Source organism: Cryobacterium tepidiphilum (assembly GCF_003716325.1).
In the GTDB taxonomy this organism is placed as follows: domain Bacteria; phylum Actinomycetota; class Actinomycetes; order Actinomycetales; family Microbacteriaceae; genus Cryobacterium; species Cryobacterium tepidiphilum.
The window spans coordinates 1-57,671 of record NZ_RDSR01000009.1; the positions used below are offsets into that span (position 1 = coordinate 1).

Genomic DNA, 57,671 nt, shown 5'->3' on the forward strand with positions numbered 1-57,671 from the left:
CGCCGCTAACTCCGGAAGAATGCCGTCCGTCGCCGTGCTTCCGGCGGAATGACGCGGGTCGCCGGTCGGGCCGGCCGGGTTTTTCCGGAGTTAGCCGCGGGGGGCTGGCGAGTGGTGCAGTTTGGGGCTGAGGCGCGGGCAGCGGATGCCGGCGCTTCGGTCGCGCCGCGGCATCCGTTGCTCGACGGTTCACGTGGCCGGTTGTGCCGCTAACTCCGGAAGAATCGGGACCGGCGTTCCTGCTGCCGCGGAATGACGCGGGTCGCCGGTCCGGCCGGCCGGGTTTTTCCGGAGTTAGCCGCGGGGGGCTGGCGAGTGGTGCAGTTTGGGGGCGAGGCGCGGGCAGCGGATGTCGGCGCTTCGGTCGCGCCGCGGCATCCGTTGCCGTCGCCCCCAGCCCGCCACCGCGCCAGTGCGGGCTTTCTGCCGCCTATGGCACGGCGAGGTGGCAGTTAGGCCGCACCGGCGCGACCGGGGGAAGACGGGCGGGCACGCACGCTCGCGTGTGCGGGCTTTCTGCCGCCTGGCGGCCGGCGAGGCGGCAGTTGGGCCGCACTCGCGGTGATGAAAGGCGCGAGAAGGGCCGGGCCGACGTGGGCGGGCAAACGGATGCGCCCGCCGACCGGGAAGGTCGACGGGCGCAGCAGGAGGTGCGGCAGGTCAGGCGACCGTGCGGATCAGCTTTCGGTTGGCGAACTCGCCCATGCCGAAGCGACCGAGCTCGCGGCCGAAGCCGGAGCGCTTGACGCCGCCGAACGGCAGCTCCGCGCCCTCGGCGCCGACGCCGTTGATGAACACCATGCCGGCCTCGAGGCCGTTCGCGATGCGCTGCGCCTGTTCCGGGTCGGTCGTGAACACGTAGGAGCCGAGTCCGAACGGAGTGTCGTTCGCGAGCTCGACGGCTTCCTGCTCGGAGGCCACCTTGTAGACGCTCGCGACCGGGCCGAAGAACTCCTCGCGGTAGGCGTCATTCGACGGCGCGATGTCGGTGAGCACCGTGGCGGGGAAGTGCGCCCCGTCGCGCTCGCCCGAGAGCGCCACGGTGGCGCCGCCCGCGACGGCCCGGTCCACCTGGTCCTGGAGCCGGTCGGCGGCCGCCTGCGACGACAACGGCCCGAGCACCGTGTCGGGCGAGGTCGGGTCGGCCGGCGCAACGGCACCGAGCGCCGCCGTGAACTTGCCGAGGAACGCGTCGTAGAGCTCGTCGAGCACCAGGAACCGCTTGGCGGCGTTGCAGGACTGCCCCGAGTTGTCGAGGCGTCCTGCCACGGCGGCCTCGACGGTCGCGTCGAGGTCGTCGGTCGACATCAGGATGAATGGGTCGGACCCACCGAGTTCCAGCACCACCTTCTTGAGGTTGCGGCCCGCGATCTCGGCCACCGCCGCACCGGCGCGCTCCGACCCGGTGAGCGAGACGCCCAGCACCCGCGGGTCGGCAATGACGTCGGCCACCTGCTCGTTCGAGGCGTAGATGTTCACGTAGGCCCCGGTGGGGAAGCCGGCGTCGTGGAAGATCTTCTCGATCGCGGCCGCCGACTCCGGGCACTGCGGCGCGTGCTTGAGCAGCAGCGTGTTGCCGAGCACGAGGTTCGGCGCAGCGAACCGGGCCACCTGGTAGTACGGGAAGTTCCACGGCATGATGCCGAGGAGCACGCCCATCGGCCCGGTGCGCACGATCGCCGAGCCCTCGCCGTCGAGCAGGGAGATCGGCTCGTCCTTCATGAAGTCCGGCCCGTGGTCGGCGTAGTAGTCGTAGATCGCGGCGCTGAAGTCCACCTCGCCGAGCGCCTGCTCGAGGGGCTTGCCCATCTCGCGCACGATGATCTCCGCGAGCTCATCGCGCCGCTCGCGGTACAGGTCGGCGACGCGCCGCACCAGCGCGGCCCGGTCCGTCGCCGTCGACGTGCCCGACCACGCGCGATACTGCGTCGCCGCAGACGCGATCGCCTTCTCCAGCTCGTCGGCGGTGATGAGCGGGTACTCCGCCCCCCGCTCGCCGGTCGCCGGGTTGGTCACCGCATACTCGATCATTCCTTGCGTCCTTGCTCGTTGGTTTTCATTGTCCGAATGCCTACGCGAACGGGTCCGGGGTCAGAGTGTACTTGGTGTACAAGTACTCCTGAATGCCCTCGAAACCGCCCTCGCGGCCGAGCCCGGACTGCTTCACGCCGCCGAACGGCGCCGCCGCGTTGGAGATGACGCCCATGTTGAGGCCCATCATTCCCGTCTGCAGGCGTTCGATCATCCGCTGGCCGCGCGCCAGGTCTTTCGTATAGACGTACCCGACCAGTCCGTACTCGGTGTCGTTGGCGAGCTGCACGGCCTCGTCTTCGGTGTCGAAGCGGGTGATCGCCAGCACCGGGCCGAAGATCTCCTCACGAAGGATGTCGCTGCCGGGCCTCACATTGTCGACGACGGTGGGCTCGTAGAACGTTCCGTCGCCCGTGATGGGCGATCCGCCGGTGAGCACGGTCGCGCCGCGGTCCGCGGCATCCCGTACGAGCGCCTCGGCCTTGGCCACGGCGCGATCGTCGATCAGCGGGCCGATGGTGACACCTTCGTCGGTGCCGCGGCCGACCGTGAAGCCGTTCACGGCATCCGTCACCCGGCGGGCGAACTCGTCGGCGACCGAGCGGTGCACGATGAAGCGGTTCGCCGCGGTGCAGGCCTGGCCGATGTTGCGGAACTTCGCCGCCATCGCCCCGGCCACGGCCTTGTCGAGGTCGGCGTCGTCGAAGATCACGAACGGCGCGTTGCCGCCGAGCTCCATCGAGGTGCGCAGCACGCCCTGCGCGGACTGCTGGATCAGCTTCTGCCCGACCGGGGTCGAGCCGGTGAACGACAGCTTGCGCAGGCGCGGGTCGGCGATGATGGGGGCGGATACCTCGCCCGACGTCGACGTCGTGATCACGTTGACGACGCCGGCCGGCAGGCCCGCCTCTTCCAGAAGCGCCACGAAGTGCAAGGTGGTGAGCGGGGTGAGCTCGGCCGGCTTGATGACGACCGTGCAGCCCGCGGCCAGGGCGGGCGCGATCTTGCGCGTCGCCATGGCCAGCGGGAAGTTCCACGGCGTGATCAGGAAGCACGGGCCGACCGGGTGCTGTGACACGATCATGCGCCCGGTGCCCTCGGGGTTGGTGCCGTAGCGGCCGCTGATGCGCACGGCCTCCTCGCTGAACCAGCGCAGGAACTCGCCGCCGTAGGTCACCTCGCCCTGCGACTCGGCGAGGGGCTTGCCCATCTCCAGTGTCATGAGCAGCGCGAACTCGTCCTTGCGCTCGCGCAGCAGGTCGAACGCGCGGCGCAAAATGTCGCTGCGCGTGCGCGGCGGGGTCGCCGCCCACGCGTCGGCGGCTTCCACCGCGGCGTCCAGCGCGCGTGCGCCATCGGCAACGGATGCGTCCGCGATCGACTTGATCGCCCGGCCGGTTGCCGGGTCGATGACGTCGATCGTGCGGCCGGAGGTCCCCTCGACCCACTGGCCGCCGATGAACAGCTTGTCGGGAACCTTCTGCAGCAGCTCGGTCTCACGTGCGTCGGTCATGCAAACTCCTTCGTTGACTGTAGTGTCCAGTTCATCACGGGTAGAGGCCCCGCAGGCGGTGTGCTTCTGCGACGCGTTCCACGGCGAGCACGGTGGCGGCGGTGCGCAGCGACAGGGTGCGCTGGGTGGCGTAGTCGACCACCTGCTGCCAGGCGCTCAGCATCCGTTCCTCTAGCTTGGCCTCGACTTCGGCCGCGTTCCACCAGTACGCCTGGTTTGCCTGCACCCATTCGAAGTACGAGACGATGACGCCGCCGGCGTTGGCGAGGATGTCGGGGACGACGAGCTGGCCGCGGTCGGCGAAGATGCGGGCGGCGGCGGGGGAGGTGGGACCGTTCGCGCCCTCGACGATGACCGGGGCGGTGACGCGGGTCGCGTTGCCCTCGTGGAGCACGCCCTCGACGGCCGCGGGCACGAGCAGGTCGACGTCGAGTTCGAGCAGCAGGTCCCGGTCCAGCGGTTCGGCGCCGGGGAAGCCCATGACGGTGCCGGTCTCGTCGACGAACGCGCAGAGCCGCTCGATGTCGAGGCCGCCCGCGTTGTGGATGGCGCCGTACTGGTCGCTGATGCCGAGCACGCGCAGGCCCGCCTGGTGCAGGAACCGGGCGGTGTCCCGCCCGACCTTGCCGAAGCCCTGCACGGCCGCGCTGGCCCGGGAGGCACTGATGCCGCGGTGCTTCAGGGCCGCGAGGGCGATGTGCGTGACGCCGCGCGAGGTGGCGCTGGCCCGGCCCTGCGAACCGCCGAGGCTGATGGGCTTACCGGTGACGATGCCGGGAACCGTGTAGCCGGTGTTGACGGAGTAGGTGTCCATCATCCACGCCATGGTCTGTTCGTCGGTGCCGACGTCGGGCGCGGGGATGTCGCGTTCCGGACCGATGATCGGCAGGATCTCGCTCGTGTAGCGGCGGGTGACCCGCTCCAGTTCGGCCTTCGAGTGCAGGCGCGGGTCGATGGCGACCCCGCCCTTCGCGCCGCCGTACGGCACGTCGAGCAGGGCGCACTTCCAGGTCATCCACATCGCCAGTGCGCGCACCTCGTCGAGGTTGACGCCGGGGCTGTAGCGGAGCCCGCCCTTCGCCGGGCCGCGGGAGAAGTTGTGCTGCACCCGGTAGCCGGTGAAGAGCATGGTGCTGCCGTCGTCCGCGCGGAGCGGCACCGCCACGGTGAGCTCGCGGCGCGGCGTGGCCAGCATCGCGTGCAGGCCATCGCTGTAGCCGAGGAGTCCGGTGGCGACGGCGAGCTGTGCGCGGGCGTCGTCGAGCGGGGTCGCCTCCGGAACGAAGGCGCCGCCGCCGGACCGTGCGGAATGGGTGTCGGCGCTGCGGCGCTCGCCGGTGATCACGCCGCTCATGAGGCTGCCAGCTGGGACGCGACGACCTGCAGGCCCTCGACCAGGAGGTCGTCGGAGATGCTGAGCGGTGGTAGGAACCGGATCACGTTGCCGTAGGTGCCGCAGGTGAGCACGATCACCCCTTCCGCGTGGGCGCCGGCGGCGACCCGGGCGGTGAGTGCGGCATCCGGCTCGCCCGTCTTCGGGTCGACGAGCTCGATGGCCATCATGGCGCCGCGACCGCGGACGTCGCCGATGCGCGGGTCGACGGCCCGCATCGCGTTCAAGCGGCCGGTGAGGACCGTGCCGATCTCCCGGGCCCGGGCGACCAGGTCCTCCTCCTCGTAGGTGCGGATGGTGGCCAGGGCCGCCGCGCAGGCGAGCGGGTTGCCGCCGTAGGTTCCGCCGAGGCCGCCGACCTGCGGGGCATCCATGATCTCGGCTCGCCCGGTGACCCCGGAGAGCGGAAGGCCGCCGGCCATGCCCTTGGCCGTGACGACGAGGTCGGGCACGATGCCGAACAGCTCGCTGGCGAACATGGCACCGGTGCGGGCGAAGCCGGTCTGCACCTCGTCGGCGATGAACACGACCGTGTTCTCCCGTGCCCAGCGGGCGATCTCGGGAAGGAAGCCCTCGGCGGGGACAATGAAGCCGCCCTCACCCTGGATGGGCTCGATGATGATGGCCGCGAGGTTCGCGGCGCCGATCTGCTTCTCCATCTGGCTGATGGCGCGCCGGGCGGCGTCAAAGCCGCTCAGGCCGCCGTCGCGGTAGGGGTAGGAGAGCGGCGCGCGGTAGATCTCCGGGGCGAACGGGCCGAACCCGTTCTTGTAGGGCTGGTTCTTCGCCGTCAGTCCCATCGTGAGGTTGGTGCGGCCGTGGTAGGCGTGGTCGAAGGCGACCACGGCCTGCTTGCCGGTGTAGTGCCGGGCGATCTTCACGGCGTTCTCCACCGCCTCGGCACCGGAATTGAACAGGGCTGAGCGCTTGGCGTGGTCGCCCGGGGTGAGGCGGTTGAGCGCCTCGGCCACTTCCACGTAGGAATCGTACGGCGTGACGGTGAAGCAGGTGTGTGTGAACCGGGCCACCTGCTCCTGCACGGCGGCCACGACGCGCGGGGCGGCATTGCCGACGCCGGTCACGGCGATGCCGGAGCCGAGGTCGATCAGCGAGTTCCCGTCGGCGTCGACGACGACACCGCCGCCGGCCGCGACCGCGAAAACGGGCATCGTGCCGCCGACGCTTCCCGCGACGGCATCCGCCCGGCGTGCGAGCCACTCGCGGGAGGCGGGCCCGGGGAGGGGCGTGACGAGTCGACGTTCCTGGGGCAGCGCCGGTCCGCCGGTAACGGCCACGCTCGGCTGGTCCACGAGGGTCATGAGTATCTCCTTCGATGTTTCATGTCGCGCAAACGCTGCTCACGACCCCGCCAGATTACGGTCCCGCGCCTCCGACGCCCATCGACGCGATGTACACCATTGGGCGCATGCGTCGCCGACGTGTATAACAGATCCGTGGCTCCCGTTCTTCGCAACCTGCTCGACAACGACGTGCTGGAGCTGACCCTCCTCACCCCCGAGCCGGAGCTGCCCCCGGGAGTGCTCGACGTCGGCGTCGCGTGGGTGCACAGCTCCGACCTGCTCGATCCCACCCCCTTCCTCGACCAGGGGCACGTCCTCCTCATCACCGGGACCCAGTTCGACGCCGCCACAACGGATGCGGAGTACGCCGGCTACGTGGGCCGGCTGGCCGCCCGTCGCGTGGCCGGCCTCGGGTTCGGCACCGAAGTCATCCGCAACGGAACGCCCGTTGGCCTCCGCCTGGCATGCCTCGAGGCGGGACTCCCGCTGTTCGAAGTGCCCTACCGCACGCCGTTCATCGCCATCGCCCGGTTCGCCGCCGACCTGGTCGCCGAGGAGACCTACGCTCGCCGCACCTGGGCGCTCAAGGCCCAGCGGGCCATCTCGCTGGCTGCGCTCCGGCCGAACGGCCTGGCGGCGACGCTCGCGGAGCTCTCCCACCAGCTCGGCCACTGGGTCGCGCTCTACGACGCGACGGGCGCCCTCGACCGCGTGTTCCCGTCCACGACGCCCCGGCACCTGGTGGCCGGAGCGGTGCACAGCGAAGCCGTCGCCCTGCTGCGCAAGGGGCGCCGGGCGGGCTCGGCCATCGTCGTCGACGGTGAGACCCTGACGCTGCAGACGCTCGGTCGCGGCGAAAGCCTGCGCGGTGTGCTCGCCGTGGGCGGCGCATCCGGTCTCGACGACGCCGGTCATCAGGTGGTGACGAGCGTCATCGCCTTGGCCGGGCTGGCGCTCGAGCAGAACCACGAGCTCGACTACGCGCGTTCGCTGCTGCGTGCGGGTCTGTGGCACGCCCTGTTGTCGGGCGACGTGGAGCTGGCGCGCACGGTGGTGCGGCAGATGTGGGGCGACCTTCCCCGCGAGCCGGTGCGGGTCGGCATCATCGCCGGCGACCAGCGGACGATCGACACTCTCAGCGAGTCACTGGACCTGCGCGTCGCCGACCAGCCGGGAACCCTTTTCTACGCGCCGGACGGCGCGACCGTGATTGTCTGCGTCGGTCGTGACGCGGCCGATCTGCCCGAGGCGCTCGCCGATTCTTTCGACGTGACCATGGGCGTCTCCGACGAGGCACCGTACTCGCAGCTGCACCGGGCCCGGGAGCAGGCGGCGCACGCACTCGCGCGCGCGCACGACAGCGGCGAGCGCGTCGTCGCGTTCTCCTCCATCGCCCGGCAGGGAATGCTCGCCTTCCTGGCGCACGCGGATGCGCAGGAGATCGGTCGGGCCACCCTCGCGCCGCTCATCCGCCACGACGAAGTCGAGGGCACGGCGCTCGTGGAATCGCTGCGGGTATGGCTCGAGGAGAACGGCCACATCGAGCGCGCGGCCGCGCGGCTCGGCGTTCACCGGCACACCATGCGGGCGCGCATCGGCGACTGCGAGCGGGTGCTGGGGTACGACCTCGGCAGCTTCCACGCGCGGGCCGACCTGTGGGCCGCCCTGCTTGCGCTCGGCGCGCCCTCACGCGAGTCGTGACTCCTCACGCGAGTCGTGAGTTGTGGTCGTTATGACGCGGGGAATAACGACCACAACTACGGTTTCGCGTGGGAAGGGCCGCGGGAGGCGACGAGCTCGGTGAGCACGGCCACCAGAGCGTCCATCGAGGCGGAGTCGGGGGTCTCGTCGCTCAGGCCCGTGGCGGAATTGAAGTACAGCCCGTCGCCGACGAGCATGACCACTCGCGCCACCACCGGGTCGTCGACCGTGTCGGCGATGACGGCCAGCCACGACGCCTGCACACTCCGCAGCGCCTTCTGCACCTCCGGATGCGCGCCCTGCGCCAGGCAGGAGCACGCCACGATGGTGCGCTCGAGCTCGTTGGGGGAGCCGGCGGAGGCGACGGAGGTGCGGATGAAGTAGTCGACCACGCCGTTGGAGGCCGCACGCATCCGCTCGATGTCGACCTCGACCAGCACGTGCAGCCGCTCGATCAAGCCGGCGATGAGCGCGTCCTTCGAAGCGAAGTGGTAGAGCAGGCCGCCCTTGGAGACTCCGGCGCGGGCGGCGACGGCATCGAGGGTCGAGGCGCGCTCGCCGTCGCTGATGAGCAGGGCTTCGAACGCGCCGAGCACGCGGTCGCGAGCGGATGCGAGGTCGGGCCGGTGGTCCTTCTGTTCGGCTTTCCGTGGTGCCATACTGCTACTATACCGTCCAGCCGGTACAGTAAGGAGCGGGTCTTGACGATGCGAGCAGCAGCCAGCGCGGACACGGCCGAGCCGGTGCGCGCCGGACGGCGGCAGTGGGCGGCCCTGGCGGTGCTCATGCTTCCCGTGGTGCTCGTCTCGGTCGACAACACGGTGCTGAACTTCGCCCTCCCGGCCATCTCGAAGGCGCTGGAACCGAGCGGGGTCGCGCTGCTGTGGATCATCGACGTCTACCCCCTCGTGCTCGCCGCGCTCCTGGTCACCATGGGCGCGCTCGCCGACCGCATCGGCCGGCGCCGCCTGCTCCTGATCGGCTCCGTGGGCTTCGTCGGCCTCTCGGTGCTCGCCGCCTTCGCGCCGACCGCCGGCATGCTGATCCTCACCCGTGCCGCCCTGGGATTTTTCGGCGCGATGCTCATGCCCTCGACACTGTCGCTGCTGCGCTCCATCTTCGTGAACCGCGACCAGCGGCGGATGGCGATCGCCATCTGGGCGGCCGGGTTCGCGGCGGGATCGGCGCTCGGCCCCATCGTCGGCGGCCTGCTCCTGGCCCACTTCTGGTGGGGTTCCGTCTTCCTGATCGCGGTGCCGGTTCTCGTGCCGCTGCTGGTTCTCGTGCCGATCCTCATTCCGGAGTCGCGGGACCCCCGGCCGGGCCCGGTCGACCTCCCCAGCATCGTGCTCTCGCTCCTGGCCCTGGGCTCGCTCGTATACGGCATCAAGTCGCTCGCCGGCGCCGCCACCCCGCTCGTCGGAGCCGTCGCCGTCGTCATCGGCGTGATCGCGGGCGCCCTGTTCGTGCGGCGGCAGCTGCGCCGGTCCATCCCGATGCTCGACGTCCGGCTCTTCGGCCGGCCGGCGTTCACGGGCGCGGTGCTCGTGAACCTGCTCAGCGTGATCGCCCTGGTCGGCGGCCTGTTCTTCGTCTCCCAGCACCTCCAACTGGTGCTGGGGCAGGCACCGGTGGCGGCGGCGCTGGCCCTGCTGCCGGGACTCGTCGCCATGATCATTGCGGGCCTCGTCGTGGTGCCGATCGCGCGCCGCGTTCGACCGGGCATCGTCGTGCCCGTCGGACTGATGCTGTCGGCTGCCGGCTACGCCATGATCGCGGTTCTCGGGCAGCGTTTGTCGGTCGAAGCGTTCATCGTCGCGTTCGTGGCGCTCGGTGTCGGCATCGGCGCGGCCGAGACGGTGTCGAACGAACTGATCATCGCCACGGCGCCCCCCGACAAGGCCGGGGCGGCGTCCGCCGTCTCGGAGACGGCGTACGAGCTCGGGGCGGTGCTCGGCACCGCCATTCTCGGCACGATCATCACGGCGAGCTACCGGGCTGCGGTGGTGCTGCCGGCCGGGCTCACCACGCGGCAGGAGGCCGCAGCGGGGGAGACGATCGGCGGAGCCGCCGCCGTCGCGGAATCCCTCCCGGGGGCGAAGGCCGAGGCGCTGATGGCGTCGGCCAGGTACGCCTTCGACAGCGGGGTTGCCCTCACCGCGGGCATCGGCGCGGGCCTCGTGCTCCTGGCCGCCGTGGTGGCGGCGGTCATGCTGCGCCATGAGCGGTCGCACGGGTGACGGGCGGAACGCATCCGCTGGAGGGCTGGCGCTCACCGGAAGAGGTGATGCTCCGGTTCGGAACCAGTGGCGACGTGGTGTGGGCGGATGCCGGCGACGAGCCGGGCGACGGGCCCAGCATCATCGGGTGGGGCGACGCCCTCACCGCCGACGCCCTCGCGCCGGGAGCGGTCGCCGCGGCGCTGCACCTCGTCGAAACCGACCTGGCGGCGGGAACCTCACGCCCCTCCCCGCTCGGCTGGTACGGCTGGATCGGGTACGCGTGCGCAGCCCACACCCTCGGCGTAGACCCGCGCACCCTCACGCGGCCGGGCGGAACCGACCTCGCGATGCTGAAGGTGCAACGCGCGATCGTCTTCGACCACCGTGCACAACGGGCCCGTCTCGTGTGCGACAGCGATGACGCGACGGATGCCGCCTGGCGCCGCGAGGTCACCACCTGGTGGAGCTCCGCGGAGCGTGCACCGCTGCTCCCGCCGCCGCCAGTGGGGCGGGCGGCCGCGCGCTGGGCCGACAGCGACGCGCGCTACCTCCGTCTGATCGAGGAGTGCCAGCGCGCCATCACCGCCGGCGACGTGTACCAGGCCTGCCTCACGACGGGCGCCGTGGTCGACGGCGTCGACGACGACCTGGACGCTTACCGGCGGCTGCGCCGGCACTCGCCGGCGCCCCACGCCGCCTTCCTCCGCATCGGCGGCACGTCCCTCCTCAGCGCCTCGCCCGAGCGGTTCCTGTCGGCCACTCCGGCGGGACGGCTCGCGACCTCGCCCATCAAGGGAACGCGTCCCCGGGCCGACGACCCGGCGGCCGACCGCCTCGCCGCCGCCGAGCTCCTGGAGAGCGAGAAGGAACGCGCCGAGAACCTGATGATCGTCGACCTGATGCGCAACGACCTCATGCGCAGCTGCCCACCGGCATCCGTGGAGGTGACCGAGCTGTTCGCCGTGAAGAGCTACCGCCACGTGCACCAGCTCGTGAGCACGATCGAGGGCGACCTGCGGCCGGGTGTGTCCCCGCTGACGGCAGCGCTGGCGTGCTTCCCGCCAGGGTCGATGACGGGCGTGCCCAAACGCCGGGCGGTGCAGCTGCTCGCCGGGCTCGAGGGCGCGCCGCGCGGCGCCTACGCCGGAGTGGTCGGGCGCTTCGAGTATTCCGGCACGGCGGAGCTCGCCGTGGTCATCCGCACCATCGTCATCGACGGCGGCCGAGCGCGCATCGGCGCCGGCGGCGGCATCACCGCGCTGTCCGATCCGGCCGCGGAGCTCGCCGAGGTGAAGACGAAGGCCGCGCCCCTGCTCGCGGTGCTCGGCTCCCGCTGACCGCGCGCAGGGGCGCGGCGCCGCGAGCAGGCGACGGCCCGTCGTCGCCGAGGCGGACACTTCCGGTCGAGCCGGACAGGCGCACCTGGCCGGCTCGACCGCACCTGTCCGTTTCGGCGGTGCGCAGCGGGCGCGACGAGGGTTCAGGCGCTGGGCGCGTGGGCGGCGTCGGGCTCGCGAACGACGGATGCGCCGGCGCCGCGGGCGACGCCGGTCGACTCCCGCACGATGAGCTCGATCGGCACCTGCCGGGTGGCGTCGGGGAGCGGTGCGCGGTCGAACACGATGTCCAGCAGCGCGTCCACGCTCTTGCGGCCCATCGACATCCGTGGGAAATCGACGGTCGTGAGGTTCGGCCAGACCAGCGTCGAGGCGGGCACGTTGTCGAAGCCGGTGACGCTGATGTCGTCGGGCACACGGATGCCCCGGCGGCGCAGGCGGTCCATCAGACCGACGGCGACGAGGTCGTTGAAGGCGACGACGGCAGTGACCCCGCTGGCCACGGCGAGATCCGCGGCGTGCACGCCACCGGAGAAGTACGGCGGGAAATTGCCGAGCTCCACGAGCGTGAGGTCGGGGGAGGCGTCGCAGAACGACTTGAGTGCGGCGGCACGTTCCCGATTGGACCACGACGTCAGTGGGCCGGCCGCGTAGGCGATCTCGCGGTGCCCCAGGGCGACGAGGTGGCGCAGCACCGCCTCGACGGCGCCCACGTTGTCGAAGGTGATCGAGGGGATGTCGGGGAGGTTGCGGTTCACGAGCACCAGCGGTCCCTCGGCGGCGAGGTCGCGGATCTCGGCGTCGGTGCCGCGAGCGGAACAGAGCACCACACCGTCGACCTGCTTGATGAGGCCGTGCACGACCTCGGCCTCGACCGACGGGTCCTCGTCGGTGTCGGCGATGAACACCGCGTAGCCGGCCTGGCGTGCGCGGGCCTGCACGCCCTTGCTGATCCGGCCGAAGAACGGGTTCTCCAGGTCGGGAACGACCAGGCCGATGCTGCCGGTCTTGCCCGTGATCAGGCCGCGGGCGGCCCGGTTGGGCCGGTAGCCCATGGCGCGCGCGGTGTGCTGCACGAGCGTGCGGGTGGCCTCGGCCACCTGCTCGGGGTTGGCGAGCGCCCGAGACACCGTTGAGATGGAAACGCCGGCTTCCCGCGCAACGTCGCGAATGGTGACCGCCATGACGCAGACCTTCCTCGTTTCGACCTCACCGCGTGTGCGGTCGGACTGACTATAGCCCCGAATCGCCCTCACACTGAAACAAAAATTGCCCGAGTTGCAGAAATTCCATCTCGGAGTGATACACGGCCGGCGGCCCCGCTTTCCCGGGGCATAACGGCGGAAAACACCCGACGGGCGGCTAACGTTTCGGTCTCGGTCTTGACGCGTCCTCGACAGCGTCTTGACGGATCGATGAAAAGGCTTGCAGAATGAACAACAATAAACGGCGCGTCGGGCTCCCGAGGCGTGAGACTGCACAAGGTGGTGTCGATCATGTTCTCTTCTGACCTCGCCGCCTTGGGTGACACAGCTCAGACATCGCAGTCTGAAACCCAAGAAGAATGGACATAGCATGCGAACTCGCAAGAGCACCTATCTCGCATCCGCTGCCATCGTCGCCGTCGCCGCCATGGCGATGACGGGATGCTCGGCGCCGAACTCCGGGGGAGGGCAAGCGCCGGCAGCGACCAGCGCCAGCGACGTGCCCGACAAGCCCTCGAAGCCGGTCACCCTCAACATCCTCGACGTCGCCGGCAACCAGAAGCTCACCGGGCCCATGGTCGACGCGTTCGTCAAGGAGCACCCCGACATCATCTCGTCGGTGACGTGGGAGAGCGCCGGAGCCCCCGACCTTGTGGGCACCATCAAGCCGCAGGTCGACAGCGGCAACCTGTCGGTCGACATGGTCCTCACCGGCAACGACGGCCTCTCCGCCGGCATCAGCCAGAACCTCTGGGTGCCCATCGTCAAGGACTACAGCGACCGGCTCTCCAACATGGACAACTACATCGAACCGGCTGCCAAGATGCAGGAGCTGGCCGGTGACTTCGGCGTCGTCGTCACCTACTACCCCTCCGGTCCGCTGCTGCAGTACAACCCGGACGTCGTCAAGGACGTGCCGAGCACGCCCGACGAGCTGATGGCGTGGGCCAAGGCGCACCCCGGCAAGTTCGGCTATGCCCGCCCCGCCAACTCCGGCCCCGGCCGCACCTTCATGATGGGCCTGCCCTACATGCTGGGCGACAAGGACCCGAGCGACCCCGAGAACGGCTGGGACAAGACCTGGGCGTTCCTGAAGGAGATCGGCACGACGATCAACAACTACCCGACCGGAACCGGTCAGGTCATCTCGAACATGGCCGACGGCTCGTGGGCGCTCATCCCGACCACCACGGGCTGGGACATCGAGCCCCGCGCCACCGGCACGGAGCCCGCGTCGATCGAGGCCGCCCCGTTCGACGACTTCACCTGGGTGACGGATGCCCACTACGCGGTCATCCCGAAGGGCCAGTCGGCAGACAAGATCTCCGCCATCCTGCTCCTGCTCCAGGACATCCTGACGCCGGAACAGAACGCCAAGGCGTACGACCACGGCTACTTCTACCCCGGCCCGGCCGTTGAGGGCGCGACCCTCGACAAGGCGCCGCAGGAGAGCCAGGACACCATCAAGAAGTTCGGCCGCGACTGGTACGACGACCTCATCGAGAAGATGCCCAAGGCCACGCCGCTCGCACCGGACAAGCTCGTGAAGGCATTCGACATCTGGGACCGCGAAGTCGGTTCCGGCAAGTTCCAGGAGAAGAAGTAACACTATGTCCCTTACGGCTAGCGCTTTTGACACCCTTGAACTGAAGGACGTCGGACGCAGTTTCGGTGGTCGGGAAGCGTTGGCCGACCTCAACCTGACGATCCGGGCAGGGGAGTTCATCGCCCTGCTCGGACCGTCGGGTTGCGGTAAGTCGACCGCGCTCAATTGCCTCGCCGGCCTGCTGCCGCTGACGCACGGCGAGATCCTCATCGACGGCAAGCGGATCGACGTGCTCCCCTCCGAGAAGCGCGACTTCGGCATGGTGTTCCAGAACTACGCCCTGTTCCCGCACCTGTCCGTCGCCAAGAACGTTGCCTTCGGGCTCGAGGTTCGCGGCGTCGCGAAGGCGGAGATCAAGCGTCGCGTGAGCGAGGCGATCGCCCTGGTGAAGCTCGAGGAACACGCCAAGAAGCTTCCCGGTCAGCTTTCCGGCGGCCAGCAGCAGCGTGTCGCGATCGCCCGCGCGGTCGTGCTCGAACCGCGGATCGTGCTGATGGACGAGCCACTGTCGAACCTGGATGCCAAGCTGCGTCTGGACATGCGCACCGAGATCCGTCGCCTGCACCAGTCGCTCGGCCTCACCACCGTCTACGTCACGCACGACCAGGAGGAGGCGCTCTCGCTCGCCGACCGCCTCGTCGTGCTGCGCGAGGGCCGCGTGCAGCAGATCGGCACGCCCACCGAGCTGCACAACAACCCGGCCAACTGGCACGTCGCAGACTTCATGGGCTACCGGAACCTGCTCGACATGGAGCTGACCGAGGTCTCCGGCAGCGAGGCGCGGGTGAGCGGGCACGGGCTGTCGCTGGCCGCCACCCTCGCCCAGCCCGCCAAGCCCGGCGACACCGTGCGCATGGCCATGCGCCCGCACGACCTGAACGTCGTGAACGACCACACCGTGACCACCGGGCGCAACGTGTTCACCGCCACGGTGGGCGTGGTGGAGTACCAGGGCCGCGAGTTCGCGGTGGAGGTCACCACCTCAACCGGGCAGCGCCTGTTCGTGCACGCCGAGACCGCGCCCCGCGTGGGCGAGGAGGTCACCCTCGTGCTCGACCCGGCGCGCGCCCTCGTCTACCAGCAGAACCTCGACGCCGGTGTCAGCGAGGAAGAGCGCGAGCACCAGGAGCTCGCCGAGGTCGGATCATGACCGCGATCACCGAGACGCACCGCCCGAACCTGCCCAAGGGCACCTCGACGGCGAGCCGGGCGCACCGGCTTGCCGAGCGCGGGGTGGACACCAAGCTGCTCATGCTGCTGCCGGCGATCGTCTTCGCGCTGGTGCTGTTCGTCTACCCCTTCTCGTACGGCATCGGGCTCACCTTCCAGCCGCTGCCGGAGATCCAGGACAAGTTCGGCGGCGGCATCTTCGCCAACTACGTCGCCTTCTTCAAGGACCCGTTCATCTTCGACTCCGTGTGGATCACCATGCGGCTCGCGTTGCCGGTGGCCCTGTTCAACGTCATCGTCTCCATTCCGATCGCGTTCAAGCTGCGCCACAAGTTCCGCGGCAAGCGGTTCATGTCGACGCTGCTGGTGCTGCCGATCACGCTCGGCACCGTGCTCACGGCGCAGGGCCTGCTGATCTTCGCGGGCCGGCAGGGCTGGCTCAACCGGTTCCTCATGGAGACCGGGATCATCTCCTCGCCGCTGCCGCTCGTGAACAACTACCTCGGCGTGGTGTTCTCGCTCGTCATCTCCGGGTTCCCGTTCGCCTACCTGCTGATCTCCTCGTACCTGTCGGGCATCGATCCGTCGCTCGAGGCGGCGGCCAAGACGCTCGGCGCCAACTGGAAGCAGCGCTTCACGAAGGTGACCCTGCCGCTCCTGGCGCCGGGACTGGCGACCACGTTCATCCTGACCTTCGTGCTCGCGTTCAGCGTGTTCCCGTCGGCACGGCTCGTCGGTGATCCGCTCGGCGGCACCCGCGTCATGGCGCTGATGGCCTATCGCTCGTTCGCCGAGCAGATCAACTACAGCATGGCATCCACCATCGCCATCATGATGGGCGTCGTCGAGCTGATCGTCATCGCCATCGTCCTTCTCGGGCGTTCGTTCCTCTATAAGGGGTCAACCGGAGGGAAGGGCTGATGTCGAGCCACACTGCACAGCACGACGCCGCCGCGACGGAAGTCGTGAACATCGCCGAGAACCGCAACCGCGGCAAGCTGCCCCCGGGCGAGAAGCCGCTGGTCGCCTCACCGGGCACCTGGTTCGTGTGGGCGGGCGTCGCGGTCTTCTTCATCTTCCTGTTCGGGATCATCTCCAGTGTCGTCGTCGACTCCTTCGGCAAGGGCTGGTTCACGACCTGGCTGCCGCAGGAGTTCACGGTCAGCTGGTACCAGAGCGCCTGGACCCGGTTCGACCTCACCCACATCCTCGGGGTGACGCTCGTCGTCGCCTTCGTGGTCGTGGTCGTGTCGATCCTGGTCGGGGTGCCGGCGGCGTACATGCTCGCCCGGCGGAACTTCCCGTTGAAGCGGCTCGTCATGGTGCTGTTCCTGCTGCCGATCCTGATCCCGCCGATCACCTTCGGCATCCCGCTGGCGACCGTGATGTACAACTTCGGCCTCGGCCGCACGCTCATCGCCGTGATCCTCGTGAACCTGGTGCCCTCGATCCCGTTCGTCATCATCACGATGACGCCGTTCATCGAGCAGATCAACCCGTCGATCGAGAACGCGGCACGCATGTGCGGCGCGAGCATGCGGCAGGTCTTCGTGCGGGTGCTCACGCCGCTCCTGATTCCCGGCATCCTGGCCGCCGGCATCCTGATCCTGGTGCGCACGGTGGGCATGTTCGAGCTGACGTTCCTCGTCTCCGGACCGCAGTCCGACACGCTCGTGGTGGCGATCTACCGGGCGATGACGAGCGCCGGCGGGTCGGAGGCGCGCGCCCTCGTCTCGTCGATGGGCGTGATCTACACGGCCATGATGCTCATCATCCTGATCATCGCCCTGCGGTTCATCAACCCCACCCAGCTGGTCGCCCAGGTGAAGGAGTCGCGCGAGGACTAGCCCCGCGCCTTGCCGTCGCCACGCGGCCGGGCACCGAAAACAGGACGATCTGTCCGTATGTCGTCGAAAACAGGACGACTGCGCGCCAGACGGGTATCGCTTCCTGTTTTCGCTACCCGCATCACCGAACTACCCATTGGAGTCACGCATGTCCCACCAGCCCCGGCTGTCGCTCGAAACACTCGCGGAGCATCCGCCGACGGACACCCGGGTGGTGGGGCCGGCGGTCGACGCCGCCGCGCTGTCGATCGGGATCGTGCACTTCGGTATCGGGGCGTTCCACCGGGCCCACCAGGCCGTGTACACCGAGCTCGCCGCCGAGGCGACGGGCGACACCGGCTGGGGAATCCTCGGCGTGACCGGCCGCTCGGACTCCGTCGTGCAGCAGCTCGCACCGCAGGACTGCCTGTACGGCGTACTGCAGAAGGGCGCCGACGACACCGAGCTGCGGCTCATCGCGTCGGTGCGGGGTGCCGCCTGGCCCGGCCGCGACTCCGAGCTCGTGGTCGCGACGCTCGCCGCGCCCACGACGCACATCGCCACGCTCACCATCACCGAGAAGGGGTACCTGCGCGGTGCCGACGGCTCGATCGACCTCTCGGCGCCGGCCGTGCAGAACGACCTCGATCTCGTCGGGAGCGAGCTGGCCGGTGGTGCCGACGAGCGGATGTCGCAGACCCCGATCGGGCTGCTCGTGAGGGGGCTGGCGCGTCGATTCCGGCAGGGCGGCGAACCGTTCACCGTCGTGCCGTGCGACAACCTGGTGGGCAACGGCGAGGTGACGCGAGCACTGGTCACGTCGCTGGTTCGTGCGGTCGGCGGGGCGGATGCCGCGGCCCGCGACCGGCGAGACGGCCTGCTCGGCTGGCTGGAGGCATCCGTTTCGTTCCCCTCCACCATGGTGGACCGCATCGCGCCGGCCACCACCGACGCCGACCGCGACGAGGCGCTCGCGCTCCTCGGGCTGCGCGACGAGGCCCTCGTCGTCGCCGAGCCGTTCCGGCAGTGGGTCATCGAGGACGATTTCGCCGGACCGCGCCCGGCGTGGGAGCAGGCGGGCGCCATTATCACGGCCGACGTCGCCCCCTACGAAGCCGTGAAACTGCGCACCTTGAACGCCACGCACTCGCTCCTGGCCTACCTCGGCGCCCTCAAGGGGCACCGCACGATCGCCGAGGCCGTGTCCGACCCGGCCCTGCGGGACGTCGCCCGCGCGGTCATCGACGACGACATCCTGCCGACGCTCGTCGCGCCGGAGGGCATCGACCTGGGGGAGTACCGCGACAGCGTGCTCGAACGGTTCGCCAACCCCAACCTCGCGCACACCACCAGGCAGGTGGCGATGGACGGATCGCAGAAGCTGCCCGGCCGCATCCTCGGCACCGCGCTCGACCGGCTCGAGGCGGGGCACACGCCGAACGGCCAGGCGTTGGCCGTCGCCGCGTGGATCAGCTACATCGCCGCGACCCTCGAGCCCGGCGGCCCGACGCTCGACGACCCGCTCGCAGCCGTTCTGCAAGCCGCCGTCGGGTCAGCGGATGCCGTGACCGGCGACCCCGAGGCCCTCGTCGACCGGGTGCTTGCCCTCGATGCTGTATTCCCCGCCGCCCTCCGCAATTCGGCCGTGTTCCGCGCCGCGGTCGTCGCCCAGCTCCCGGTGGTGCGGTCCCTCACCGCCCGCTGAGCTGCCCCTCACCCACGCCAAGGAACCCGGCGTGCCCTCCCCGCGTTGCTAATTCAGGAAAATCGCGCCCCCGGCGGCAATGCGGCCCCGGACCTGTCCCGGACCTCTCTGGTCCGAGTCACGGAGTCCGGAAGATTTCCTGAATTAACAGCACGGGTATCGGCATGAGCGCTGGTGTGGGGACGTGCGGCGGCGCAGCCAGCGTGAGCCGCGGCATCCGCTGCCCTCGTGCCCGACCTGGCGCGTAACTCCGGAAGATTGCCCACCGCGCCCGCGGAAGGCCCCGCAAACATGCGCTCCCCGGGCACTCAGCCGGAAAATCTCCGGAGTTACGCGCAGGGGGCGGGGGCGGGGCGGGGCCGGGGGCGGGCGCGGGGCGCGGCCGGGCGGCGGTTTGGGAAGCCGGCCCGCTTCATAACGTGCGCCTGCTTCCCAAACGCACGCCGGGAGCGAGCGAGGGGGCCGGCAGCGGGCGCGCCGGCCGGACGGGACACGGCCGCGGGCCACAACGGATGCCGCGGGGCAGCAGCAAAGCTGGGTTATACCTGAGATTTTCGGTCAGGTCAAGAATTCGGTAGACGTGGCGCGTCAGAGGGCATATAGTTGATCCTTGCGCTCCCAGACAACCTCTGCCTTCATATTGCGGTCGGCTTTGCGTGCTCAAGCCACCTTGCGGCACATCTCACGAGGATCACAATCCTCCCGAGGGTCTGTGGAGTACTCCATTACTAACAGTAACTAGACCTTGACGAGGTCCACGGAGGTTATTTCCTTGGCTGCTGCGCGCAACGCATCCACCAACTCACCCAAGAACGGACGCTCCGCACAGCGTCTCTCGTTCGCAAAGATCACTGACACTCTCACCGTTCCGGATCTGCTCGCACTGCAGACCGAGAGCTTCGACTGGCTCGTCGGCAACGAAGGCTGGAAGCAGCGACTCGCAGAGGCGCAGGCGGCAGGCCGCCAGGACCTCCCGAACCACACCGGCCTCGACGAGATCTTCGAGGAGATCTCCCCGATCGAGGACCTCAGCGAGACGATGCAGCTGTCGTTCACGAACCCGGAGCTCGAGCCGGAGAAGTACACGATCGACGAGTGCAAGGAAAAGGGCAAGACCTATTCCGCGCCGCTGTACGTGAACGCCGAGTTCATGAACCACCTCACCGGTGAGATCAAGACCCAGACGGTCTTCATGGGCGACTTCCCGCTGATGACCCCCAAGGGCACCTTCGTGATCAACGGCACCGAGCGTGTCGTCGTCTCCCAGCTGGTGCGCAGCCCCGGCGTCTACTTCGAGCGCGCCCAGGAGAAGACCTCCGACAAGGACATCTACTCCGCCCGCGTCATCCCCAGCCGTGGCGCCTGGCTCGAGTTCGAGATCGACAAGCGCGACCAGGTCGGCGTGCGCATCGACCGCAAGCGCAAGCAGTCCGTCACCGTCTTCCTGAAGGCCCTCGGCCTCACCAGCGAAGAGATCCTCGAGGAGTTCAAGGGCTACTCGTCCATCGAGCTCACCCTGGAGAAGGACTCCGTCCTCACCAAGGAAGAGGCGCTCAAGGACATCTACCGCAAGCTCCGCCCGGGCGAGCAGGTGGCCGCCGAAGCTGCCCGCGCCCTGCTGGACAACTTCTACTTCAACCCGAAGCGCTACGACCTCGCCAAGGTGGGTCGTTACAAGATCAACCGCAAGCTCGGCATCGACGCGCCGCTGACCGACTCGGTGCTGACGATCCAGGACATCCTGGCCACCATCAAGTACCTCGTCGCCCTGCACGACAACAAGACCACGCTCCCCGGCGTGCGCGACGGCAAGCCCGTCGAGCTGCGTCTCGACGTCGACGACATCGACCACTTCGGCAACCGCCGCATCCGCGCCGTCGGCGAGCTCATCCAGAACCAGGTGCGCACCGGCCTCTCCCGCATGGAGCGCGTGGTTCGCGAGCGGATGACGACGCAGGACATCGAGGCGATCACCCCGCAGACCCTGATCAACGTGCGCCCCGTCGTCGCCGCGATCAAGGAGTTCTTCGGAACCAGCCAGCTCTCGCAGTTCATGGACCAGAACAACCCGCTCGCCGGGCTGACGCACAAGCGTCGCCTGTCGGCGCTCGGCCCGGGTGGTCTCTCCCGTGACCGCGCCGGCGTCGAGGTGCGCGACGTCCACCCGTCGCACTACGGCCGCATGTGCCCGATCGAGACCCCGGAAGGCCCGAACATCGGCCTGATCGGCTCGCTCGCGTCGTTCGCGCGCATCAACTCGTTCGGTTTCATCGAGACCCCGTACCGTCGCGTCATCGACGGCCACGTGTCCGAGACCATCGACTACCTCACCGCGAGCGAGGAAGACGAGTACATCGTCGCCCAGGCCAACGCGCCGCTCACCAAGGACTCGCGCTTCGCCGAGGAGCGCGTCCTGGCCCGTAAGAAGGGCGGCGAGGTCGACCTGTTCCCCGCCGAGGAGATCGGCTACATGGACGTCTCCCCGCGCCAGATGGTGTCGGTCGGTACGTCGCTGATCCCCTTCCTCGAGCACGACGACGCGAACCGCGCCCTCATGGGTGCGAACATGCAGCGCCAGGCTGTGCCGCTGCTGCGCAGCGACAGCCCGTTCGTCGGCACCGGTATGGAGGGCTACGCGGCCATCGACGCCGGTGACGTGGTCACCGCCGACAAGGCCGGTGTGGTCACCGAGGTGTCAGCGGATGTCGTCACCGTGCAGCTCGACGAGGGCGGCACCCAGGACTACTACCTGCGCAAGTTCGACCGCGCCAACCAGGGCACGAGCTACAACAACCGCGTGATCGTCAACACGGGTGACCGGATCGAGGCCGGCGAGGTCATCGCCGACGGCCCCGCCACCGACAACGGCGAGCTGGCGCTCGGCAAGAACCTCCTCGTGGCGTTCATGCCGTGGGAAGGCCACAACTTCGAAGACGCGATCATCCTCAGCCAGAACCTGGTGAAGGACGACGTGCTCTCCTCGATCCACATCGAGGAGTACGAGGTCGACGCCCGCGACACCAAGCTCGGCAAGGAAGAGATCACCCGGGACCTCCCGAACGTGAGCCCCGACCTGCTGGCCGACCTCGACGAGCGCGGCATCATCCGCATCGGCGCCGAGGTTCGCCCCGGCGACATCCTCGTGGGCAAGGTCACCCCGAAGGGTGAGACCGAGCTCTCCGCCGAGGAGCGCCTGCTGCGCGCCATCTTCAATGAGAAGAGCCGCGAAGTTCGCGACACAAGCCTCAAGGTTCCCCACGGTGAGCGCGGAACGATCATCGGCGTCAAGGTCTTCGACGCGCAGGACGGCGACGACGAGCTCGGCTCCGGCGTCAACCAGCGCGTCGTGGTCTTCATCGCCCAGAAGCGCAAGATCACCGAGGGCGACAAGCTCGCCGGCCGTCACGGCAACAAGGGCGTCATCTCCAAGATCCTTCCGGTCGAAGACATGCCGTTCCTCGCCGACGGAACCCCCGTCGACATCATCCTCAACCCGCTGGGCATCCCGGGCCGCATGAACTTCGGCCAGGTGCTCGAGACCCACCTCGGGTGGATCGCGAAGCAGGGCTGGCAGGTCGAGGGCAAGCCGACGTGGGCCAAGCGCCTTCCGGAGGAGGCCCACAGCGCCGCCCCCAACACCAAGGTCGCGACCCCGGTGTTCGACGGCGCGCTGGAGCAGGAGATCGAAGGCCTGCTCGACTCGACGATCCCGAACCGTGACGGCGAACGGATGATCGACCGCACCGGTAAGACCCGCCTGTTCGACGGTCGCTCCGGCGAGCCGTTCCCGAGCCCGGTCTCCGTGGGCTACATGTACATCCTGAAGCTCCACCACCTGGTGGACGACAAGATCCACGCCCGCTCCACCGGCCCGTACTCCATGATCACGCAGCAGCCGCTGGGTGGTAAGGCGCAGTTCGGTGGCCAGCGCTTCGGTGAGATGGAGGTGTGGGCACTCGAGGCATACGGTGCCGCCTACGCGCTCCAAGAGCTCCTCACGATCAAGTCCGACGACATCCTCGGCCGCGTCAAGGTGTACGAGGCGATCGTCAAGGGCGAGAACATCCAGGAGCCCGGCATCCCCGAGAGCTTCAAGGTTCTGATCAAGGAAATGCAGTCGCTCTGCCTGAACGTCGAGGTGCTCTCGGCCGACGGCACCGCTGTGAGCCTGCGCGACACGGACGACGAGGTGTTCCGCGCCGCGGAAGAGCTCGGCATCAACATTTCCGCTCGGTTCGAGTCGTCGTCCATCGACGACATCTAAGCCCGGCCCAGAAGAGACTCAAAAAACTTTCCAAGGAGAGAAATTGCTCGACGTAACAACTTTTGACGAGCTTCGTATTGGCCTGGCTACCGCCGACGACATCCGCCGTTGGTCACACGGTGAGGTCAAGAAGCCCGAAACGATCAACTACCGCACGCTGAAGCCGGAGAAGGACGGCCTCTTCGGCGAGCAGATCTTCGGCCCCTCGCGGGACTGGGAGTGCTCGTGCGGCAAGTACAAGCGCGTGCGCTTCAAGGGCATCGTGTGTGAGCGCTGTGGTGTCGAGGTCACCAAGTCGTCGGTGCGCCGTGAGCGCATGGGCCACATCGAGCTCGCCGCCCCGGTCACCCACATCTGGTACTTCAAGGGCGTTCCCTCGCGCCTCGGCTACCTGCTGGACATGGCGCCGAAGGACCTCGAGAAGGTCATCTACTTCGCCGCCTACATGGTCATCTCGGTCGACGAAGACGCCCGTCACCAGGACATGCCCGGCCTTGAGAACGAGCTGCGCCTCGAGATCAAGACCCTCGAGGGCCAGCGCGACTCGCGTATCGCCGACCGCATGCAGCGCCTCGAGACCGACCTCGCCGCCCTTGAGGCCGAGGGCGCCAAGAGCGACCAGAAGAAGCGCACCAAGGACTCAGCCGACAAGGAAATGAGCCAGACGCGCAAGGCGATCGACGAGCAGATCGCTCACCTCGAGCGCGTGTGGGAAGACTTCCGCACTCTCAAGGTCGGCGACCTCAAGCCCGAAGACGCCGTCTTCCACGAGCTGCAGGACCGCTTCGGCATGTACTTCGAGGCCTACATGGGCGCCGAGGCCATCAAGAAGCGCCTGGAGGCGTTCGACCTGGCCGCCGAGAGCGAAGACCTGCACCTGCAGATCTCCGAGGGCAAGGGCCAGAAGAAGATCCGTGCCATCAAGCGCCTGCGCGTCGTGAACGCGTTCATCACGACCGGCAACTCGCCGGCCGCGATGGTGCTCGACGTGGTCCCGGTCATCCCGCCGGAGCTTCGCCCGATGGTGCAGCTCGACGGTGGCCGCTTCGCGACCTCCGACCTGAACGACCTCTACCGTCGTGTGATCAACCGCAACAACCGCCTGCGTCGCCTGCTCGACCTCGGTGCTCCCGAGATCATCGTGAACAACGAGAAGCGGATGCTGCAGGAGGCTGTCGACGCGCTGTTCGACAACGGTCGTCGCGGCCGTCCCGTCACGGGCACCGGCAACCGCGCGCTCAAGTCGCTCTCCGACATGCTCAAGGGCAAGCAGGGCCGGTTCCGCCAGAACCTGCTCGGCAAGCGCGTGGACTACTCGGGCCGTTCGGTCATCATCGTCGGTCCGCAGCTGAAGCTGCACCAGTGTGGTCTGCCCAAGCAGATGGCGCTGGAGCTGTTCAAGCCGTTCGTGATCAAGCGCCTGATCGACCTAAGCCACGCCCAGAACATCAAGGCCGCCAAGCGCATGGTGGAGCGTTCACGCCCGCAGGTGTGGGACGTGCTCGAGGAGATCATCCGCGAGCGCCCCGTGCTGCTGAACCGTGCGCCCACGCTGCACCGTCTTGGCATCCAGGCGTTCGAGCCTCAGCTCGTCGAGGGCAAGGCCATCCAGCTGCACCCGCTCGTGTGTGCCGCGTTCAACGCCGACTTCGACGGTGACCAGATGGCTGTGCACCTTCCGCTGTCGGTGGAGGCGCAGGCCGAGGCCCGCGTGCTCATGCTCGCGTCGAACAACATCCTGAAGCCGTCCGACGGTCGCCCGGTGACCCTGCCCACGCAGGACATGATCATCGGCCTGCACCACCTGACCACGGTCAAGGAGGGTGCTGTCGGCGAGGGCCGCGCGTTCGCCTCGGTGTCGGAAGCGATCCTCGCGTTCGACCAGAAGAGCCTCGACCTGAACGCCAAGGTGCGCATCCGCATGAGCGACCTGTACTTCGCCGAGGGCACCCAGCCCGAAGGCGTCGAGCTGGTCGACGGCAAGGCCACGGGCACCGTGCTGCTGAGCACCACGCTCGGCCGCGCGATCTTCAACGAGGCGCTCCCGGCGAACTACCCCTACTTCGAGAAGGTGGCTGACAAGGGCTCGATCTCCGCGATCGTCAACGACCTTGCCGAGCGCTACCCGAAGGTGGACGTCGCCGCCGCGCTGGACAACATCAAGGACGCCGGTTTCCACTGGGCGACCCGCTCCGGTGTGACCGTCGCCCTGAGCGACATCCTCACGCCGCCGTCGAAGCCGCAGATCGTTGCCGGCTACGAGAAGCAGGCCGCGAAGGTGCAGGCGCAGTTCGAGAAGGGACTCACGACCGACCTCGAGCGCCGCCAGGAGCTCATCCAGATCTGGACGCGTGCGACCGAAGACGTCGCCACTGCCATGCAGGAGAACTTCCCGGCCGACAACACCATCAACCGCATGGTCACCTCCGGTGCCCGTGGTAACTGGCTGCAGGTGCGCAACATCGCCGGTATGCGAGGCCTGGTGAACAACCCGAAGGGTGAGATCATCCCTCGCCCGATCATCTCGAGCTACCGCGAAGGCCTGTCCGTCGCCGAGTACTTCATTGCTACTCACGGTGCTCGTAAGGGTCTGGCCGACACCGCGCTCCGTACCGCCGACTCGGGTTACCTGACCCGTCGTCTGGTGGACGTGTCGCAGGACGTCATCATCCGTGAAGACGACTGTGGCACCACCAAGGGCCTCGAGCTCCCGATCGCCGCCGTCGACTCCACCGGAACCCTGGTGCGCGACGCGAACGTCGAGAACGCGGTCTACGCCCGCAGCCTGGCCGCTGACGCGGTCAACGCCGCCGGCGAGGTCGTCGCCGACGCCGGCGACGACGTGGGCGACGTGCTCATCGAGAAGCTGGTCGCGGCCGGCGTCGAGACCATCAAGGTGCGCTCGGTGCTGACCTGCGAGTCCTCCGTCGGCGTCTGCGCGGCCTGCTACGGCCGCTCGCTCGCCACCGGCAAGCTCGTCGACATCGGTGAGGCCGTGGGCATCATCGCGGCGCAGTCGATCGGTGAGCCGGGCACGCAGCTGACGATGCGTACCTTCCACACCGGTGGTTCCGCATCCGCTGATGACATCACCCAGGGTCTGCCGCGTGTGCAGGAGCTCTTCGAGGCGCGTACCCCCAAGGGTGCGTCGCCCATCGCGGAGGCCGCCGGTCGCATCACGATCGAAGACACCGACCGCAGCCGCAAGGTGATCCTCACGCCCGACAACGGCGACGAGCCGATCGCCTACCCGGTGCTTAAGCGTTCGACCCTCCTCGTCGAGGACGGCCAGCACGTCGAGCTCGGCCAGCAGGTCATCGTCGGCGCCGTCGACCCGAAGGAAGTTCTCCGGGTCAAGGGCGTGCGCGAGGTGCAGAAGCACCTCGTGGGCGGCGTGCAGGACGTCTACCGCTCGCAGGGCGTGCCGATCCACGACAAGCACATCGAGGTCATCGTTCGCCAGATGCTGCGCAAGGTGACCGTCGTCGAGCACGGCGACACCGGGCTGCTGCCGGGTGAGCTGGTGGACCGCCAGAAGTACAACGAGCTCAACCGCACGGCGCTCACCGAGGGCAAGAAGACGGCATCCGCTCGCCAGGAGGTCATGGGTATCACCAAGGCGTCGCTGGCGACCGAGTCGTGGCTGTCGGCCGCGTCGTTCCAGGAGACCACCCGGGTGCTCACCCAGGCGGCCATGGAAGGCAAGAGCGACCCGCTGGTCGGCCTCAAGGAGAACGTCATCATCGGTAAGTTGATCCCGGCCGGCACCGGCCTGGCGAAGTACCGCGAAGTGACGGTCGAGGCGACCGAGGAAGCCAAGGCTGAGCGTTACCCGAACCGCATCTTCACCGAAGACGCATCGTTCAACGAGGGTGACCTGAGCTTCGTCGACTTCGACAGCTTCTCGTCGGACGACTTCACCCCGGGCTCCTACAGCTAGTAGGTTCGCGCAACGGATGGCCCCCTGCTTCGGCAGGGGGCCATCCGTCGTTTCACGCCTTTCACCTCGCCGCGTGACTTTGCCGGCGCCTAACGCTGCACAACTCTCCGTTCACGGAAGAGAGGCGGGGGGTTGTGGGTCATTGCGGGCCGCGAGAGCCGCGAGGTCCTCGTCGATGAGCGCACGCATCCGCTGGTCGCGTTCGCGGGCGTAGTCGGCGTCGACCGGCACGGCCGGGTCGAGGGTGGCGGATGCCGGCACGTCGGGCCGGTGCACGGCGGGCGCCGCCTCGCCCGAGCCCAGCCGGGCCTCCACCTCGCGGCCCAGCTCGGCCCAGGCGTCGTCGCGCGCCGCCGACACCACGCGCAGCAGCTCCTCGTCGTCGCCCGCGGTCGCGCGCAGCGCCGCGGCCAGCAGCCGGTACACCTGTGGGCCGCGCACCTGCTCCGGCCGCTCGACGATCGGTCGCCCGCCCAGGTACCGGCGCGGCCTCCGCGCGTTCTCGACCTGCTTCGCCTCGCGCCGCTGTTCGCGCTCCAGCCGCTCGGCGGCCTCCTCGTTCTCCTCCGCAAGCTCGGTGAACTGGCGCTTCGCCACCCTCACCAGCGCACGCGGGTCGTACTCGCGGTCGTCGCGGAGTGCGCGCACGAGCAGCCGGTTCTTCACGGCCATACGCACAGCGGATGCCGCGATCAGGTGGCCCTCCTCGACCACGCGCTCGATCGGCGCGAGCGGCATCTCGGGCGGAGCCTTGAACTCGCCCAGGTCCACGAAGGTGGGTTCGGCGGCGCCGCCGGTCCTGACCCAGTGCAGTGCGCGACCGAGCGCCCGGAGCGCGTTCCGCCCCTTCCCGCCCTCGTCGGCCCCCACCTGCCGCCTCCTCACCGAAGGGCCGCCGAATTCTCGTTCTGCCGACGGCGGCCAGTCCCAATGTACGGCTTCCCGGCCGCTTCGCTCAGCTGCCCCGTGAGGCCGGCCGGTGGGAACAGCCCCAGATTGGGGGCAGAACGGGCTCCCTCTTCCTGGTACGGGCTCCCTAAGCTTGAGGTCGAGAGAGGTCGGCAGCGCGGTATCACAACCGTTGCCGCGGGCACCGCTCACCGAAATGGCAAACCCGGTGTGAACCGGGGACGCAAAGCCACGGGACCCGATGAGGGTCAGCCGGGTTACCGAATTGAGAAAGGGTGTTGCTCGTGCGAACGACGTCAGTCACCAGCGCCACGACCGGAGCTCCAGCGTCATGTCGACGGCGCCCATAAGCATCCGCGTTTCCCAGGATTGGCGGCGAGCATCCGCTCGGCGCCGGGCGACGGTGCGCGATCGGGCGTACTGGGCGCTGACCAAAGCGCTGATGCCGCTCATGCGGGCCACGGCCGTCGCAGTCGGCCGCGTCGGGATCGCCGTCCCGCGTCCCGCTGACGCACCCCGCGGGCGAGCTCCGGGCCCGAATCCGTACCGCGTTCTCCTCCTCGGTTGCGGGCCGGCCGTCGGGTGGGGGGTCAGGAGCCACGATCTCGCGCTGCCCGGCGCGCTCGCGCGTGCGATCGCCGGCGACACCGGTCGGGGGTGCACGGTGGACCTCGTCGCGGATCCCGGCATGAACATCACGAAGGCGTGCCGTCTGCTGGCGGGAATGGTGCTGCACAAATACGACGGGGTCGTCGTGATGCTCGGGGTGGACGATGCCCTCCGCCTCACGCGGGTCGCCTCCTGGCGCCGTGCCCTCACCCAGCTCCTCGCGGCCCTCCGTGCCGCGAGTCTCCCGCATGCGGAGTTCTTCCTGGTCGGCATCCAGCCGATCACGTCGATCTCCCTGTACGACTCGGCCCGCGGCCGGATCGCGGAGCGACATGCGCGAGCGTTGAACGTCGCCACCCGCACGCTCGCCGAGGGGGCGCCGCGCACCACCTTCATCCCGCTGTCTGCCGCACTCGCAGAAGACTCGAGCACCGACCGGCACCGCAGTCCACTACAGTACGCCGCGTGGGCCAGCTCGATGGCCGCCTACATCTCGGGCCGGCTTCACACCGTTCCGAAGCGCCCGTCGGCGCCGTTGACCGCCGACGACGAGCGGATTCGCCAGCGAGCAGTCGACCGGCTGAACCTGGCGGCATGCAACAGCGACCCGGTTCTCACCGACATCGTCGATCGTGCACGGCAGGGACTGGGCAGTGCCATGGCCCTGCTGACGGTCATCGACCACGACCAGCAACGGAACATCGCTGCCACCGAGCCGGTTCCGGCGGCCGCTCCGCGCATCCAGTCGTTCTGCGCATTCACCATCCGAGGCGGCGACGCGCTGATCGTGCGCGACACCCTTCGCGATGCTCGTTTCCGCACCAATCCTGCCGTCACCACCGCACCGCAGATCCGGTTCTACGCCGGATTCCCGGTCGAATCGCCCACCGGCGAGCGTATCGGGGCGCTCTGTGTCGTCGACACCCGTCCGCAGTCCGGGGATGAGAGCTTCGACACCGCTTACCTCCGCGAGCTCGCCCTCGAGGCCGAGCGCCGGCTCTGGTGCCTCGCCACCGACGAGGCTGACCGGCTCGTGCATAACAACCATTAGGGGGTTGCGTCGCGGGCCGCCTATTGCTGGGTCAGGGGAATCGCGAGACACTGGCCGAACGCAGCGTGGGAGGTAATCCATGACCAACGGCGCACCGAAGCCGGCACGAAACCAGGACGTCACCCGCCGAAACAGCAGCACGACCGGTGAATCCGCGGCGGCTCGTCGCCCCCGGGGCCTCCGCCGCGCCGCTCGCGCCACCGTCGCAGCCCTCGCACTGGGCCTCGCGTTCGGCTCGGCGCTCATCACCGCCGGTCCCGCCGCCGCTTCGACCGCCTACGACATCACCCCAGTTCAGGGGACAGGCCTCGTCGCCGTTCCCGCCGCGACCCCGGCCCCGAAGCCCGCGCCGAAACCCACCACCACTCCCGCGAAACCCGGCGCCACGGCAACGCCGACCCCCGCCGCGAACAACGACCCCCTCGCCAGCCTCGACGACCTGTGCATGCAGGTGGAGAACTTCACCACCGCCGGCCATCCGAGCGCCGCCCTCGAGCTCATCGACGAGATCCGGCAGCCGGCAACGCAGGAGCCCAGCACCTTCACCAGCCGGCGCCTCATCCTTGCGTGCGAGCCCGAGCGACTGGCCGCGCTCGCGGCATCCGCTGAGACGGCGCTGAAGACGGCGCTCACCTCGCCGTCCCCGAACCCCGACAACCCGAGCGCCGACACCAACGACGCGGCGACGCGTGAGGTCTGCGGCGTCGCCGACCGGCTGAACGAAGCCGGCCAGCCCGACCAGGCGCTGCGCCTCATCGACCGGGTGCGCCAGCCCGCCCTGGCCAACCCCGACGTGCCGGGCATGACCGGGCTCGCCGCAGCCTGCGAGCAGGAGCGCATCGACGCCCTCACCTCCAACGGCTACAGCGACCTGCAGGGGAGCCTCGCCGCCGATACGCCGTCGGAGACGACCGGCCAGTCGTGGGCAGCGGCGACGGCCGCCTGGGTCGCCCCGCTCGTCGGCCCGGTGCTCGCCGCGCTCGGCCTCGTGCTCCTGCTCCTGATCCTCGGCCGGCTGCTCGTGTTCCTGCCCGGCTCGCCGTGGCGCATCCGCAGTGCCGTGACCCGCCGAACCCTCGGCATCCTCGGGCTGGTGCTCGTGGTGCTGACGCCCATCCTGTTCGTGATCACGCTCGTGCACGCGCCCCTCGACCTCACCGGCGCGGGCACCGACACGACCGGCGGTACCTCCTCCGGCGTCATCGACCCGGTCGTCACCCACCCGGCGCCGCTCGACCAGGTCACGCCGCTCAGCGCCGACAAGCTGCCGTGGTTGCTGCTGATCCTGCTCGCGCTCGGCCTTCTCGGCGCGTTCTTCCTGTCCCTCTACCTCGCCAGCCGCCTCGCCGTCGCCCTGCACGTGCGTGACGCCGCCGGCGACCGCAACGAACCCCAGACCACCGAGCTGGTCGCCCTCCTCGGCCAGCTCGGCGCGGCCTCCCCGCGCGGCCTCGAGGTGCCGCGGGCAACGGATGTCACGGCCCTGGCGCACAACGCCCTCCCGCTTCCGCAGGGCGGGGCCAGCGCCTTCACCGCGGGCGTTCGCCGGGTGCTGGGCCTCACCCCCTGGCGCGTCACCGTCGACTTCGTCGGAAACGAGGTCGACCCCGATGCGCCCACCCTTCTCGCCACCGAGCCGCACCCCACCCGCGCCGCGGTCGTCATCACCCGCAACGGCTACGCGGTCGGCGCCGTCACCATGGACCCCAGCATCTGGCAGGTGCAGCAGATCCGCGGCACGGCGGGCGAGGCGAACGAGGCTGCGACCCGCGACCTGCGCACGGCGCAGACAGATGCCGCGCTGCTGCCCGACCCGGGGCATCCGTCGTCGCCGTCGTCGCACCTCAGCAAGCTCGCCGCCTCGTTCGTGCTGGCGACCCTCGCCCAGCACCATGACGGTTTCGACGCCCTCTGCGGCGCCACCGACTGGCGCAGCATCGGCCTGCACTCACTGGCCACCACCGACTACAAGAACAACCGTGAGGCGGCCCGGCAGCTGCTGACCCGCGCGGTCGACTTCGACTCCGCGAACCGCCCGGCGCTCGTGGCGCTGCAGCACGCCCTGCACCGCGAGGCGCACGAGGTCGACGAGTTGCGCCGCTACGGCGAGTGGCTGGGCGCGCAATCCGACCTCATCAACACCGAGGCGGGTGGGTCGCCCACGCAGGGCGGGTTCATCGACCTGCACCGGCGCATCCTGCTGACCTGGCTGGTCGTGGTGCTGAACCACCGCGCCATCACGGGCTCCTCCTCGTGGCCGGGCGACACCCTCATCGAGGAGCGCTCGACCCGGCTCGTCGCGCTGCTGGCCGACGGCACCCCGGCGTCCGGAGGCCTCCGCGACGCCATGCGCCCGCAGGCGGCGACCCTGCTCGACGGCCTGTTCCCGCCCGACCTCACCCCCGCCCGCAGCGAGAATGCCGCGAGTGCGCCCGGCGGCAAGGCCCGCAAGGCGGCGGCCGCCGCCGCCGCCGACGCCGGCACCGCGAGCGACGACACAACGGATGCCGCCGCGGCCGCCCGCGACGACGCCACCGCCACCGACGTGGTGGTCGGCGAGCTGTTCCCGCCGAGCTGGCGGGCGCGGGCGTTCGCCTCGCTCGCCCCGGCCACGGCGTACAACGTGGCCTGCGGCTACGTGCGGCTGGGGGAGGACATGCGTAACCCCGAGGTGCGCGAGAAGTTCGAGCGCGCCTTCGCGCTTCCGCACATCCGCCGCTGGGCCCGGTACGACCCGGAGCTCGCGGGCCTCCGCACCGATCCGGCGTTCCGTGAGCTGGTGGGCGTCATCCCCGACACCAGCTACTGGCAGCTCGACCTGTTCGCGCCGTTCGAAGAGAAACTGACGGATGCCGGCATCACCGACCCGGCGAAGCTCCAGGATCGCGAGGACGACGACGAGCTCCGCCGCTACCTCGAGTTGCCGCCGCCGGTCTACACGCACCTCACCCGGGTGGCGCAGCTGGTGCACCGGGCGCAGGAGGTGTCGTGGCTGTTCCGCTGGAAGGCGGCCAGCAGCCTGCAGGTGGAGATCGTCGGCCAACTGGTGGCGCGCGGCATCGAGGTACCCGCCGACATCCACCCGGCGTGGATCACGGCCGGCCGGCCGGTGGACCCGACCGTCGCCCGCGACATCGCCCAGGCGATCTACGAGCGCACCTGGCAGCGCGTCGACGAGGGCGAGCTCGTGGAGTGGATGCGCAAGGTGAAGGCCGAGCACTAGGCGCGAGCCGGCGGGCCGGCAGGTGCACCGTTCGCTCAGGTCGCCGTTCCCGTGCCCTAGTCGGCGTGCCGGCGAACCGGAGTAGAGCGGTTGGAGCGCCGCAGGAGCACGACGATGAGCAGGGCGAGGAGAACGGCGACCACACCGCCGCCCGCCAGGAGCATCCAGGCGGGAATCCCGTGATCGGGCTCCACTGTCACGCTCCGGCCCTTGGCGGGGAAGGTGAGTTCTGCCGTCGCATCGTGCTCGACGAGGCCGCTCTTCAGGTGCAACGCCGCCTGCCAGGGACCGCTTGGAAGTTCGCTGCCGAGGGTGATCAGCACCTCACCGCTCGTGCCGGGGGCGAGGGTGAGCACGCGTTCAGTGGGGAAGGGACCCGCTGCCAGCCCACTCGGGCCGTCGGACAGAGACAAGGCGCCGGAGACGTCAATCGCCCGGCCCCCGGTGTTGCGGATTTCAGCGCGGACTTCCGGTTCGCCATCGCCGTTGCGACTCGCTTTGAGTGTCGAGACCGAGAAATCGGCCGCCGGACCGTTGCCCGGTCCCACCGAAATGTACATGCGCACACCAACGCGGCTCGCGGTCACGATGTTGGTTTGAGGGTCGGGCGCCGATCGCACTTCGGCCCACACGGCGGCATATTGCTCGCCTTCCGGGGCATCCGTTGGAACGGTCACTGTGACGGTGACCATCGCGCTCTCATCGGCCGCGAGGTGAAGGGTCGACTGATCGACCGACGTCCAGGTGGTCAGCTCATTTTCCGCCGCATCCGCTGCCGCGACGAAAGCTCCATTGTGGATGCGAGCGGCACCCGGGTAGACACGCACATCCTGGGCTTCGGATGTGTGGTTGTGCACCTCCACCCGTCGGTTGATCGTGGTGCCCGGCGGAAGGTTGTCGACGATGTAGGAGCGGGCGCGCGGATCGTTCTGCGTGGCAGCCGGAATGTCGACGAGGCGGATGCCGATCCCTTCCTCGTCTGCCGACGCGGCCTTCACGGGGGCACCGGAGGCGAGCGCGGCGGCGGGAGCCGCGGGAATCAGGCCGAGTGCGACAAGGGCAAGGACGGCAAGGAGTGGGCGCAAGGAACGGCTTTCTCGTCGGTGGGAGCTGACGGCGGCTGGTTTCGTTAGACCGAACGGGCGGGGAAGCCCGAGGGGGCCTCCCCGCCCGCTCCAGTCTTAGGAGACGGAATGCGTCAGCGTTGCCGTGTAGTTGGCGGCGGCGAGAGCGTCGCTAGGGATGGCGAGCGTCACGTCCGCTCCCCACGAGGCTTCGTTGTTGCCGTTAACTGCCGTGGCCGTGACGGTGTCGGTGCCGCCGTCGGCGGTCACCGTGGCGGTTCCCGAAACGTTGGTGACAGCGGTCGGCGTGTAGCTGAAGTTGCTGGCGGAGATGGTCAGGTCGTCGGTGGTGTCCGCCGGCGTGCCGGCGTCGTCCACGAAGTCGCTGATGGTGGCCGTGGCGCTCCAGCCCACGGTGTCGGCGGTGAGGTCGCTGACCGAGACCGTACCCAGGGTGCCGGAGGCGGTTGCGCCCGGCGCCGCGCTGGAAAGCGCGAGCGTGGCCGGTGCGGCGATGGTGAGGTCGCCGGCGGTGACGGCCACGGTGGTCGTGGTGTCTGCCGGGGCGCCGGTTGCCGCGGATGCGGAAACCGCGGTCGCTGCAACGAGCGCGAGGCCGCCGGCGAAGGCGAGGGAGGTACGTGTCAAATTACGCATGATGGTCGTTCTTTCTCAATTCGGTAACCCGGCTGACCCCGAGGGCCCCGTGGCTTTGCGTCCCCGGCTCGCGCCGGGTTTGCCTTTTCGGAGGGGGAAGCTGAGTGCGCTGAGAACAACCGTGTCTGACCGTTGTCCGTGCCCCGGAGGGTAACGCTAGTTCGCCGTAGACTCGCAGTCTTCCCCCAGAACGGGGCATCAGCGACGGCATGCCGACGGTTCTTCCGCCTCACGCACCCGTTTTCGTGTACCGGTCGAGCCTTTCAGGGAAGCGCGCGTTGAGTTTCGGCTGCCGTTGGTTCGAGCGTGCGCACGACCAGCGCCCCGGCGACCAGGAGGATTCCGAGCGGAAAGGCGAGCATCTGCAGCGGGCCGATGACGGTAAGAATGTCGGTGGCGAGCCGGGAGCCGACGTCTGCGCCACCGGAAAGGTCGAACGCCCAGAGGTTCGGGGCGTACTGCAGAATCAGGCCGAGTACGGCGAGCGCCACACCGACCCAGAACATGACCGCCGAGGCGCGGGTGTTGCCGGCGGACGCGTCGCCGGCCGCAGCCTCCGCATTCTTGTCGTCAGACGTGCGAACGACGCTGCGCCAGGTCGCGAACGACCGTGCGACGAGTGAGAATGCGACGAGCGCGAGTCCGAGCTCGAAGCAGACCGCCGCGAGGAGCGTGTATGCCCAGTAGAGCCCGGCGTTGTTCAGTGCGCCGTTTCCCCAGATCGACGCGAGCGCCGTGAGAAGGAAGGTGCGGGCGATGACACCGATCACGGTGAGCACGACGCCGGTCCAGAGCATCTGCTTCCAAGTGAGAGTGGGCGGCATTCGCATTCCTTCCGGTCGACAACAGCGTCGTGCTGACCTTCACGCTAGCGGAGCGCCGCCCCACGGGCTCCGACGTATGGGAATATAGCCGGGGGGCATTTCTTGAGGGGCCTCGATCTGGTTGAGAGGAAGGCCGCTACGTGGAGCTCCGCGATTACATCCGCATCCTGCAGAAAAGTTGGGTGCTGATCGTGCTGATGACGCTCGCGGCCGTCGGCGTCGCATCCGTCGTCTCGATCGTGCAGACCCCGAAGTACAGCGCCACCGCCAAGGTCTTCGTCTCCACGCAGGGCGGTGGCACCACCAGCGAACTGCAGCAGGGCGCCTCGTTCACGGTGCAGCGGGTGAAGACCTACTCCGACCTCGTGAACACTCCGATCGTGCTCAAGTCGGTGGTGGCCGAGTTGAACCTCAGCCTCCCCGTCGACGAACTCAGCAAGCAGATCACGGCATCCGCGCCGCTCGACACCTCGCTGCTCGACATCACCGTCACCGACGACGACCCCCAGCTCGCCGCGGACATCGCCAATGCCGTGTCGCAGAGCCTCACCGACGTGGTCGCCACCATCGAGACCCCCGAGACGACGGCCGGCGAGCCAGAAGCGGCGTCGCCCGTCAAGCTCACCGTCGCCCAGCAGGCCATGGCGCCTGACGCCCCGGTCAGCCCGCGCGTGGCCCTGAACATCGCCCTCGGCGCCCTCGTGGGCCTCGCCCTCGGTGTGGGCATCGCCGTGCTGCGCGAGACGCTGGAGACCCGCATCCGTAATGAGCGGGACGTCGAACAGGTCACCGACATCCCGATCCTCGGCGGCATCGTCTTCGACCCCAAGGCGCAGGAGCGTCCCCTCATCGTGCACGTCGACCCGCGCAGCCCGCGCGCCGAGTCCTTCCGCACACTGCGCACGAACCTGCAATACCTCGACGTAGGCCGGGTCGACCGCAGCTTCGTCATCACCAGCTCCATCGAGAGCGAGGGCAAGAGCACCACTGGCGCGAACCTCGCGATCGCGCTGGCGGATGCCGGTTCCCGCGTTCTGCTCATCGATGCCGACCTCCGCAGGCCCAAGGTGGCCGACTACATGGGGCTCGAGGGTGCCGCCGGCCTCACCGACGTGCTCATCGGCCGCGCCGAGCCCGAAGACGTCATCCAGCCCTGGGGTCGCAGCAAGCTCTTCGTGCTGCCGGCCGGGCACATCCCGCCGAACCCGAGCGAGCTGCTCGGCTCTGCCCGCATGAGCCACTTCATTGCCGAGTTCAACCGTGACTTCGACGTGGTCATCTACGACGCCCCGCCACTATTGCCGGTCACCGACGGCGCGATCCTCGCCAAGAACGTCGGCGGCGCCATCATCGTCATCGCCGCCGGCCGTACCCACAAGTCCCAGCTGAAGGGCGCGATCTCCGCACTGGACAACGTCGGCGCCCCGATCTCCGGCCTGGTGCTGACCATGCTGCCGACCAAGGGCCCGGATGCCTACGGTTACAGCCGCTATGGGTACGGCTACGTCTACGGTGAAGACGCGGTGCCCGACGCGATCGCCATGCGCAGTGAGCGGATCAGGAAGTGACTGCGTTCTCGGTGCTGACCGTCTGCACGGGCAACATCTGCCGCTCGCCGCTAGCCGAGCAGTTGCTGCGTGCGCGGCTGGAAGCGGCGGGCGTGCCGGTATCGGTGAGCAGCGCCGGCACGCGCGCGCTCGTCGACCACGACATGACGCTCCAGGCCGCCGAGCTCGCCGGCGTCTATGGGGCCTCTCCGGCCACGCACGCCGCTCGCCTCCTGACCGAGCCGCTCATCGCCGACGCGGACCTCGTGCTCACGGCGTCGCGGGAGCACCGCGCCGAGGTTGTCTCGCAGCACCCGCGCGCGTCGCGCTACACCTTCACTCTCAACCAGTTCGCCCGGCTGGTCACCACCGCCCTCGCGGAGGGCCTGGTGCCCGGTGGCGAATCCGATGACCCCGCAGATCGGCTGCGCGATTTCGTGCGTGCCGCCGCCGCGCTCCGCGGCACCGTCCAGCCGTCACGGCCGGAAGACGACGACATCATCGACCCCTACCGGCAGTCGCAGGACGTCTACGACCAGGCCGGCGAGGCGATCAACGCGGCCGTCAACACCATCACCGTCGGCCTCACCGAAGCGCTCGGAGTCCGCTGACCATGGGAGCGCCCAAGCGGTACGTGCCGAAGGACCGGCCGAAGCGGCTGTGGATCCTCCTTGGCGTCGGGGTGTTCCTGGTCGTCGACGCGGTGCTCATCGCCGTTGCCATGGGCGCCACCCACGCACGCAGTGAGGCGTCCGAAACGTTACCCGTAGCCAGCGCACCCGCCGCCCCGGCCTCCGCCGAGCCGCAGCCGGCTGGCACGGTCGAGACGACCCCCGCTGCCAGCCCGGAGCCCGCAGCCATCGTCGCCGTTCCGTCCACGCGGCTCCTCGCTGCTCTCGACGGCAGCATCGCCTGGCGGGCGACTACTGGCGCCTGCCCCGATGCCTCCGCGAGTCCTGAGCTGACGGCTGACGGCGGCTACAGCTGGAAGACGACCGACGCCACTGGCTTCACCGACGTCACGGCGCTCCAACGCATCCTCGTCACCGGCGAGACTCGGGCCGCGATGGTCGGACTCTCCGCCGAGGGTTGCGAGCCGCAGTTCGTCGAGACGTACGTCTCCGGGGACAACTACGTCTCCTACCCCGACGAACTCGAGAGCACGTGGTTCACAACCCCGTCAACGCCCTCGACCGTGCACAGCCCCGCCGGCGACCTGTCCACGCCGTGCACCACGGTTGTTGCGCTGGCACCGCGCGACGCCGACGTCGCTGGTGTGCTGTGTGCCGACGGTCGTGTCTTCCAGACAACGGATGCCGCTGCGACCTGGTCCGACGCCACCCCAGTTGCCGGGGCTGTCGACCTTGCCGCCACGGACTCCGGCTACGTCGTCGCGATCGTCGGCGATCCCGCCTGTAAGGGCGTGGCGCTGCGGATGCTGCCTGCGGGGGACGCACAGGACGGTTGCTACGCGCTGGATGCCGATCCGGAAACTCTGCCCGGCAATGTCGCCGTGTCGGCGGCCGATGGCACACTGTGGCTGTGGGCCGGCGATGCTATCGCTCGCTCGGGCGACGGTGGCGTGACGTGGGAGTAGCGCCGGTCGTGTCCGCGCAAACGGGGACATACCAGCCAGTAGGGTAGAGCAGCGCGCTGAGCGCGACCTGGGGAGGGGGTGCGAAACGTATGAGCGGTCTACTGCGGGCCGTCGCCCGCGCCTCGCCCTACCGCGATCTCAAGCGAGACTGGCGTGACGTCTATGCCGCTCGTCTCGCTGTCACGGACCTCGTCGTCCTGGTCGCCGTGGTTCTCGCGGTGCAGGTGAACTGGCTCGGACTCGACAGTCGGCTAGTTGGCTCTGTAGTCGACAACGGAGATCTCGTGGTGGGCTACTCGGTTGTGTCTCTGATCGTCGTCGCAGGTTGGATGGCAGTGCTGCGCATTTACGACACTCGCGCCGACCGGGTCATCGGCCTTGGAAGCCAGGAGTACAAGCTCGTGGTCAACGCGAGCGTGCGCCTCTTTGGGCTGCTATCGATCGCCGCATACTTGTTGAAAGTGGATCTCGCGCGCGGCTACATCCTCATCGCTTTCCCCGTCGGAACGGTTTGCGTGCTTCTCGCTCGTTGGTTCTGGCGCCAGTGGCTGAGCGGACAGCGCCGCAACGGCAAGTATTCGTCCACCGTCTTGCTCGTCGGCTCGGAGGCTTCTGCGTCACACCTGGCCCTCGAGCTCTTGCGTGCCCCCTCGGCCGGGTACCGGGTCGTCGGAGCCTGTGTGCCCACCGGGATGATCGGCGGGCAGCTGCCCGGGACGGAGGTGCCAGTGTGCGGGAGCGTCAGTAACGTACTCGAGGCACTTGAGGCGACCGGTGCTGACACGGTAGTGGTTACGAGTTCAGAGGAGCTGTCTCCCCGCCGCGTGCGCGAACTCAGCTGGAGTCTCGAGCCGGGTCGGCAGCACCTTGTCGTGGCGCCGGGACTGACAGGGCTCGGCGGCCCCCGCATCCACACTCGTCCCGTCGCCGGACTGCCTCTGATCCACGTCGAGACACCGCGATACGAGGGTAGTAAGAGCGTGGCCAAGCGCATCTTCGACATCGTCGTCTCGAGCGTCCTGATCGTGCTTGCCTCGCCGGTGCTCGCCCTCATCGCGATCACCGTGAATCTGTCGAGCGATGGGCCGATTCTCTTCCGTCAGCGCCGTGTCGGTATCAACGGATCGACATTCGAGATGCTCAAGTTCCGGTCCATGGACAGCGACGCAGAGTCACGGCTCGATGAATTACAGCTGATCCAGCGCGAGGCGGGCAATGACGTGCTCTTCAAGATGAAGGACGACCCCCGCGTCACGGGGGTAGGTCGCTTCCTGCGTCGATATAGCTTGGATGAACTCCCTCAATTGTTCAACGTGCTTCTGGGCAGCATGTCCCTCGTCGGACCGCGCCCACCTCTTGAGCACGAAGTGGAACTTTACGAAACGCACGTTCACCGGCGTTTCCTGGTCAAGCCGGGAATTACGGGCCTCTGGCAGGTGAGCGGCAGGTCAAGTCTGTCCTGGGAAGATAGTGTCCGGTTGGATTTGTATTATGTGGAGAATTGGTCGATGACGGGGGACGTCGTTATCCTCTATCGCACAATCCGCGCAATCGTACGTCCGACGGGTGCCTACTGATGGGGCGCCGGAGGGTCATTTTGGCGGTTATGGGTCGGGCCGGGACGCAGGAATACGCTTCAATTGAGTGAAACCGTAACTGGACTGCCTGTTCAGTGGCTGCAATATCGGCTTCGCGTCCTGAAGAGCTCTTGTGTTTCCAACTCCGATTGTCAACGAACGCACCAAGGAATCCGATGTCATTTATCGCTCTCTTAACAGGGGCGCTCTTGTGGCTGGTCGGACTGTCATTGCGCCGCGGAATCTTCACCTCCTACCGTGCGCACCGGAGGAGTTGGGAGTATTGGTGGCCGTACGCGGCTTTCACGTTTGGCGGCCTTGGCACCCTATCCACTTTTGGATTCGTCACTGCAACAGCCGACCAGGTGGCGTTGCTCAGGATGGCGCCATTAGTCATTTTGGGTTTGCCCATGGTCGCACAATCGCTTTTGAGGGGCGCACGGATCACAGGCAGCGGCTTTTTCCTGCTCCTTCTCTTCAGCATTTTCGGCGCTTTCACTCTCGCCGGCGACGCTTTCTTAATGCCTCTCAGCTCACTCCTAATCCTGCTGCCCGGGATGATCACACCTTCGGCCGGGTATTCATCTAGCGCTCTCCGTGCCGGGACGGCGGACGCGGTTCGGGCATTCATCCTGATCCTTGCGCTCTTGACCGTGCTGATGCCACATGAACTCCTGGGTCCCTGCCGGTTCGACAAATGTTCCATATGGGGTGAGGCACTTGGAGCAGTAGGCACAGGGAATGCGCTGGGTCTTTACCTGGCCGCAATGGGGCCGATCACGCTCCTTTCGTCCCGTGGACGCTATGCGGGAATGCTTGTGATAGCTGGAAGCTTCGTCCTCGTTGACTTGACAAGCAGCAGATCAGCCATTGGGACTTGGCTGGCGGGAATCGTGCTGGCCCTCGCGTATACAGCGAGCGTGAAATACTCTGCGCGGTGGATAATTGGAGCCGCGACCGCTTGCACGGCGGTGGCGGTTGCCGTGATGCCATTCCTGAATTGGAACGCGGGACAATTTACGGGGCGCGTAGAGCTCTGGCGGCGGGCGTTGGACATCGTTGCTGATGATCCGCTCTTCGGATTCGGGCCGTCTTTCTGGGTCGGACAGGATCGGACCAATACCTTTACTGGTAATTACGCGACCCACAATTTGTTCACAGAAATTCTCGTGTCATCGGGGGTCGTCGGGCTCACGTTTCTAACCCTGGCCGTCATGCTCGCGATCCGTCGCAAAAGTGGTTTGCTTCTGAGTCAGTATGTTCTCGCAATTGTCGGAGTTTGGCTTGCGATTTCTATTACCGAAGTAGTGTCTGCCCCTGGCCGCACGTACCTCGTTCCAGGTATCTTCGCCTTCATTTTCATGACTTCTCATGCGACGGCGCGGACGGTGAAAACCGACGAGTCAGAGGCCACTCGGCTCGGGACACCGGCTAGCGCAGTTCGGAGGCGATGACGGTGGGGGACACGACGTCGACGTCCTTGCTGATTGCAGAGAATGATGTGAGGGGCCACCGCCTGTATTACGTCCAGATTCTCGCAAATGCTGCATTGAAGCGCGGGAGCGACGTGACAATTGCGCTGCGGGCTGACCAAGCTCGTCTTCCGGAAATCGAGCTGCATCTGGGCAAAGTCATGAGCGGTGTCACGATGCTGTACCTTGATGCCATCAACCTCGACGTTCTCGTTGAGAAGTCGCGGGAACTCGGCTCCAGTCTGACCGTCGTTCCTGATGGCGACGGCTACGTGCGATCGCTCGTACGTCAGGGACGGTGGCGCGGATCCGGATCGTTTTCGCTGCTGATCATGCGTGAGGGCGCCACACGAACGAGTTCGCGTCTTTCTCGAACGCTGGTGTCTTGGGTGAAGCACGGCCTTTACTTCTACCTCCACCAAATGCGGCGAGTAAACGTCGTCATCCTCCGCTCGGCGCTATGGCACGGCAATTCCTACTTCTCGATAGCGAAGGATCCCGTAACGCTGAAAACGTCACCCGCTGCGGCATCTACCATACGGAGCGAGTGGGGCCTGGACGACAGACGTTATTGGTTCGCTGTGCTTGGTGCGGTTACGTCGAGAAAGAACGTTGCATTGGTTGCGGAAGCTCTGCTCAGCGTCCGATCGAAGCAGATTGGTCTATTGATTGCCGGAAAGTGCGACCGAAGTGTTCGGGACGCCGAGGAACTGCTGCAGAAGCTCAGGAGCGCGGGCTGCACCGTTATCGTCCAAGATCGTCTGCTGTCCGATGAAGATTTAGATACTGCAGTCGCCATCGTGGACTGCCTTGTGCTGGCGCATTCCAACGAGGGACCCAGCGGCCTTTTCGGAAAGGCCGCAGCGGCTGGTACCAGAGTGGTCTGTGCCGGCGCGAAGTCCTTGCGCAGAGACACAAAGGCCGCCGGCGAGATGGCGAGTTGGTCAGAGCTGAGGTCCGACGTCCTCGGTAAGCACCTCGAACATGCGGCCTATGCGCCTCGGCCGCATGCTGTTGCTGAGACCGGCTTCGCTCCGTTTGTCCGCCCCCTGCTGCAGGTTGAATCCCGTGAAGCTTAAACTCCTTTTTCGAATCGGGAGCGCCGGATTCGCCTCTCTGATGCAGGCGGCGACACTGCTGCTGGTTGCGCGTTTTGCGGGCCCAGAGGATTTCGGTGCCTTCGGGCAGCTAATCTCGATTGGATATGTCGCAGGCGGCATTCTCGGGATGGGTATGAGCGCGCGGGCGCTGCGACTCGCAAGCGTCGATGCTTGGCGTCCGGTCGCAACAACCATGATGCTTCTTCGTGTCATGACGTCGCTCGGCGTTAGCGGTTTACTGATTGCGTTCGCACTATTGGTAGGCGACGACGTGGCGCTCGCCACGGCGGCTTCACTCTTCATCATCGGGGAGCTTGTCGGAGAGCTGATTCAAGGGATCCTGGCTGGGCGAAACCGCCAATATTTTGCGTCGTTCATCTTGTTGCTTCACAGGATCCTCGTCCTCACACCCGTAGCGCTCCACTTGGTCTGGCAGACCGAAATCTGGCTTCACCTCATGGTCGGCGCGGCGCTTGGTCTAGTGCTGCTGTTTTCGATCGCGGCGGCATCTGGGGCGCGTCCGAGCTCTCCTCTCGAGCTCTTGCGATCATCCTTGGGGTTTTGGTTCGCCTCCACGGTGACCAGCGCAGGGCAGCTGGATATTTCGTTTGTGCGGTTGGCTGTCGGGGACGTCGCAACCGGTCTTTATTCTGCGGGTAGCCGGATAGGTACCCCACTAAACGTGGTCACGAACGCAGTCCTTAACGTCTACGTCCCCGCGATGTCGGCACAAAGAGACGAGGGCGAACGTCTTAGGACCTTTCGCCGCCTGAGGACTCTCAGTTTGGCGTATTCGACTCTGTTGGTAATTGCTTCGCCTGGAGTCGGCTTCGCTCTGGTAGCGATTTTAGGAGAGGACTACAGCTCAGGTTGGCCGTTGTATGTCACTGTAACCTGCGGTGCTGCCCTTAGTGGTGTCAGTCAGTCCTACAAGTCACTTTGCTACGCCGAAGATCGTCCGTTCGCGGCTGGCAGGTCGATCCTGTTGGGAACGCTCATTGGACTCGTATGGATCCTTGTGGGTGGAGCAGTTTTCGGGTTTCCTGCCATTGTTCTCGCGCCGCTCGTTATGCAGGGGGCGATCCTTTTAGCGTTTCTCGTAGACCGCGCGCGAAATCGCGCGTGGGCAGGCAGGCAGTACTTCGTCGATGCCGATTCCGATTCCGACCATGACTTGACTGCCGCGGAACCCCCGGAACGGCAAGCTCAGGAACGAGCGGATAAGGCAGTCAACAGCAGTGCCGATTGATCGCCTGTCGCGCTAGCTTCTGGCACGCTCGCCGATCTTCTTCGCGGGGACGCCACCCCAAATTTCCCAGTCTCCCGTGGATTGCGTTACAACCGCATTCGCCGCCACGATAGTACCTTCGCCGACTCGGGTGACCCCGACTCCTCCAAGGACGCGGGCGCCTGGATACAGAACCGCCTGGTCGCCGATTTCTATCCGCTTCATCGGGCTCAAATGCCTCGGTCTGTGCGCATCAGCGCGGCCGATCGTGACCTGATGGAAGATCGTGACATCGTCCCCAATTGTTGTCTCAGGGTGAATTACTGTCCCGATACCACGATGGTGAATAGTCACGCGTTGACCGATAGAGGTGGCCGCGTGCACCTCCAGCCCGCACAATAGCAACAACTCTCGAACTAAGCGATACCGTCGTCGCGCCACTAGCCACTCAATTGTTCCCAATTGCCTCACCGCTCTCTCTCAATGCCGACGCTTACCGCGGCTGATTTCCAAATGGATGTCCGAAGGCACCTTCCTGGGCTATGAGGGCCGCAGTTAGATATGGGCCAGGGCGTCTGTGACCACCTTTGCAAAGGCGGAAGCCACGCTCTGAATGGTAGGTATCTCTTCTCGAAGTCCACGGTCACCGCTGTCAAACGTCGGAACGGAGTGGTTCAAGCTATTTTCGGCGAAAGACTGAGGATCGTTTTCCAAGTACAGGACTTCCTCACCCTCCAGAAACTCCACCTCGGGTGCATGGAAGCCAAAATCCGTTGTGTGAACTGGAAGTCCAAACGCCAGGGCGTCCACTGCTACTAATCCCACGCGGCCTGGCATCCAAACCGCACCAGAAACGGCCGCAAGTCGAGCAAGCTCGCGGCCTCGCGCTACTGGTACATGCACTACTGGAGCGCCGTTGGTAGCAGCAGTCTTGACAATGGGCTCAAGTTCTCCCTTGCCGACGATGATCAGCTTGAAGCTTGGGTCCAAGCGACGTGCGTGGATGGCAGATTCGATGAGAAAGTCGATTCGCTTGCTCTTGTCGAGCCCGCCAACGAAAAGGGCTCGTGTTCCGGTTCCCACGAGACGGCGTGTCCGCTGAAAGTCCTCCGCATCAAGGGCGAGCAAGTCCGACCTGAGAGCGACGGTGTCAGTGCTGTTCCCAATAGCGACGACGGAGCTCGGGTCGAGTTTCCCCCTTTCGATCAAATACTGCCGACCGCTTGCCGAATAGGTCATGACTCGCTCGCTTCGTCGAGCCAATGCCCACTCGATCCGATCGCCAATTCGCGACGGATGGTTCACGTACGACTTTCCATGACCCCAAAGCACCACTGGTCGTTTCCGTAGTACTGCGTCCCATGCGAACAGGTTGAGTGCTTCCAGTTCCGACACAATGAGGTCGGGCTTTGGAGCGAATGACGCTCGCCGAAGCATAATCTGCCTCTGGCCCAGCAAGACCTTCCTCTCTTGCATTGGGATGAAACCACTCACTGTGGACAGGTCGCCGCGTTTCGCTTGAATCGCTCCTGGGGCGCCAGCAGCGATTGTCAAGCGGACGCCTACTTGGTCGAGCAGCTCGGAAACCCGTGAAAACAATGGAACCCGGTACGCAGGGATATACGGCTGTGTGATCAGTACATGCATGAGGGGGCTCCATCTCGAAGATCGATACGTCGTCGGGGCACGATCACGATCCTTTGACTTGCTCGTAGCATTCCAGCGTGGAGTCGGCCGATGCTGCCCACGTGTAGCGGTCTGAAGCGAACGACCGCCCTCGCTCGCCCAGTTGTCTCGATGCATCGGCCTCACTTAGGAGAGCCGAGATGACCTGAGACAAGTCCGCCGCGTCGAGGGCGGCCAAGCGGAGGGCGCCTTTGCTTGCCGCTTCGGGGGCGATGCCCACCTCGCGGCTTGCAACAACGGGACATCCAGCCGCTAAAGCCTCCGCGACCGCGACCCCGAAGCTTTCGTCCTCGCTTGGAAGCGTGAACACGGAGGCACGCGACAATAGGTGTGCCCGCGTCGCGTTATCGACTTGACCTAGAAACACAACTCGATCAGCGACGCCTTGCTCTCGTGCGAGCGCGACAGGTGAATAGCCGAGGCGCGGATCTATTGGGCCGGCAACGAGGAGGCTAACATTCAAGTCCTGAAGAGGCGGCTGATTTAAGGCGCGTATCACGAGGTCAAGACGTTTCTTGGGCGTGACGCGTCCTAAGAACAAGATTTGTTGCTCCGCAGGATCTCGTTCCAAATGAAACAACTCTGATGTGACGCCTAGAGGTACATTGAAGGCCCGAACGTGCGGCAGCACCTGTTTCGCGTCCTCCTGCTCACGACTGCTGCTGTAGATCGCGCCGCTAAGGCCCTTTACGGCCCGACCGTCCACTCCAGCTAAGTACGCTTCTTTTTTCCAGCGCCTCTGTCGCCAGTGATATGAATCCAACGCGCCATGCGGCTGTATTACGTAGGGAACCCCTGCCTTTAGCGCGGCGCGCATCGCGATGGAACTCGTATACGTCTGAAAGCTGTGTACGTGAACAATGTCTGCATTCTCTACTGCCTTCGTCAGAGCAGGACGCATATTCGGTGAGTAGGTCCACGAGTGGGGCCGCCTGCTGGGAAAAATTGTGACGGATTCGTCGCTCGCTAAATCGCCATCAGACTCGGTCACACCCTTGTTTGTCGTGAAAAGTTCTGTCTCGACCCCAAGGTCGCGAAGAGCTGGGAGCAGTCCGCGGATTACTTCTGAGGGGCCGCCGTCGCGCCGAGCAAATGAAGCCGCAACGTGCAAAACCTTCACTTGGAGTTTCCAGACACAAGCAGCTGGACAGGAGTGCCGTGTGCGGCTTCGCCGCTTCGAAGCTCTTGGAGTTTAAGAGCGATCTGCCAGTAGTACATCGCTAGTGCAAGTGCATAGTCGAGCCCCGCCCGACCGTCCAAGAATCCCCGGCGGAGGATGTACGAGTACAGGAAGAAGATGAGCGGCTTGAACGGAACCTTGTCGAAAAGCTTTCCCTGGCGGCTCTTCGCGGCCGAAATGGATTGCCTGCGCTCAGGAACAGCGCGAACATGCGCCTCCCAATCTGAGTATCGATTGTGGCGCTCGAACCAAGTACGAATGGGGTCCTTGTCGTCATGGGAAATTCTTGCTGTAGTGCGCCCTATTGGTCCTCGGGAGGTGGGTTGGTAATGCCCCTCCAGCTCACCCATCCCTGGAATTTCGAGGTCGTCCATTTCCGGAAAATGGTTCCTGTCCCGGCGAACCAGACACCGCTTGAAGACGCGATGGCCGTGCCTCAGGCGCTTCCCGGAGAAGTGGTAGGTGAGCGGAATGTCGAACGCAACGACCGCTGGTGAACGGCCATCGCAAAACTGCAAGGCCAGCTCCGACACCAGTTCAGCAGTGGGACTCTCGTCAGCATCGAGAAAGAGCACCCATTCGTTTGCCGTCCGAACGTTGTCGAGCTGCCACTGCTTCTTTTTAGGGTAACGACCGTTCCACGTGAAATTTACGACGGTCGCGCCGAGCTGCCTCGCAATCAGCTGCGTGCCGTCATCGCTGTTCGAGTCAACGACGATTACTTCGTTAAATGCTCCCAAGGACTCTAAGCAGTGTCGAATCCCGGTTGCTTCGTTCTTCGTTTGGACGAGGACACTAATCGGGAGCTCATTCATACTTACCTTTCACCTCCGGGCGCGTCAGAAGGAAGGCGCTCAAGAAGCGTCCCCGAACCTGGTCCCCAGAATTTCGCCGTTCGGTCCACCGACTACTGAATTTGGCGGGATGGCGCCCCCTACAACCGTCATGGGCCGTACGAGCGAAGACCTGCCGATATTCGCGCCCCCCAGAATCATGCAACGCGAAGTAATCCATACGCCCGGCTCAATCACTATTGAGCGGGTGACAAGGGCCATATCTCGTCGATGTGCGTGGCTGCCTGTCGTGAGAAGCGTCTCTTGGGATATCACCACATCACTTCCTACGATGATGTGGTCTTGATTGTGAAACCAGACACCTTCTCCAATCCAAGAGCGGTCACCAATGTGCAGCTTCCAAGGGAACTTGACACGCGTACGAGGCCGAAAAATGACGCCATTGCCGATTTCAGCGCCGAAAAGGCGGAGCGCGCGCGTGCGCACGGCTGAGCTGATTTGCCAGGGGTTGGTCACGAGTACAAGCTCGACAACTGCCCACAAATAGACGACAAGCTTCGGTCGATCCCACGCGGAATGTTCGCCGGGCGCAGCGGCGAGATTGATCACGGGAACGTCCTCTCGGGCAGCAGCCTTCTCTTTGCTCACCGATTCCCCCGAATATTGTGCGAAGCGCACATCGAATAGTCTCGCCTAGTGCCTTCGAATCCCCGTGTCTTAATTCTAGGGCTGAATTTCCCCCCGGAAACAACCGGCATCGCTCCTTACGCCGGTTCGTTCGCCTCGGGCTTGGCCGGTCGCGGAATCGATGTGCACGTGTTGACCACATATCCTCATTACCCGGACTGGCGGTTCCGAGGCCCTTTGGTTCGTTGGACCCACCGAGAATGTGTAGAGGGCGTTGCAGTCACACGTTTGCGTCACTACCTCCCGAGTAAGCCCGAAGGTGTCAGGCGCCTCTTGTCCGAAATTTCCTTCGGTGCGCGGCTATTGGCTGCTAATTGGAGCAGGCCGGATGTAGTCGTGCTCGTTTCGCCTGCACTATTCTCATCGGCGCTTGCGATGCTGCGGGCCCGGTTCAGTCCGCGGAAACCCGCGGTCACAGTTTGGGTACAAGACCTCTACAGCCTCGGCATTAGGGAAATGGGCTCAGGCGGTGGAACCGTTGCGCGCGCAATGAGGTGGATGGAGTCCATGACGCTGCGAGCGGCGTCCCGCGTAGTTGTGATTCACTCCCGATTCGCTGCCTATGTCACGGATGAGCTCGGTGTCGATGCGGATCGTGTGGACGTGGTGCGCAATTGGACCCATCTGGGACCGACGCCGACGATCGACGTAGGCGAGGTGCGGAATCGTCACGGCTGGACTCCAGGCGAGACGGTCGTGCTACACGCAGGCAACATGGGAGTGAAGCAAGGTCTGGAGAACGTAATCGACGCTGCACGCTTGGCAAGCGAGCGAAGTCTGCCGCTAAAGTTTGTGCTACTGGGGAACGGCAACCAGCGGGCGGCTCTCGAGGAGTACGGGCGAGATGTCGATGGTCTTCAGTTTCTCTCGTCCCTCGATGACGTGGGATTTCAGTCAGCTCTTGGTTCAGCGGACATACTTCTTGTGAACGAGAAGCCCGGAGTGTCGGAGATGGCAGTGCCGAGCAAGCTCACATCTTATTTCAGCTCCGGCCGTCCTGTAGTGGCGGCGACGGATCTCTCCGGTGTTACGGCAGAAGAGATCCGGGCGTCCGTAGCGGGCATGGTGGTGCAGGCTGGTGATCCGCAAGCATTGGTAGATGTGTGCCTTCAGCTCCGTGAGGACCCTGAGCAGGCCTCGGTGCTCGGCGCGAACGGTCAGCGCTACCGGAAGGATGTGCTCGGGCAGGAGCCCGGAATCGACCTGTTCGCAGGAATCCTTCGGACAATGGCATCGCGACAGCGCCGGTAGGCTCTACAGGTTGGAGACTTCGCGACAGGGGGATACATGACGAAGCGCGCTCTTATCACTGGCATCACGGGACAAGACGGTTCCTATTTGGCGGAGCTCTTATTGGCCAAGGGGTACGAAGTTCACGGTCTCATCCGTCGTGCTTCGACTTTCAACACCTCGCGTATTGACCACCTGTACGTGGATCCGCATGATCCCTCGGCCAAGCTCTTTCTGCATTATGGCGACTTGAGCGACGGGGCGCGGTTGGTCAGCCTTCTTGCCAACCTCAAGCCGGATGAGGTCTACAACCTCGCGGCTCAATCGCACGTTCGCGTCTCATTCGACGAGCCCGAGCACACCGCCGACACGACAGGCACCGGCAGCGTCCGGTTGCTGGAGGCTGTTCGGGTCTCCGGGATCCACACGCGCTTCTATCAGGCGTCGTCTTCAGAGATGTTCGGTGCGACGCCCCCGCCCCAGAACGAGGAAACGCCCTTCTACCCGCGTTCCCCGTATGGCGCAGCCAAGGTTTACAGTTACTGGATCACCAAGAATTATCGTGAGGCGTACGACATGTTCGCCGTCAACGGCATCCTCTTCAACCACGAATCTCCCCGTCGCGGAGAGACCTTTGTCACGCGAAAGGTCACTCGCGCGGTTGCGGCGATCAAGGCAGGTCGGCAGGACTTCGTCTATATGGGAAACCTGGATGCGGTTCGTGACTGGGGCTACGCACCCGAATACGTCGAAGGCATGTGGCGGATGCTCCAAGCAGACGAGCCCGAGGACTTCGTCCTGGCGACAGGCGGGAATTACACCGTGCGCGATTTCGTCGAGACTGCGTTCAATCACGCGGGCCTCAATTGGGAGGACCACGTCAAGTTTGATGAGCGTTATCTGCGCCCGACGGAGGTCGACGCCCTTGTCGGCGATGCCTCCAAGGCCAAGGACAAGCTCGGATGGAAGGCGACGGTCGACACCGCCGACCTGGCGCGGATTATGGTCGAGGCCGACATGTCTGCCCTTGAGCATGCGGGCAGGCACTGGGTTGACGAGGTCCGCCTCGAAAGCTGGGGGACGAAGTAAGCGTGATGTCGGGGACACAAAAAGGGGCGGCGGGCGAACGCGAGAACATTGCATTCGAACCCGGGCCACTCGAGCGCTCGGCTCGCTTCTACGTGGCTGGCCACCGCGGTCTGGTCGGTTCAGCGATTTGGCGCCGGCTCGAAGCTGAAGGCTTCACCGACTTGATTGGGCGTACGTCGTCCGAGCTCGACCTCAAGAATCGAGAAGCGGTTTTCGCGTTCTTCGCTGAGGCGAAGCCTCGCTACGTTGTATTGGCTGCGGCGAAAGTCGGGGGAATCCTGGCGAACAGCCAATACCCGGTTGACTTCCTCAGTGACAACCTGCGCATCCAGGTGAACGTGTTGGACGCGGCGCTTCAGCATGGGGTCGAGCGGCTTTTGTTCTTGGGATCTTCGTGCATCTATCCCAAGCTGGCACCGCAGCCCATCCACGAGGACGCTCTTCTCACCGGTCACCTTGAGCCAACCAATGACGCATACGCGATCGCGAAGATCGCGGGAATACTCCAGATCCAGGCCGTCCGGCGCCAGTACGGTCTTCCCTGGATCTCAGCCATGCCCACGAATCTCTACGGACCTGGTGACAACTTCTCACCCACGGGTTCTCACGTGCTGCCGGCCTTGATTCGTAGATATGACGAAGCGGTGAAGACTGGAGCGGAAAGCGTCACGAACTGGGGCACCGGCAGTCCTCGTCGTGAGTTTCTCCATGTCGACGACATGGCGGCGGCCTGCCTTCATCTCCTGGAGCACTACGACGGGCCGGAGCAGGTGAACGTTGGTACCGGTCGGGACGTGACGATCCGGGAGATCGCAGAGACCATTGCCCGCGTGGCCGGGTTCAACGGCGAAACGAAGTGGGACACAAGCAAGCCTGACGGCACTCCTCAGAAGCTTCTTGACGTATCTAAGCTCGCGGCTGCCGGCTGGACGGCCGGGATCGACCTTGAGGAAGGCCTCCGCTCCACCGTCAAGTGGTACCGGGAGAACCTCGAATCGATCCGCGCCTAATCACGGCTTCAGGCCCGCGTAATGGCGGGGTCGTAGTCGTCCTGAAGGCGAGAGTCGATGTCCTCGTACATCACGTCGAGAGGGTGGGTGAGGTGGCGCGCAAGCCAAGGTCGAATACCGCTAAGGAAGCGGGGCATGTGCGGACATCCTTTTCGCTAGCGTTACCATTCGGGTTGGTGTGAGTGGGATCACTCACGCTGAGCTCGAGTTGAACAATCCTCGGGTGTTGTGCTCAAGCTACCCGACGTCCTCGGCGAAAGCGAGACCCACGTCCTTTTAGAGCGTTGGTCGAGCCGGAAGTGTGGCCCTTATAGCTCGGATAGGCTCTTGGGAATGGGGAATTTCGCATGAAGATGTCGGTTATCGGCTGCGGGTATTTGGGGGCGGTCCACGCCTCGGCGATGGCCGAACTCGGCCACGACGTAATCGGCATCGATGTCGACTCGAACAAGGTAACTCAGCTCTCGGAAGGGCGGCCTCCGTTTTTCGAACCTGGTCTGCCTGAGATCTTGGACTCGGCCATGGCGACCGGGCGACTGCGTTTCAGCACCGACATCGCAGACGTTTCAGGTGCCCAAGTCCACTTCATCGCTGTGGGCACGCCTCAGAAGCAGGGCAGCCACTCCGCCGACCTCTCATATGTGGACGCCGCGATCGGCTCGCTTCTCCCGCATCTATCGCCCGGCGATCTTGTCGTGGGAAAGAGCACGGTCCCCGTGGGAACGGCCGCACGGCTTGCTGAGGTGATCGAGGCTTCGGGCACAGGCGCGTCACTGGCTTGGAACCCTGAGTTCCTTCGCGAAGGCTTCGCCGTGAAAGACACCATTGCACCGGATCGTCTCGTGTATGGGGTGCCGGCGGGTGATGCGGGGGAGCGCGCCGTCGCTCTGCTCAACGAGGTGTACGCCTCGGCCATCGCTGCCAGCACCCCGCTCGTGGTTACCGATTACGCCACAGCGGAGTTGGTGAAGGTGTCGGCCAACGCCTTCCTCGCGACCAAGATCAGCTTCATCAACGCCATGGCGGAGATAGCGGAAGTGACCGGCGCCGACGTGACTCAGCTCGCCGACGCCATCGGATATGACTCGCGCATCGGCCGCCGCTTCCTCGGCGCAGGCGTCGGGTTCGGCGGCGGCTGCCTGCCCAAGGACATTCGCGCCTTCACCGCACGCGCCGAGGAGCTCGGACGTGGCGAGTCGGTGGCGTTCCTCAAGGAGGTCGACGCCATTAACCTGCGGCGTCGCCAGCGCGTCGTCGATCTCACCGTCGCGGCGCTCGGCGGGCAGGTTTACAACAAGAAGGTCGCTGTGCTCGGGCTCAGCTTCAAGCCGCATTCGGACGACGTGCGGGACTCGCCGGCCCTGGATGTCGCGGTGCAACTCCGCGGCCTTGGCGCCAATGTGGTGGCGACCGACCCGGAGGCGATTGAGAACGCACGGGCGCGGCATCCGCAGCTCAGTTATTCACCAGACCTCGAGGAGACGCTGCGCGACGCTGACGCTGTGGTGCACGTCACCGAGTGGCCGCAATACCGCTCGCTCGATCCGGTGTGGGCTGGCCAGCTGGTGAGCAACCGCACCGTCATCGACGCGCGCAACTCCTACGACTCGGCTGCGTGGCGTGCAGCGGGCTGGACCTACCAGGGTCTTGGTCGGCCGTAGGGGCGCAGGGTGGCGACTTAGCTGAACGGCAGTGAATGGCTCATCGCCATCGAAGCCAGGCAGGCAGCCAGCAGCGTGACGACGGCCACGGCTCCGATCCGAATGACCAGCCAACGCCGCGTGTACTGGAACCGCCGGAACCATCGTCTGAAGCGCCGACGCGAGTGTCTCATCTTGCCCCCTTGTGTCCGCACTTATGAGGACATCCCCTGTCCGCACTTTAGGGGACATCGCGGCGGATGTCGAGGGGGAGTGGCTGAATCAGTCGCCACCGCGTCGGGTCTGGATTGCGGATTGTGGGAAACTGGTGCTTTGAATTCCGACAGAAAGCGCGCATGACCGACTCACCACGCAAGCGGCATTGGCTGCGCAACGTCCTCATCGCGCTCGGTGCCGTCGCACTCCTGATCGCAATTCCCGTCGGCGTTTACGCCTTCAGCCTCTCGCGCACCTTCGACAGTAAGAAGGAAACGATCGAGGACGTGTTCCCCGACGAGACATCGCGGCCCACTGTGCCGCAGGGGGAGGCCGGCAAGGCCGAGAACATCCTGCTGCTGGGCTCCGACACCCGCGGCGAACTCGGTGACGACCTCGACGACATCCGTGGCCAGCGGTCGGACACGATGATGGTCGCCCACATCCCTGCCGACCACAAGCACGTCTACATCATGTCGATCATGCGTGACAGCTGGGTCGACATCCCGGGCCACGGCCAGGCGAAGGTGAACGCCGCGCTCTCCTATGGCGGCATCCCCTTGGTGGTTCAGACGGTGGAGGGCCTGATCTCGGCGCGCATCGACCACGTGGCCATCGTCGACTTCAGCGGATTCGAGGGGGTCACCAACGCGCTCGGCGGCGTCGAGGTCAACAACGACATCGGCTTCAACTCCTCACACCTCAAGGGGCACTACTTCCCGCAGGGTGTGCAGACCATGAACGGCACGGAGGCGCTCGCCTTCGTGCGCGAACGCTACGCCTTCGCCGACGGCGACTTTCAGCGGGCCCGCAACCAGCAGGCCTACCTGAAGGCCGTGATCGACAAGGTGCTGAGCGCCGGCACGCTGCTCGACCCGGTGAAGACGAACAACTTGGTCTCGGCGATCGCGCCGTACCTCAAGGTGGACAAGGGCTTCGACTCGGCCTACGTTGCGTCGCTCATCCTCAAGATGTCGTCGGTGCGGTCGGGGGACATCACGTTCTTCACCGCGCCCACTGCCGGCACCGGAACCTCCGACGGCGGGCAGTCCATCGTGAACCTCGACGCCGAGAAGATGAAGCTGCTGCAGGAGGCGTTCCGCACCGACCGGCTGGACACCTACCAGCCGGAATTGCAGACCATGCAGTAGCGAGTCCGGCGTGTTGTCGCTCCGACGCGAATCTCTACCCCCTGTTCGGGGTCATTGTGTCGGCATTAATGCGGACGTACCGTGAGTGTGTGACCTGCTCCTAACCCGAATAGGGGCGATCATTCATAACCCGAAGATCCCCTGGGTCTCCCACGATGTGGGGAGATCCAGGGGATCTTTTCGTCTCTTGCGGTTTAAACACAGAGCATCCCCCCGCGCACAGCTAACCCGAATAGCGCGGCGGGGGGACGACCAAGTCTAGCGCGACAGAAAGCGGCTGGGTGACGGTTCCCTGTGAGTTTCTATTCCCGCGCCTCCGTCCCGGAAGCGCGGGCCGTTCCGGGGAGCGGGTTAGTCTGGAAGGGTCCCAGCACCTGATCGCACGAGGCAGAAATGCAACCATTCGCGCAACTGTCGCCGAAACGCATGGCGTGGCGCGTAGCATCCGTTGCGGTGGGAACCTTCGTGGTGATTGTTGCCATGCTCGCCGGCATGAGGGCCTGGAGCCTGAGCCAGGGGTTCGCGTTCCAGGCCATCCCGGGAGCCCTGCCGAGCGCGACGCCGGGCCCGCCGGGCGGCCCGGGTCCGCAGAACATCCTGCTGCTGGGCGTTGACGCCGGCCCCGCGGATGCGACGGCGACGCCTGATCCTGCGGCGCACCTCGACGGCCTCAGCAGCGTGCTGCTCGTGCACCTTCCCGCCGAGCGGGACGGCGTGGAAGTGTCGTCGATCCCGGCCAGTGTGCCCCTGCGCGACGACACGACGATCGGGGAGGCGCTGCGCTCCGGCGGCGTGACGAACGCGGTTGAGGAGGCCGAGGGACTGCTTGACACGCACATCGACCACGTCGCCGTGATCGACGACAACGCGTACGCGGCAGTGGCCGAGGCCTTTGAGGGGGTGACTGTGACAGCGGATTCGCCCTTCCGCACCCGGGACGGCGGCCAGGTCGCTGCCGGCACGCAGCGGCTCGACGCGGCGGGCGTGCTCGCCTACCTGCGGCCCGACCCTGCCCAGCCCGGGGCCGAGGAGCTCGCGATGCGCAATCAGCAGGAGCTGATCGAGTCGATGCTCGGGGAGGCCGTGAGCGGTGACACGCTGACGAACCTGCGGCTTCTCGCTGACCTGTCCGCCGAGGTGAACCCGTACATCGCCGTGGACGAAACGCTCACGCCGGAGTATCTGGCGGGGCTCGGGCTGAAGCTCGACGACATCCGTTCTGACGTCGTGTTCGACACGTTCAGGGGCTAAGCCGCGGCGGTCTCCACCGCCATGGCGCGCTCGCCCCACAGCGTGAGCACCAGCAGGGCCAGCACGGTGCCGAGGATGGCGCCGGTGGTGTTGGCGACGACATCGGCGATCGACGGGAAGCGCTCGGCGAGGAAGATCAGCTGGCCGAACTCGATGGTGGCGCTGGCGGCGAATCCCGCGGCGAACCCGAGCCACCAGCGCTCTATACCGAAGTAGGCGACGACCAGCAGCCCGACGGGAACGAACAGGGCGATGTTCGCCGTGAATTCGACCACCGAGTAGTTGATGGCGTGCGGCATGCCGTATTTGTGCAAAACCCAGAGGATGTGCTGGATGCTGGCATGCGCATCCTGGTCGACCGGGGTGGGCCAGAATGCGGTGAGCGCCATGAACACGGCGTAGACGGCGGCTGCCCAGGGCGCGGCGCGCCTCAGTAGTTCGGCCAGCGTCACGTCGTCTCCTCACCGGATGCGGCGGGCTCGGGTCGGGTGCACCGGTGTCGCATCGCCGTGGATGTGCCAATACTAACCACGCGTGCGCGCCGTGTCGTGCGTTCGCCGCCACGGGAAGGGAACGGTGAGGAGCACCAGCCCGACGCCGATCAGGGCGAGCCCGGCCCAGCCGGCCGCGTTCATCCGCTCGCCGACGACGACGATGGCGAGCACGGCGGCGACCGCGGGCTCGGTGAGGGTAAGGGTTGTCGCGGTGCTGGGCCGCACGCGCTCCAAGCCGATGCCGAAGAGGAGGTAGCCGAGGAACATCGGCACGAGCGCCATGTAGGCGGCGACGGCCAGCGACTGGGGCGACGACACGAGTGTTGCGCCGGTCGCGATGAGCACGGGGACCAGGAGCGCGCCGCCGAGCCCGAAGACGGCGCCCATCGAGGCGGCGCGGCCGACCGCCCGCTGCATCATGCGGTGCACCGCCCAGGAGTAGACGGCGTAGGTGACGCCGGCGAGCAGGCCGAGCGCCACGCTCGCAACGGTCGCTCCCGCCGACGCGGTCGCTCCGCCGAGTCGGGACACGCACAGGAGCGCGCTCCCACCCACGGCGAGAACGGCGGCGACGGCCCACCGCCGAGTCAGGGGAGTGCCGTCGATCGTGCGCTCCAAGATGGCCGAGGCCAGCGGCGCGGACGCCAGCGAGACGACCGTGCCCACCGCCACACCGCCGAGCCGCATCGAGCTGTAGAACGCAAGCGGGTAGACGGCGACGGAGATGGCGCCGAGCGCGACGAGGGCGCGGTTTCTCTGCAACAGTCCCCGCGAACGCCGTATCGACGGGATGGCGATGGCGGATTGCAGGATCCCGCCGATCCCCATCGCCGCAGCGCCGATCGCGAGCGGACTCGCGTGCGGCGCGAAGGTCGCGGCCGTGCCGGTCGTGCCCCACAGCACCGACGCGACGAGGATCGCCGCGATGCCGCCTCCGGCGCGGCTCACCGGGCGGCGCCCGTGTCAGCGAGGACCATCGACTTCACCGTCTCTCGTGCTGTTGCCCAGCGGATACCCAAAACGCTCCCGCCTGCAAGAGGCGGGAGCGTTTCGATTGGTCGGGGTAACAGGATTTGAACCTGCGACCTCGTCGTCCCGAACGACGCGCGCTACCAAGCTGCGCCATACCCCGATGGCCCGTGGGCCTCAATAAGTATAGACGCTCCCGGCG

The 57,671-nt window shown here is 66.6% G+C and carries 41 protein-coding genes, 1 tRNA gene and 2 riboswitches; of the genes, 25 read left to right on the top strand and 17 right to left on the bottom strand.

Annotated elements, in window-relative coordinates:
- Positions 1–660: 660 nt before the first annotated feature.
- From EEJ31_RS06990 to gabT, 4 genes are read right to left on the bottom strand one after another with little or no spacing between them, the layout of a single operon-like run.
- On the bottom strand, positions 661–2,031 hold the full coding sequence (locus EEJ31_RS06990; RefSeq protein ID WP_123045590.1) for an NAD-dependent succinate-semialdehyde dehydrogenase: 1,371 nt from the start codon (positions 2,029–2,031) through the stop codon (positions 661–663).
- 40 nt (positions 2,032–2,071) lie between these two features.
- A complete protein-coding gene (locus EEJ31_RS06995) occupies positions 2,072–3,544 on the bottom strand; it encodes an NAD-dependent succinate-semialdehyde dehydrogenase (protein WP_123045591.1) in 1,473 nt (490 codons plus the stop codon).
- A 34-nt stretch (positions 3,545–3,578) separates the two neighbouring features.
- Positions 3,579–4,898, bottom strand: coding sequence for a Glu/Leu/Phe/Val family dehydrogenase (locus tag EEJ31_RS07000; RefSeq protein WP_123045592.1), 1,320 nt, complete (start codon positions 4,896–4,898; stop codon positions 3,579–3,581).
- Positions 4,895–6,256 carry a 4-aminobutyrate--2-oxoglutarate transaminase gene (gabT, locus tag EEJ31_RS07005; RefSeq protein ID WP_123045593.1) on the bottom strand — a complete coding sequence of 454 codons (1,362 nt, stop codon included), beginning with the start codon at positions 6,254–6,256 and terminating at the stop codon, positions 4,895–4,897. The genes EEJ31_RS07000 and gabT overlap by 4 nt, the downstream gene beginning before the upstream one ends.
- 135 nt (positions 6,257–6,391) lie before the next feature.
- Here gabT and EEJ31_RS07010 point away from each other — a divergent pair, with 135 nt between their 5' ends.
- The gene (locus EEJ31_RS07010; protein WP_233563780.1) at positions 6,392–7,939 is read left to right on the top strand and encodes a helix-turn-helix domain-containing protein; all 1,548 of its coding nucleotides are present in this window, start codon (positions 6,392–6,394) and stop codon (positions 7,937–7,939) included.
- A 56-nt stretch (positions 7,940–7,995) separates the two neighbouring features.
- Here the strand turns inward: EEJ31_RS07010 and EEJ31_RS07015 are convergent, their stop codons facing one another.
- Complete coding sequence (locus tag EEJ31_RS07015) at positions 7,996–8,598, bottom strand: TetR/AcrR family transcriptional regulator (protein ID WP_123045595.1); 603 nt, start codon at positions 8,596–8,598, stop codon at positions 7,996–7,998.
- Positions 8,599–8,646: 48 nt separating this feature from the next.
- On the opposite strand from EEJ31_RS07015, the gene EEJ31_RS07020 reads away from it, so the two are divergent.
- Both EEJ31_RS07020 and EEJ31_RS07025 read left to right on the top strand, forming a co-directional pair.
- Positions 8,647–10,179: an MFS transporter gene (locus EEJ31_RS07020; protein ID WP_123045661.1), complete on the top strand. Its 1,533-nt coding sequence runs from the start codon at positions 8,647–8,649 to the stop codon at positions 10,177–10,179.
- Positions 10,176–11,498 (top strand): anthranilate synthase component I family protein, encoded by a 1,323-nt coding sequence (locus EEJ31_RS07025; protein ID WP_148040143.1) that lies wholly within the window; start codon positions 10,176–10,178, stop codon positions 11,496–11,498. The genes EEJ31_RS07020 and EEJ31_RS07025 overlap by 4 nt, the downstream gene beginning before the upstream one ends.
- A gap of 143 nt (positions 11,499–11,641) precedes the next feature.
- Here the strand turns inward: EEJ31_RS07025 and EEJ31_RS07030 are convergent, their stop codons facing one another.
- Positions 11,642–12,682 (bottom strand): LacI family DNA-binding transcriptional regulator, encoded by a 1,041-nt coding sequence (locus EEJ31_RS07030; RefSeq protein WP_123045597.1) that lies wholly within the window; start codon positions 12,680–12,682, stop codon positions 11,642–11,644.
- A gap of 391 nt (positions 12,683–13,073) precedes the next feature.
- On the opposite strand from EEJ31_RS07030, the gene EEJ31_RS07035 reads away from it, so the two are divergent.
- The 7 genes from EEJ31_RS07035 to EEJ31_RS07065 all read left to right on the top strand — a co-directional run bounded on the left by EEJ31_RS07035 (position 13,074) and on the right by EEJ31_RS07065 (position 27,214).
- A complete protein-coding gene (locus tag EEJ31_RS07035) occupies positions 13,074–14,309 on the top strand; it encodes an extracellular solute-binding protein (protein ID WP_123045598.1) in 1,236 nt (411 codons plus the stop codon).
- 4 nt (positions 14,310–14,313) lie between these two features.
- Positions 14,314–15,459 (top strand): ABC transporter ATP-binding protein, encoded by a 1,146-nt coding sequence (locus EEJ31_RS07040; RefSeq protein WP_123045599.1) that lies wholly within the window; start codon positions 14,314–14,316, stop codon positions 15,457–15,459.
- A complete protein-coding gene (locus EEJ31_RS07045; protein WP_123045600.1) occupies positions 15,456–16,400 on the top strand; it encodes an ABC transporter permease in 945 nt (314 codons plus the stop codon). The genes EEJ31_RS07040 and EEJ31_RS07045 overlap by 4 nt, the downstream gene beginning before the upstream one ends.
- Positions 16,400–17,326 (top strand): ABC transporter permease, encoded by a 927-nt coding sequence (locus EEJ31_RS07050; RefSeq protein ID WP_123045601.1) that lies wholly within the window; start codon positions 16,400–16,402, stop codon positions 17,324–17,326. Before EEJ31_RS07045 ends, EEJ31_RS07050 begins: the two co-directional genes overlap by 1 nt.
- A 148-nt stretch (positions 17,327–17,474) precedes the next feature.
- A complete protein-coding gene (locus EEJ31_RS07055; RefSeq protein WP_123045602.1) occupies positions 17,475–19,010 on the top strand; it encodes a mannitol dehydrogenase family protein in 1,536 nt (511 codons plus the stop codon).
- Between the two features lie 772 nt (positions 19,011–19,782).
- Positions 19,783–23,274, top strand: coding sequence for a DNA-directed RNA polymerase subunit beta (rpoB, locus tag EEJ31_RS07060; RefSeq protein ID WP_123045603.1), 3,492 nt, complete (start codon positions 19,783–19,785; stop codon positions 23,272–23,274).
- A 43-nt stretch (positions 23,275–23,317) separates the two neighbouring features.
- Entirely contained in the window at positions 23,318–27,214 is a 3,897-nt protein-coding gene (locus EEJ31_RS07065) for a DNA-directed RNA polymerase subunit beta' (RefSeq protein ID WP_123045604.1), read from the top strand.
- Between the two features lie 111 nt (positions 27,215–27,325).
- On the opposite strand, the gene EEJ31_RS07070 is transcribed toward EEJ31_RS07065, so the two are convergent.
- On the bottom strand, positions 27,326–28,084 hold the full coding sequence (locus tag EEJ31_RS07070; protein ID WP_123045605.1) for a hypothetical protein: 759 nt from the start codon (positions 28,082–28,084) through the stop codon (positions 27,326–27,328).
- Between the two features lie 227 nt (positions 28,085–28,311).
- Positions 28,312–28,388, top strand: a riboswitch (cyclic di-GMP riboswitch).
- Between the two features lie 186 nt (positions 28,389–28,574).
- Between EEJ31_RS07070 and EEJ31_RS07075 the strand changes: the two genes are divergently transcribed.
- Positions 28,575–29,783 carry a GAF domain-containing protein gene (locus EEJ31_RS07075; RefSeq protein WP_325049337.1) on the top strand — a complete coding sequence of 403 codons (1,209 nt, stop codon included), beginning with the start codon at positions 28,575–28,577 and terminating at the stop codon, positions 29,781–29,783.
- Positions 29,784–29,862: 79 nt separating this feature from the next.
- Positions 29,863–33,006 carry a hypothetical protein gene (locus EEJ31_RS07080; RefSeq protein WP_123045607.1) on the top strand — a complete coding sequence of 1,048 codons (3,144 nt, stop codon included), beginning with the start codon at positions 29,863–29,865 and terminating at the stop codon, positions 33,004–33,006.
- A gap of 56 nt (positions 33,007–33,062) precedes the next feature.
- Here the strand turns inward: EEJ31_RS07080 and EEJ31_RS07085 are convergent, their stop codons facing one another.
- The 3 genes from EEJ31_RS07085 to EEJ31_RS07095 all read right to left on the bottom strand — a co-directional run bounded on the left by EEJ31_RS07085 (position 33,063) and on the right by EEJ31_RS07095 (position 35,551).
- Complete coding sequence (locus EEJ31_RS07085; RefSeq protein WP_199727299.1) at positions 33,063–34,091, bottom strand: hypothetical protein; 1,029 nt, start codon at positions 34,089–34,091, stop codon at positions 33,063–33,065.
- A gap of 96 nt (positions 34,092–34,187) precedes the next feature.
- Complete coding sequence (locus EEJ31_RS07090; RefSeq protein ID WP_123045608.1) at positions 34,188–34,718, bottom strand: hypothetical protein; 531 nt, start codon at positions 34,716–34,718, stop codon at positions 34,188–34,190.
- A gap of 28 nt (positions 34,719–34,746) precedes the next feature.
- A riboswitch (cyclic di-GMP riboswitch) is annotated at positions 34,747–34,821 on the bottom strand.
- Between the two features lie 169 nt (positions 34,822–34,990).
- Complete coding sequence (locus EEJ31_RS07095) at positions 34,991–35,551, bottom strand: hypothetical protein (RefSeq protein ID WP_148040144.1); 561 nt, start codon at positions 35,549–35,551, stop codon at positions 34,991–34,993.
- A 140-nt stretch (positions 35,552–35,691) separates the two neighbouring features.
- Here EEJ31_RS07095 and EEJ31_RS07100 point away from each other — a divergent pair, with 140 nt between their 5' ends.
- The 7 genes from EEJ31_RS07100 to EEJ31_RS07125 all read left to right on the top strand — a co-directional run bounded on the left by EEJ31_RS07100 (position 35,692) and on the right by EEJ31_RS07125 (position 44,093).
- The gene (locus EEJ31_RS07100; RefSeq protein ID WP_123045610.1) at positions 35,692–37,119 is read left to right on the top strand and encodes a polysaccharide biosynthesis tyrosine autokinase; all 1,428 of its coding nucleotides are present in this window, start codon (positions 35,692–35,694) and stop codon (positions 37,117–37,119) included.
- Positions 37,116–37,709 carry an arsenate reductase/protein-tyrosine-phosphatase family protein gene (locus tag EEJ31_RS07105; RefSeq protein WP_123045611.1) on the top strand — a complete coding sequence of 198 codons (594 nt, stop codon included), beginning with the start codon at positions 37,116–37,118 and terminating at the stop codon, positions 37,707–37,709. The genes EEJ31_RS07100 and EEJ31_RS07105 overlap by 4 nt, the downstream gene beginning before the upstream one ends.
- Before the next feature lie 2 nt (positions 37,710–37,711).
- Entirely contained in the window at positions 37,712–38,695 is a 984-nt protein-coding gene (locus EEJ31_RS07110; protein ID WP_123045612.1) for a beta propeller repeat protein, read from the top strand.
- A gap of 89 nt (positions 38,696–38,784) precedes the next feature.
- Positions 38,785–40,272, top strand: coding sequence for a sugar transferase (locus EEJ31_RS07115; protein WP_123045613.1), 1,488 nt, complete (start codon positions 38,785–38,787; stop codon positions 40,270–40,272).
- A 176-nt stretch (positions 40,273–40,448) separates the two neighbouring features.
- Positions 40,449–41,726 carry an O-antigen ligase family protein gene (locus EEJ31_RS07120; RefSeq protein ID WP_123045614.1) on the top strand — a complete coding sequence of 426 codons (1,278 nt, stop codon included), beginning with the start codon at positions 40,449–40,451 and terminating at the stop codon, positions 41,724–41,726.
- Positions 41,727–41,728: 2 nt separating this feature from the next.
- Complete coding sequence (locus EEJ31_RS13740) at positions 41,729–42,823, top strand: glycosyltransferase family protein (protein ID WP_148040145.1); 1,095 nt, start codon at positions 41,729–41,731, stop codon at positions 42,821–42,823.
- Positions 42,813–44,093 carry a lipopolysaccharide biosynthesis protein gene (locus EEJ31_RS07125; RefSeq protein ID WP_158603919.1) on the top strand — a complete coding sequence of 427 codons (1,281 nt, stop codon included), beginning with the start codon at positions 42,813–42,815 and terminating at the stop codon, positions 44,091–44,093. Before EEJ31_RS13740 ends, EEJ31_RS07125 begins: the two co-directional genes overlap by 11 nt.
- A 534-nt stretch (positions 44,094–44,627) precedes the next feature.
- On the opposite strand, the gene EEJ31_RS07135 is transcribed toward EEJ31_RS07125, so the two are convergent.
- Genes EEJ31_RS07135 through EEJ31_RS07150 form a run of 4 tightly spaced genes read right to left on the bottom strand, consistent with a single transcriptional unit; the run spans position 44,628 to position 48,341 of the window.
- On the bottom strand, positions 44,628–45,875 hold the full coding sequence (locus EEJ31_RS07135) for a glycosyltransferase family 4 protein (RefSeq protein ID WP_123045617.1): 1,248 nt from the start codon (positions 45,873–45,875) through the stop codon (positions 44,628–44,630).
- Positions 45,763–46,878, bottom strand: a complete 1,116-nt coding sequence (locus EEJ31_RS07140) for a glycosyltransferase (RefSeq protein ID WP_123045618.1) — start codon at positions 46,876–46,878, stop codon at positions 45,763–45,765. The genes EEJ31_RS07135 and EEJ31_RS07140 overlap by 113 nt, the downstream gene beginning before the upstream one ends.
- Positions 46,875–47,753 (bottom strand): glycosyltransferase family 2 protein, encoded by an 879-nt coding sequence (locus EEJ31_RS07145; RefSeq protein WP_123045619.1) that lies wholly within the window; start codon positions 47,751–47,753, stop codon positions 46,875–46,877. Before EEJ31_RS07145 ends, EEJ31_RS07140 begins: the two co-directional genes overlap by 4 nt.
- Positions 47,754–47,792: 39 nt before the next feature.
- Complete coding sequence (locus EEJ31_RS07150) at positions 47,793–48,341, bottom strand: LbetaH domain-containing protein (RefSeq protein WP_233563782.1); 549 nt, start codon at positions 48,339–48,341, stop codon at positions 47,793–47,795.
- An 87-nt stretch (positions 48,342–48,428) separates the two neighbouring features.
- On the opposite strand from EEJ31_RS07150, the gene EEJ31_RS07155 reads away from it, so the two are divergent.
- The 6 genes from EEJ31_RS07155 to EEJ31_RS07180 all read left to right on the top strand — a co-directional run bounded on the left by EEJ31_RS07155 (position 48,429) and on the right by EEJ31_RS07180 (position 56,006).
- Positions 48,429–49,670 carry a glycosyltransferase family 4 protein gene (locus EEJ31_RS07155; RefSeq protein ID WP_267897609.1) on the top strand — a complete coding sequence of 414 codons (1,242 nt, stop codon included), beginning with the start codon at positions 48,429–48,431 and terminating at the stop codon, positions 49,668–49,670.
- 36 nt (positions 49,671–49,706) lie between these two features.
- Complete coding sequence (gene gmd / locus EEJ31_RS07160) at positions 49,707–50,738, top strand: GDP-mannose 4,6-dehydratase (RefSeq protein ID WP_123045620.1); 1,032 nt, start codon at positions 49,707–49,709, stop codon at positions 50,736–50,738.
- A gap of 5 nt (positions 50,739–50,743) precedes the next feature.
- Entirely contained in the window at positions 50,744–51,748 is a 1,005-nt protein-coding gene (locus EEJ31_RS07165) for a GDP-L-fucose synthase family protein (RefSeq protein WP_123045665.1), read from the top strand.
- A 347-nt stretch (positions 51,749–52,095) separates the two neighbouring features.
- Entirely contained in the window at positions 52,096–53,409 is a 1,314-nt protein-coding gene (locus EEJ31_RS07170; protein WP_123045621.1) for a UDP-glucose dehydrogenase family protein, read from the top strand.
- A 335-nt stretch (positions 53,410–53,744) separates the two neighbouring features.
- Complete coding sequence (locus tag EEJ31_RS07175) at positions 53,745–54,755, top strand: LCP family protein (protein WP_123045622.1); 1,011 nt, start codon at positions 53,745–53,747, stop codon at positions 54,753–54,755.
- A 426-nt stretch (positions 54,756–55,181) separates the two neighbouring features.
- Entirely contained in the window at positions 55,182–56,006 is an 825-nt protein-coding gene (locus EEJ31_RS07180) for an LCP family protein (protein ID WP_158603921.1), read from the top strand.
- On the opposite strand, the gene EEJ31_RS07185 is transcribed toward EEJ31_RS07180, so the two are convergent.
- The 3 genes from EEJ31_RS07185 to EEJ31_RS07195 form a co-directional block, all read right to left on the bottom strand.
- Positions 56,003–56,458, bottom strand: a complete 456-nt coding sequence (locus EEJ31_RS07185; RefSeq protein WP_123045624.1) for a VanZ family protein — start codon at positions 56,456–56,458, stop codon at positions 56,003–56,005. The genes EEJ31_RS07180 and EEJ31_RS07185 overlap by 4 nt on opposite strands.
- Before the next feature lie 72 nt (positions 56,459–56,530).
- Positions 56,531–57,448 carry a DMT family transporter gene (locus EEJ31_RS07190; protein WP_123045625.1) on the bottom strand — a complete coding sequence of 306 codons (918 nt, stop codon included), beginning with the start codon at positions 57,446–57,448 and terminating at the stop codon, positions 56,531–56,533.
- Between the two features lie 107 nt (positions 57,449–57,555).
- Positions 57,556–57,632 (bottom strand) — tRNA-Pro (locus tag EEJ31_RS07195).
- Positions 57,633–57,671 lie beyond the last annotated feature (39 nt).

What these genes read in the sequence shown, in the direction of transcription:
- EEJ31_RS06990 (WP_123045590.1), bottom strand. Translation starts at nt 2,031, where the DNA reads ATGATCGAGTATGCGGTGACCAACCCGGCGACCGGCGAGCGGGGGGCG.
- EEJ31_RS06995 (WP_123045591.1), bottom strand. Translation starts at nt 3,544, where the DNA reads ATGACCGACGCACGTGAGACCGAGCTGCTGCAGAAGGTTCCCGACAAG.
- EEJ31_RS07000 (WP_123045592.1), bottom strand. Translation starts at nt 4,898, where the DNA reads ATGAGCGGCGTGATCACCGGCGAGCGCCGCAGCGCCGACACCCATTCC.
- gabT (WP_123045593.1), bottom strand. Translation starts at nt 6,256, where the DNA reads ATGACCCTCGTGGACCAGCCGAGCGTGGCCGTTACCGGCGGACCGGCG.
- EEJ31_RS07015 (WP_123045595.1), bottom strand. Translation starts at nt 8,598, where the DNA reads ATGGCACCACGGAAAGCCGAACAGAAGGACCACCGGCCCGACCTCGCA.
- EEJ31_RS07020 (WP_123045661.1), top strand. Translation starts at nt 8,647, where the DNA reads ATGCGAGCAGCAGCCAGCGCGGACACGGCCGAGCCGGTGCGCGCCGGA.
- EEJ31_RS07030 (WP_123045597.1), bottom strand. Translation starts at nt 12,682, where the DNA reads ATGGCGGTCACCATTCGCGACGTTGCGCGGGAAGCCGGCGTTTCCATC.
- EEJ31_RS07035 (WP_123045598.1), top strand. Translation starts at nt 13,074, where the DNA reads ATGCGAACTCGCAAGAGCACCTATCTCGCATCCGCTGCCATCGTCGCC.
- EEJ31_RS07040 (WP_123045599.1), top strand. Translation starts at nt 14,314, where the DNA reads ATGTCCCTTACGGCTAGCGCTTTTGACACCCTTGAACTGAAGGACGTC.
- EEJ31_RS07045 (WP_123045600.1), top strand. Translation starts at nt 15,456, where the DNA reads ATGACCGCGATCACCGAGACGCACCGCCCGAACCTGCCCAAGGGCACC.
- EEJ31_RS07050 (WP_123045601.1), top strand. Translation starts at nt 16,400, where the DNA reads ATGTCGAGCCACACTGCACAGCACGACGCCGCCGCGACGGAAGTCGTG.
- EEJ31_RS07055 (WP_123045602.1), top strand. Translation starts at nt 17,475, where the DNA reads ATGTCCCACCAGCCCCGGCTGTCGCTCGAAACACTCGCGGAGCATCCG.
- EEJ31_RS07075 (WP_325049337.1), top strand. Translation starts at nt 28,575, where the DNA reads ATGCGGGCCACGGCCGTCGCAGTCGGCCGCGTCGGGATCGCCGTCCCG.
- EEJ31_RS07080 (WP_123045607.1), top strand. Translation starts at nt 29,863, where the DNA reads ATGACCAACGGCGCACCGAAGCCGGCACGAAACCAGGACGTCACCCGC.
- EEJ31_RS07095 (WP_148040144.1), bottom strand. Translation starts at nt 35,551, where the DNA reads ATGCCGCCCACTCTCACTTGGAAGCAGATGCTCTGGACCGGCGTCGTG.
- EEJ31_RS07110 (WP_123045612.1), top strand. Translation starts at nt 37,712, where the DNA reads ATGGGAGCGCCCAAGCGGTACGTGCCGAAGGACCGGCCGAAGCGGCTG.
- EEJ31_RS07115 (WP_123045613.1), top strand. Translation starts at nt 38,785, where the DNA reads ATGAGCGGTCTACTGCGGGCCGTCGCCCGCGCCTCGCCCTACCGCGAT.
- EEJ31_RS07120 (WP_123045614.1), top strand. Translation starts at nt 40,449, where the DNA reads ATGTCATTTATCGCTCTCTTAACAGGGGCGCTCTTGTGGCTGGTCGGA.
- EEJ31_RS07135 (WP_123045617.1), bottom strand. Translation starts at nt 45,875, where the DNA reads ATGCATCGAGACAACTGGGCGAGCGAGGGCGGTCGTTCGCTTCAGACC.
- EEJ31_RS07145 (WP_123045619.1), bottom strand. Translation starts at nt 47,753, where the DNA reads ATGAATGAGCTCCCGATTAGTGTCCTCGTCCAAACGAAGAACGAAGCA.
- gmd (WP_123045620.1), top strand. Translation starts at nt 49,707, where the DNA reads ATGACGAAGCGCGCTCTTATCACTGGCATCACGGGACAAGACGGTTCC.
- EEJ31_RS07165 (WP_123045665.1), top strand. Translation starts at nt 50,744, where the DNA reads ATGTCGGGGACACAAAAAGGGGCGGCGGGCGAACGCGAGAACATTGCA.
- EEJ31_RS07170 (WP_123045621.1), top strand. Translation starts at nt 52,096, where the DNA reads ATGAAGATGTCGGTTATCGGCTGCGGGTATTTGGGGGCGGTCCACGCC.
- EEJ31_RS07175 (WP_123045622.1), top strand. Translation starts at nt 53,745, where the DNA reads ATGACCGACTCACCACGCAAGCGGCATTGGCTGCGCAACGTCCTCATC.
- EEJ31_RS07180 (WP_158603921.1), top strand. Translation starts at nt 55,182, where the DNA reads ATGGCGTGGCGCGTAGCATCCGTTGCGGTGGGAACCTTCGTGGTGATT.